Consider the following 56,027-nt stretch of genomic DNA (forward strand, 5'->3'; position numbering starts at 1 on the left):
TCACCGCCGGACTCAACTTCTGGCAGCTGGGCGAATCGCATTACTGGGGGCATAACGCGATCATCCGGGTCAAGCCGTTCATCGAGCACTGCGCGCTGGCGCCGTTGCCGGGCAAGGGTTCGTTCGCCGGTGCCATCCTCTCCCACGACTTCGTCGAGGCCGCGTTGATGCGCCGCGCCGGCTGGGGTGTGTGGATCGCCTATGACCTGCCGGGTAGCTACGAGGAACTGCCGCCCAACCTGCTCGACGAACTCAAGCGCGACCGTCGCTGGTGCCACGGCAACCTGATGAACTTCCGCCTGTTCCTGGTCAAGGGCATGCACACCGTGCACCGCTTCGTGTTCCTCACCGGCGTGATGTCCTACCTGTCGGCGCCGCTGTGGTTCATCTTCCTGGTGCTGTCCACCGGCCTGCTGGCGATTCACACCCTGATGGTGCCGGAGTACTTCCTGCAGCCGAACCAGCTCTATCCGCTGTGGCCGCAGTGGCATCCGGAAGAGGCCATCATGCTGTTCTCGGCCACGCTGACGCTGCTGTTCCTGCCCAAGCTGTTGAGCGTGCTGCTCATCTGGATCAAGGGCGCGAACGAGTACGGTGGGCGGCTGCGGCTGCTGCTGTCGATGCTGCTGGAGTCGCTGTTCTCGATGCTGGCGGCGCCGGTGCGCATGCTGTTCCACACGGTGTTCGTCACCGCCGCGTTCCTCGGCTGGTCGGTGCAGTGGCAGTCGCCGCAACGTGCCGACAACGCCACCCCGTGGAGCGAGGCCCTACGGCGGCATGGTCCGCAGATGCTGCTGGGCGTGCTCTGGACAGCGCTGGTGGCCTGGCTCGACCCGGCGTTCCTGTGGTGGCTGGCGCCGATCGTCGGCTCGCTGATCCTCTCGGCGCCGGTGTCGGTGATTACCAGCCGTACCGGGTTGGGGCTGGCGGCGCTGCGGCGCAAGCTGTTCCTGATTCCCGAGGAGTTCAATCCGCCGCAGGAGCTGGCGGCGACCGATCGCTACGCCCGCGAGAACCACGACAACGCCCTGCACGACGGCTTCATCGCCGCGACGGTGGACCCGCTGTACAACGCGCTGGTCTGTGGAATGGCGCGTGCGCGCCACGCCAAGGTGGTGCCGGCGGCCGAGCAGTTGCGCGAGCAGCGCATGCAGCAGATTCTCGAAGCCGGCCCCGATGGTGCTGCCGAAGCGGCGCGCTGGCGTCTGCTCAACGACCCCAACGGCATGGCGCGCCTTCATCAGCGCATCTGGCAGGATCCGCGCTATCAGGCCTGGCACGACGCCTACCAGCGCTCCAGGGCATCGTCCGCCGGCTCCTGAAACCGCAACTGGCCACGTTGCCCGGCAACGTGGCCAGTGCGTCCCCTCGAACCCGCGCGCAGCGGGTTCGCTTCGAAGAGCCGGGCTCAGCTGGCTCGTCTTCTCTGCGTTTCCCGAGTGCCCTGTGTTCAGTGCAGGTGCTGGCTGCCGTCGGCGTGCCGGTGCACGTTGCGCTGGACGGTGGTATCGGGTGCATCGGCGGGAGGGTGATGGGTGCCTTCGGTCGGTGCGTCGTGGCTGGAATGCTGGCCGCTGTGGTCGTGCATGTCGGCTTCCCCGCCGCCATGCTGGTGGCCTTCACTCTGCGCGACCAGTGCGCGGTATTGCGCCACGTCGAGCTGTGGCAGACGTTCGAGAAACGCCACCATACCCCAGATGTACGGGTCGCTCATGCTCTTGCCCCAGGCCGGCATGCCACTGGCCTTGATGCCGTGCTTGATGATCCAGAAGGCGCGCGCGGGATCGCCGCCGGTGCCGAATTGGTGAAGCTGGCGTGGCGCGGGGTAGAGGCTCGCGCTCAGTTCCGTGTCGCTCATGCCCGGCGCCAGATGGCAGCCGATGCACATGGCGCGGTAGTTGCCCGCACCCGAACGGATCAGCGCCGCATCGTTTAGATCAGGCACGTCGATGCTCCGACTGCGCACGGCGATCGAGCGCTCACGGGCGATTTCCAGCAGGCGCTCGACTACTTGCGAGTGCGGCGCATCGGCGGCGACGTTGAAGACACCGGAGTAGATGGCGCCGCCACCGACGACGGCCAGCACGGCGCCGGCCAGCGCCAAAGTCTTGATTGTTGTTTTCATGCGTGCGGCTTTGCTCAAAACCAGAATCGTATGCCGGCGACCAGGCGGGTGTCGCTGACATCTTCGTCTTCGTCACGCAGCAGGTCGGCGGTGTTGCCATAGGCGCGATTCCAGGTAACGCCGATGTAGGGCGCGAACTGGCGATTGATCTCGTAGCGCAGGCGCACTCCGAAGCCCGCATCGCTGAGCCCCGAACCGACACCACGGGCCTCGTCGTTGCGCGCGTGCAGGTTGAGTTCGGCGGTGGGTTGCAGCACCCAGCGCTGGGTCAGCAGGATGTCGTACTCGGCCTCCAGGCGCAGCGCGCTCTGGCCGCCTTCGCCGAGAAAGGCGGTGACTTCGGTTTCCAGGCCGAACAGCGGCATGCCCTGCACGCCGAAGGCCGCCCAGGTCTGCGGCGAGCCGGGCTTGAAGTCCTGGCGCACGCCGGCAACGGTTTCCCACCAGGGGCCGACGGCATGGCTCCAGAGCAGCTGCAGCTCGGCTTCTTCGGTATGACCGTCGGTGCGCTCGCCCTCGGAACGGAAGGCCAGGCGGTCGATGTCACCGCCATACCAGCCGGAGATATCCCAGGCCAGCGCGCTGCCTGCATCGGCGTCCTGCCATTCCAGTTGATCGGCCAGGAACAGGAAGTGGCTCCCTCCCTGGTGCATCGCGTGTGGCGGCAGGTCTGGGAAGGCGGCGGCGCGATCCGCATCGCTGAGCGGCGGCACTGATGCGGCCGGCGACGGGGCGGAGACGGGCGGATGCGCCATCGAGCCGTGATCCATGCCGTCATGTTGCATCGGGCTGTGTTGTGCCGCTCCGGCGTGGCTGTCATGCGCGGAATGATCCATGCCCTGCTGCGCCTGTGCCGTCGCCGCCACCATGCCGGCGGCCAGGGCGAGAACCAGCTTCGCCCCGGCAGCGCCGGCAATGCCGATCAGTTGCCGCTCAGCGGTCACGTGGTTTGTCCTTGGCGTTCCCCTTGGACGGGTTCTTGTCCCGTTGGCTGTTCTCCATGTTGCGATGCTCCAAGCCCTGACCCTGATTCACTTCACGGTGCTGCATGCTCTGGCCCATGTTGTCGTGGTCCATCATCTGGCCCTTGCCCATGTGCTCGTCGTGCATCTGCATCATGTTGCCCTGATCCATGCCTTGCTTGGCAGCGCCTCGCTGCTGCTGGGCCGGGTCGGCTTGCGAGGTGGCCGGCGTTTTCTCGGGATGGTGGCCGTCGTGCTGGTTCTGCTGTGCCTGCGCGGTGGTCAGCTGCAAGGCGGCAGCCAGGCCGCAGGCGATCAGGATGTTTTGCTTGAGCGTGTTCATAGATTTCTCCTTCACTCTTCTACGCGGACTTCGCGGAACATCCCGAGGTCCATGTGCATCAGCATATGGCAGTGGTAGGCCCAGCGCCCGAGGGCGTCGGCGGTGACACGGTAACTGCGTCTCGCGCCCGGCGGCATATCGATGGTGTGCTTGCGTACGAGGAAATTGCCGTGCTCGTCCTCCAGGTCGCTCCATAGCCCGTGCAGGTGGATGGGGTGGTGCATCATGGTGTCGTTGACCAGCACGATGCGCAGGCGCTCGCCGTACTGCAGACGGATCGGCTCGGCATCGGCGAAAGGGATGCCGTCGAACGACCAGGAGAAACGCTCCATGTGGCCGGTCAGGTGCAGCTCGAGGGTACGGCTCGGCTGACGGCCATCCGGATCGGCGAAGCTGCTGCGCAGGTCGGCGTAGGTCAGCACGCGGCGGCCGTTGTCGCGCAGGCCAATGCCCGGATCGTCCAGCTTGGGCACCGGCATCATGGTTTGCATGTCCACCAGCGGGTTGTTCGTCTCGCTGGCCGGGTGCGTCTGCATCGCGGTTTCGGCGTTCGCACCGTGCCCCATGTCGGCGTGTTTCATCTGGCCGTGATCCATGCCGCCATGGTCCATGTCGCTGCCCGTGGAGGCGGCGCCATGCGCGGCGTGATCGCCGTGGCCCATGTCGTCCATGCTCAGTTCGGGGCGCGGATCGGGCTCGGGCACCGGTGCCTGCAGGCCCTGGCGCACCGCCAGGGTGCCGCGAGAAAAGCCCGAGCGGTCCATCGCCTGGGCGAACAGCGTGTAGGCGTCCTGGCTGCCGTCCGGCTCGACGATCACGTCGAGCGTTTCGGCCACCGCCAGGCGCACTTCGTCGACGGTCACCGGTTCGACGTACTGGCCGTCGGCGGCGACCACGGTGAGCTTGAGGCCGGGGATGCGGAAGTCGAAATAGGTCATCGCCGAACCGTTGATGAGCCGCAGGCGAATGCGCTCGCCCGGCTGAAACAGCCCGGTCCAGTTGCCGTCCGGCGCCAGGCCGTTGAGCAGGTAGGTGTAGGTGGCGCCGCTGATGTCGGCGAGATCGGTGGGTGACATGTTCATCCTGGCCCACGCCCAGCGCTCGCTGAAGCTCTCGCGCCAGCCCTTGTCGGCCACGTCTTCGATGAAATCGCCAAGGGTGCGGCGTCCCAGGTTGTAGTAGTCGGCCTGCTTCTTCAGCTTGGCCAGTACCCGCGCCGGGCTCTCGTCGGTCCAGTCGGAGAGGAACACCACGTAGTCGCGCTCGTAGCTGAACGGCTCCGGCTCGATGGGATCGATCACCAGCGGGCCATAGACGCCGAGCTGCTCCTGGAAGGCGGAATGGCTGTGGTACCAGTAGGTGCCGCTCTGCTTCACCTTGAAGCGGTACTCGTACATACCGTCCGGCGCGATACCGGCAAAGCTGAAACCGGGTACGCCGTCCATGTTGGCCGGCAGCAGGATGCCGTGCCAGTGGATGGAGGTGTCGTGGGGCAGGCGGTTGCGCACGCGCAGGGTCACGCTGTCGCCTTCGCGCCAGCGCAGCAGCGGGCCGGGGATGCTGCCGTTGATGGCCATGGCGGTGCGGCGGTTGCCGGTGAAGTCCACCGTCATGGCGTCGATGGTCAGATCGAACTCGGTGCCGCTGAGTGTCGTCGGCTGGCCGGGGCTGGTCAGCGCCCAGACGGGCTGGCGCCATAGCCCGAGCCCGGCGAAAGCGCCACCGGCGGCGAGGCTTTTGACGAAGGTGCGCCGAGAGCTATTCGAGTGCATGCAGGTCCTGTTCGATAGTGGCTGTTCGCGCTGCTCCAGCGGACGCGCGCGGCAAACATGTCTGGTCATCATAAGGGCGCTCAGCTGACTCGCAGCTGAGCCGAAGATTACCGTTCTGTCAGCTTGATGTGGCCCGCCCTAGGCGTTACAGCAGCTCGATGCCGAAGCGTCGCAGCACGAGTGCCAGCGCACCGAAGCAGATGACGGTCAGCACCGCGCACGCCAGCAGCGTCGGCCAGAAGCCCAGGCGTGTCAGCAGGCGGGGGAATACGAGAAACATCGGCAGCGTCGGCAGCACGTACCAGAAGGTGTACCAGGCGTGGTTGGCGATCTTCTCGGTCGGCTGGCGCTCGATGTACAGCCAGATCAGGCTGAGCAGGGTGATCAATGGCAGCGCGGCCAGAAAGCCGCCCAGCTTGTCGCTGCGCTTGGCGGCTTCCGAGACCAGCACCACCACGGCGGCGGTCAGCAGGAACTTGGTGACGATCCAGGCCATAGGCCTCCCGACGACGCGCTGCCGCGAAACTCAGCGTACCGGCTGGCTGCCGAGATAATCGCCCATCACCACGTCACGGCCTTGTTCGGTCAGGCCAATCACCTGGTAGCGCTCATGCGGCTGGCCGTAATCCATGCCCGGCGAGCCGGCCGGCATGCCCGGTACCGCGACGCCGGCGAGATCGTCGCGCTGCTGCAGCTCACGGATCGCCGCGACCGGCACATGGCCTTCGACGAACTTGCCGTCGATCACCCCAGTGTGGCACGAGCCCAGGCGCGGCGCCACGCCCGCGCGCTGCTTGACTGCCGACATGTTGGCCTCGACGTGGTCGCGCACCTCGAAACCGTTGGCTTCCAGATACTTGATCCAGTCCTTGCAGCAGCCGCAGTTGGCGTCGCGATGCACGTCGATCACATCGGCGGCGTGTGCCACACCGGAGATCAGCAGGGCGGCGAGGGCGGTGAGATAAGGCTTCATGTACGTCTCCAGATCAGGGTTTCAGCGACAGCCGCAGCCACCGTTGCCGCCGCAGCCAGTCTGCGCGGCGGGGGTGGGTGCGGCGGTGTTGATGGCGGCAGGATAGCCGGCTTCGTCGAGCGCGGCGATCAGCGCCGGACTGTCGGCCTGGCCGGCGACACGGGCGAGCCCGGCGGCCAGGTCGACCTCGACGGCGGTGACTCCGGACACGGCCTGCAGCGCTTCGCTGACATGCTTGACGCAATGGCCGCAGGTCATGCCGGTTACCTTGAGTTCGATGCTGTTCATGTGCGTCTCCCAGGATGGTTGCGTGAACGTGGTTGGATGTTCATCCCTGACATCGTGTCAAGGTCAAGCGCTGCCACCGTCGATGGCGGCGTTGCGCAGGCGCAGCGCGTTGAAGACCACCGAGGCGGAACTGACGCTCATCGCCAGCGCGGCGATCATCGGCGACAGCAGGTGACCGGTCAGCGGGTAGAACAGGCCGGCGGCCAGAGGTATGCCCAGGCTGTTGTAGAGGAAGGCGAAGGTCAGGTTCTGGTGCATGTTGCGCACCGTCGCCACCGACAGGCTGCGCGCGCGCAGGATGCCCAGCAGATCGCCCTTGACCAGCGTGACCTGGGCGCTGTTCATCGCCACGTCGGTGCCGGTGCCCATGGCGATGCCGACGTCGGCGCGCGCCAGCGCCGGGGCGTCGTTGATGCCGTCGCCGGCCATCGCCACGCGGTGCCCGGCCTGCTGCAGGGTGGCGGCCAGGCGCTCCTTGTCCTGCGGCTTGACCTCGCCGTGCACCTCCTCGATGCCCAGCTCGTGGGCCACCGCGCGCGCGGTGGTCAGCCCGTCGCCGGTGGCCATGACCACCCGGACGCCATCGGCCTGCAGCCGCTCGACGGCCAGGCGCGAGGTCGGCTTGATCGGGTCGGCCACCGCCAGCAGCCCGGCCAGCGCGCCGTCGACCGCGAGATACATGATGCTCACGCCGTCGGCGCGCAGCGCTTCGGAACTCTGGCGCAGCGCGCCGCTGTCGACGCCGCCTTCGTCCAGCAGCGCGGTGTTGCCGAGCAGCAGCTGGCGGCCGGCGACACGCCCGCGCACGCCGATGCCCGAGGCCGACTCGAAGTGCTCGACCGGGCTCAACTGCACGCCGGTCCCGCGGGCCCGCTCGACGATGGCGTGGGCCAGCGGATGTTCGCTGCCCTGGTCGAGGCTGGCGGCCAGCTGCAGCACCTCGTCCTCGCCGAAGCCGGGTGCGGCGACCACGCTGTGGAAGGCCGGGCGGCCCTCGGTGAGGGTGCCGGTCTTGTCGACGATCAGCGTGTCGATCTTGCGCAGGTTCTCGATGGCGCTGGCGTCGCGGAACAGCACGCCGCTGCCGGCGGCCTTGCCGGTGGCGACCATCACCGACATCGGCGTGGCCAAGCCCAGCGCGCAGGGGCAGGCGATGATCAGCACCGCCACCGCGTTGATCAGGCCGAACACCCAGCTCGGCTCCGGGCCCCACAGGCCCCAGCCGAAGAAGGTCAGCACGGCGATGGCGATCACCACCAGCACGAACCAGCCGGCGATCAGGTCGGCCAGGCGCTGCATCGGCGCGCGGCTGCGCTGGGCCTGGGCGACCATCTGCACGATCTGCGCGAGCATGGTCGCCGAGCCGACCTTCTGCGCTTCCATCACCAGGCTGCCGTGGGTGTTGAGCGTGGCGCCGATCAACGCGTCGCCGCTGCGCTTGGTCACCGGCAGCGGCTCGCCGGTGAGCATCGACTCGTCCACCGCGCTTTCGCCCTCGAGCACGCGGCCGTCCACCGGCACCTTCTCGCCGGGGCGCACGCGCAGGCGGTCGCCGAGGTGCACGTGGGTCAAGGCGATGTCCTCCTCGCTGCCGTCTGCGTTGATCCGCCGCGCGGTCTTCGGCGCCAGGCCGAGCAGCGATTTGATCGCCGCCGAGGTCTGCGAGCGCGCGCGCAGCTCGAGCATCTGGCCGAGCAGGGTCAGCGAGATGATCACCGCCGCCGCCTCGTAGTAGACGCCGATGCGCCCATCCTCCAGGAAAGTCGCCGGGAACAGCTGTGGCGCCAGTGTCGCTGCCACGCTGTAGACATAGGCCGCGGCGGTACCCAGGCCGATCAGCGTCCACATGTTCGGGCTGCGCTGGCGGATCGACTGCACCCCGCGCACGAAAAACGGCCAGCCAGCCCAGAGCACCACCGGCGTCGCCAGCAGCAGTTCCACCCAGTTCTGCGTGGCGCCGTGGAACAGCGCCAGCGAATGTCCGGCCATCGCCAGCAGGGTGACGATCACCGTCAGCGGCAGGCTCCACCAGAAGCGCCGGGAGAAATCGCGCAGCTCGGGGTTTTCCTGCTCCTCCAGCTCGGGGATCACCGGCTCCAGCGCCATGCCGCACTTGGGGCAGGTGCCGGGGCCGATCTGGCGGATCTCCGGGTGCATCGGGCAGGTGTACTCGGCAGCCGGGTCGGCCGCGACCGGCGCCGCCGCGGGCTCGGCGCCGGCATAGCGCTGCGGCTCGGCGACGAAGCGGTCCAGGCAGCGCTGGCTGCAGAAGTGGTAGTCACGCCCGCCATGGCTGGCATGCAGCGGGCTGTCGCTGGCCACCGGCATGCCGCACACCGGGTCGTGCTCGGTCGCGGCTTCGGCGGCGTGCGCTGGGTGCGGGTGATTGTGGGCGGGGTGGTGATGCGCGTGGGAGTGGTTGCCGGGCTGGTCAGCGGTCGCCATCGTGGCCTCCGTGTCTGTGGCCGAACAGGTGCAGTAGCGGGCAGAGCAGCAGGATCAGGTAAGGCAGTGCTTCGGCGGTATGCGTCAGATGTTCGCGCACCAGGTAGAACAGCGCGATCGACGCCAGCATCAGCAGGGCGATGCCGGCGGGGCTGCGCCAGAAAGGCTGGGGAGTTCCGCTGCGTTGCATGGCCGGCCTCCGGAATGGGATGGTTTCACCATAGTCCTCGCCGCCTTACGCCGCGCTGATAGAAAGATTACGTTTCTGTCAGCTGATGGCGCGGCGGCCGTTGCGGCTGCCACACTTCGCCCATCGCCGAGCCGAGGAACGGGACATGAAACTGCTGGTCGCCGAAGACGAACCGAAAACCGGCACCTACCTGCAGCAGGGGCTGAGCGAGGCGGGTTTCACCGTCGACCGCGTCACCACCGGCACCGATGCTCTGCAGCACGCGCTGAGCTCGCCCTACGATCTGCTGATCCTTGATGTGATGATGCCGGGCCTGGACGGCTGGGACGTGCTGCGCCTGGTGCGCGCCTCGGGCAACGAGGTACCGGTGCTGTTCCTCACCGCGCGCGACCGCGTCGAGGACCGAGTCAAGGGGCTGGAACTGGGCGCCGACGACTACCTGGTCAAACCGTTCGCCTTTTCCGAGTTGCTGGCGCGGGTGCGCACGCTGCTGCGCCGCGGCAATGCGGCGACGCTGCAAACCCAACTCAGGATCGCCGATCTCGAGGTCGACTTGCTCAAGCGCCGCGCCACGCGCGCCGGCCAGCGTATTGACCTGACCGCCAAGGAATTCGCCCTGCTGGAGCTCTTGCTGCGCCGGCGTGGCGAAGTGCTGCCCAAGTCGCTGATCGCCTCGCAGGTGTGGGATATGAACTTCGACAGCGACACCAACGTCATCGAGGTGGCGATCCGCCGGCTGCGGGCGAAAATCGACGACGGCTTCGAACCCAAGCTGATCCACACCGCGCGCGGCATGGGCTACATGCTCGACGAGCCGGACGCACCATGACGCGGCTGTCGCTGACCGCGCGGCTGAGCCTGATGTTCATGCTCGCCGTCACCGGCGTACTGGCGGCGGCCGGCTACTTCTTCGGCCAGCTAAGCCAGCACCATTTCGACGAACTCGACCGCCACTCCCTGCACGAGAAGCTTGAGGCCGGGCGCCGCCTGCTCAGCGGGCTGGACGATCTGCAGGATTTCGGGCGGGTTCGCCCGCAGCTGCAGGCGCTGCTCGGCGGGCACAGCGAAATGCGTGGCTTCGTCTTCGATGAGACGGGTGCGCAGCTGTATCCCGAAGCGCCGCGCGCGATGGCCGAGCCGCAGCTGCTGGAACTGGTCGGGCGGAGGGCCGGCGAGCTGCAGCTGGACGGGCGCGTCTGGCGCGGCGAGGCGGGGCATGTGCGGGTCGGCTCGCAGCGCCTGACCTTGCTCGTGTTGCTGGATGTCACCGTGCACAAGGCGTTCTTCCATACCTTCAGCGGCTGGTTGTGGGGCGCGCTGGTGCTCTGCGCGGCGCTCAGCGGCCTGCTCGGCTGGCTGCTGGTGCGTCGCGGCCTGCAACCGCTGCGCGAGGTGACCCAGGTGGCCGCCTCGGTGTCGGCCCGCTCGCTGCGCGAGCGCATCCCCGACGAGTCGACCCCGGCCGAGCTGCAGCAGCTGGTGCAGGCCTTCAACGCCATGCTGGCGCGGCTGGAAGACGCCTTCGTGCGGTTGTCGAACTTCTCCGCCGACATCGCCCACGAGCTGCGCACGCCGCTGAGCAACCTGATGACCCACACCGAGGTGGCGCTGACCCGCGCGCGCACGCTGGATCAGTACCAGGACAACCTGCATTCGAATCTGGAGGAGTTGCAGCGCATGTCGCGGATGATCGACGACATGCTGTTTCTGGCCAAGGCGGATAACGGGCTGATCGTGCCGGACGCCAAGCCTGTCGCGCTGGAGGCGTTGTGCGCGCAGCTGCTGGACTATTACCAGCTCTCGGCCGACGAGCGCGGGGTGCGCTTCGAGCTGTCCGGTGCCGGTACGATTCAGGGCGACTTGTCGATGCTGCGCCGGGCGCTGTCGAACCTGCTGTCCAATGCGCTGCGCTACACCCCCGACGGCGAGCGCATTCGCGTGGCCATCGAGCGCGGCGCTGATCAGGTGACGCTTGAGGTGAGCAATCCCGGCGCGACCATCGCGCCCGAGCATCTGGAGCGACTGTTCGACCGCTTCTACCGGGTCGACCCGGCGCGCCGCGAAGGCAGCCCGAGCAATGCCGGCCTGGGGCTGGCGATCACCCGTTCGATCGTTCAGGCCCATCAGGGCCGTATTCATTGCACCTCCGCGCAGGGCTGGACGTCCTTCCGCCTGGAATTCCCCGGCTAAGCGCATGCTCAGCGCTGCAACGGCACCGTCAGCGATACGCGCAGGCCGTCGGCCTGGCTGTCGAAGATGAGGGTGCAGTCGCAGCGTTGCGCGATCGCCTGGACGATGGCCAGGCCCAGGCCGCTGCCGCTGCTGGCGGCGTGTCGCCAGAAGCGCCGGGTCAGGTGCTCGAGATGTTCGGCAGCGATGCCTGGGCCCTGGTCGCGTACTTCGAAGCGTACTCGCTCCGCTTCAGGCAGCAGGGTCAGCGTGACGGCACTGCCCGGCGCGGTGTGGCGCTGGGCATTCTCCAGCAGGTTGCGCAGCGCGGCGATGGCCAGCACCGGCGGCATGGCCAGCGGCGTGCCGGGCAATTCCGCCGGGACCTGCAACAGGATTGGCGCGCCATCGCCGCCACTGGCGTCCTGAATCGCCAGCCGCGCGACCTCGGCGGCGGTGCACTGCAGGCCATCGTCGAAATCCAGACTGCCTTCCACCCGGGCTAGCAACAGCAGCTGTTCCAGCGTGCGCTGCAGCCGATCGGCGCCGGCCTCGGCGTTGGCCAGCGCCTGTTCGGCGGCGGTACCTTCGGTCATGCGTGCCACCTGCAGGTGGGTCTTGATCGCCGTCAGCGGGCTGCGCAGTTCGTGGGCGGCGTCGCCGGTCAGCCGGCGTTCGCGTTCGATGGCCTGGGCGATGCGCTGGAACAGCTGATTCTGCGTCTGCACCAGCGGCAGCAGCTCCGCCGGCAGGCCTTCGACCGGCAAGGGTTCGAGGGAGTCGGCGCTGCGTCGGGTCAGTGCCTCGCGAATCCTGCGCAGGGGCGCCAGCCCACGGCCCAGGCCGAGCCAGAGCAGACCCAGGCTGCCGAGCAGGGCGACCGCCACGGGCAGCGCTGCCGCCAGCAACACCGAGCGCTTCAGCGCGGCACGTTCATCCAGGCGGTCGGCCGTGGTGATGCGCAGCTCGCCTTGCACCAGCGTGAAGCTGCGCCAGGGCACGCCGTCGATCAGTTGGTCGCGAAAGCCGTTCTGCTCGGCGTCGAGCTGCTGGTCGGGCGCACTGTGGCTGCGCGCCAGCACCTCGCCACGCAGCGAGCTGACCTGGCAGGCCAGGCCGTTGGGGATGCCCAGCTGCTCGGCGCTCAGACGCTGCGGCGGGCCGTCGCCGGGCACCGGCTGCGGCAACTGCACCAGCAGGCCGGCGACCATGCGCGCCGAGGCCGCCAGGCGCTGGTCGAGCGAGAGCATCATCTGGCTGCGCAGATCGACCAGCATCCAGGTCGCGGCCAGCGCCCAGAGCAGCACGAAGGCCGAGCCGAGCATCAGGGTCAGGCGCAGGCGCAGGCTCATGACGCGTCCTCGTCACCTGCCGGACCGAGGCGGTAGCCGAGGCCGCGCACGGTTTCGACGATGCCGCTGCCGAGTTTGCGCCGCAGGTGGTGGATATGCACGTTGAGGGCATTGCTCTCGACATCATCGGCAAAGCCGTAGACCGCGTCCTTGAGCTGCTCGCTGCTGAGCACCCGGCCCTGATTGTTGAGCAGCGCCTGCAGCAAAGCCTGTTCACGGCGCGACAGGTCGACCGGCTGGCCGTCCAGGCGCGCTTCGCAGCGGCTCGGGTCGTAGCTCAGTCGGCCATGCTCGATGAGGTTGACGCTGCGTCCGGACATGCGGCGCATCAGCGTGTGCAGGCGCGCGGCCAGCTCGCGCAGATCGAAGGGCTTGAGCAGGTAGTCGTCGGCCCCCGCCTGCAGGCCGGTGACCCGGTCGCTGACCGCATCGCGCGCGGTGAGCACCAGCACCGGCAGCTCCAGGCCCTGTTGGCGCAGGCGTCGCAGCAGGGCGAGGCCGTCTTCGTCGGGCAGGCCGAGGTCGAGGATCAGCACGTCGAAATGCGCCGCGCGCAGTAGGGCTTCGGCAGTCGCCGCAGTCGCGGCATGGTCGACGATCAGGCCCTGGGCGTTGAGCCCGGCGACGATACCGCTGGCGATCAGCGCGTCGTCTTCGGCAAGCAGCACGTGCATGGGGAGGGTCCGCAGAAAAAGCTCTAGGGTGGACCTTAGCGATTAAGGCAGCGTTACGCAGCCCGTGCCATGGCGTTAATGGCGCGTTAATCCCGCCCCGGCATGCTGCGCGGCAGTCATTTCTCGGCCAGGACTCTCATGCGCACATTGGTTCTTCTGCTGTTTCTGTTGGCGCCCGGATTGGCGCTGCCGGCCGGCGGGCTGTTTGGCGGCGGCTCGCAGGGTGATTTTCTGCCGGCGGACGAGGCATTCGCGCTGACGGTCAGCCCGCAGGAGAACGGCGCGACGCGGCTGCACTGGCGGATCGCACCGGGCTATTACCTCTATCAGCAGCGCCTGCAGTTCGACGGCCTGCCGCCGGAGCGCCAGCCGCAGCTGCCCGAGGGCGAGCCCTATAGCGACGAGTTCTTCGGCGATTCGCAGATCTACCGCGACAGTCTCGAACTGCTGATCCCGCCAGGCGCGCAGGACAGTGTGCGCCTCGGCTGGCAGGGCTGCGCCGATGCCGGGCTCTGCTATCCACCGCAGACCCGTGAGGTATCGCTGAGCGGTGACGGCATCGCCTCGGCAGCCTCCGGGCAGGCCGAAGATCAGGCGCTGGCCAGCGGCCTCGAAAATCAGGCACTGGCCTGGAGCCTGCTGGTGTTCTTCGGCCTCGGCTTGCTGCTGGCCTTCACCCCCTGTTCGCTGCCGATGCTGCCGATTCTGGCGGGCATCGTGGTCGGCAGCGGCACCACCTCGCGCCGTGGTGTTGCCCTGGCGGCGACCTACGTGGTCAGCATGGCGCTGGTCTACGCCGGGCTCGGTGTGCTGGCGGCGCTGCTCGGCGCCAACCTGCAGGCGGCGCTGCAGCAACCCTGGTTGCTGACCAGTTTCGCCGTGTTGTTCGTGCTGCTGGCGCTGCCAATGTTCGGTTTGTTCGAGCTGCAATTGCCGGTGGCGCTGCGTGATCGTCTGCAGCGTGTCGGTGATCGCCAGCGCGGGGGCAGCCTCGCCGGGGCTGGCGCGCTGGGCGTGCTCTCCGGCTTGCTGGTCGGCCCCTGCATGACCGCGCCACTGGCCGCCGCGCTGCTGTTCATCGCACAAAGCGGCAGTGCGCTGCAGGGTGGCCTGGTGCTGTTCGCGCTGGGCCTGGGCATCGGCACGCCGCTGCTGTTGCTGGTGACGGTCGGCCAGCGCTTTCTGCCCAAGCCGGGCGCCTGGATGGATCGCGTGAAAGTGGTGTTCGGCTTTCTCTTCCTCGCGGCCGCGCTGTTCGTCGCGCGTCCGTTGCTGGCCGACTGGCTGTGGCTGGGCCTGTGGGGCGCGCTGCTGGTGGTGCTCGCCACCGCCTTGCTGCATGTGGCGCAGGCAGTGCAACGCCAGCGCGTGCTCTGTCAGGCCGGCGGCGTTCTGCTGGGGCTGTGGGGCGCGGCGATGCTGCTGGGTGCCGCCGGCGGTGCGGATGATCCGCGTCGGCCGCTGGCGATCTATGCCGGCGGCGTGGCGACGGCCGCGGCGGTCGAGTCCCACGCGCTCGGTTTCAGCGATCCGGCGGTGCTCGATCGTGAGCTGGCGGCAGCCAAGGCGCAGGGCCAGTGGGTGCTGATCGATTACTACGCCGACTGGTGCGTCTCCTGTAAGGTCATGGAGAAGGAGGTCTTCGGCAACGCCGAGGTGCAGGCGAGCCTGGACGGTGTGCGCGTACTGCGCCCCGACGTGACCCGCAGCGACGCCGCCAGCCGCGAGCTGCTGGCGCGCTATCAGGTGCTCGGCCCGCCGACATTGCTGTGGATCGGCCCGGATGGCGAGGAGCGCCGTGAACGACGCATCACCGGTGAGGTCGGTGCCAGGGACTTTCTGCAGAACTGGAACCAGACCCGGGAGCGAGGTTGATGCTGACTGTGAATATCGGGCCGCTGGCCCTGGCGATGCCCCATGTGATTCTGCTGGGCAGCCTGCTGCTGGCGACCCTGACCGGCTGGTGGATCGGCCGCCGCAGCGAGCGCAACCCGGAGCGGCAGCTGTTTCGCCTGCTGCTGGTGGCGCTGCTGGTGGCTCGCCTGGCCTTCGTGGCGCTGTACTGGGCGTACTACCGGGATGACTGGCTGAGCGTTATCGATATCCGTGACGGTGGCTTCATCGCCTGGCCGGGGCTGTTCGCCGCGCTGGCGCTGGGCGTCTGGTGGAGCTGGCGCGACCGCGAGCTGCGCAAGCCGCTGGGCATCGCGCTCACGGTGGGCGTCCTCAGTTGGGGCTTCAGTAATCTGGCCTGGCATTCCCTCGAGCAAGGCACGCGCCTGCCGGAAATGGCCCTGCGTGACAGCCAGGGCCGCTCGGTGGCGCTGGAGGATTACGCGGGGCAGCCGCTGGTGGTCAATCTCTGGGCGACCTGGTGTCCGCCATGCCGACGCGAGATGCCGGTGCTCGCCGAGGCGCAGGCGCGCGAAAGCGACACCCTGTTCCTTTTCGTCAATCAGGGCGAAGGCGAGGGCGAGATCGGTCGCTTCCTGGAAACCGCAGGGCTGACGCTGGACAACGTACTGCTCGACAGCGGCGGGCGTCTCGGTCAGCACGTCGGCTCCACGGCACTGCCCACCACGCTGTTCTACAACGCCGAGGGCCGTCAGATCGGCAGCCATCTCGGCGAACTCTCGCACGCCAGCCTGGCGCGCGCGCTGGAAAAACTGAAAGAGGATGCTGCGCAGTGATTCGATTCAAGCCGTTACCCTACCTGCTGGCCGGTGTGACCCTGCTGACGTTGTCTGTGGCTCAGGCCGAGGCACTGCCGGAGGCGATCCAAGCCGTCGAGGCGCGCGGTGCCGAGGTCGTCGGCACCTTCGATGCGCCCGGTGGCATGAAAGGCTATGCCGCACGCTACAACGGCCAGGGCATGGCGCTCTATCTGACCGCCGATGGCGAGCACGTGCTGATCGGCAGCCTGCTCGATGCCAAGGGCGAGGACCTGACCCGCGCGCACCTGGAGAAGCTGGTCTACGAACCGCTCGCCAAGGAGATGTGGACGCGCATGGAGAACAGCACCTGGATCGCCGACGGCAAGGCGGACGCGCCGCGCATCATCTACATGTTCAGCGATCCGAACTGCCCGTACTGCAACATGTTCTGGAAGCAGGCGCGGCCCTGGGTCGAGTCGGGCAAGGTGCAGCTGCGGCACATCATGGTCGGCATGTTGCGCGCCGATAGCGCCGGTAAGTCCGCCGCGCTGCTCAGCGCCAGCAAGCCCGAAGCCGCGCTCAACGAACACGAAGCGGCCGGCAAGGCGAGCAAGCTGAAGCCGTTGGAGAAGATTCCCGCCGCGCTGGAGAAACAGCTCACCGACAACCTGATGCTGATGAGCGAGCTAGGCGCCCAGGCCACGCCGGCGATCTTCTACCTCGACGCCAACGGACGGCTCCAACAGCACCAGGGTGCGCCGCGGCCGGATGTGCTGGAAACGATCATGGGGCCGCGCTGAGGCAGCGCTAGGGGAGGCGTGGAACAGCGCTGCGCGCGTTTTCCTGATGAAGGTAGGGTGGATGGCCGAAGCCATCCACGCGCAAGGCGACGCGGTAGTACGAATCAAAGAACGCCGAATACCTTCTTCGCCAGGCTGGTGGCGGCGGCGGCCGGGTCCTTGCGGATGTTCGCTTCCTGCTCGGCGATCACCGTGAACAGGCCGTCCAGCGCCTGCTCGGTGACGTAGCTTTCGATGTTGGCGTAGCCGCCGGACAGGCCGGTCGGTACTTTCGCCGCCACCGCGTTGTATTGCTGCGCGAGACCGACCTGGTCGGTGGCCTGCTTGACGATGGGTAGGAACTTGGCGCGAATCTGCTCGCGGCTGGATTTGTTCAGGTACTGGGTCGCCGAGTCGTCACCGCCGGCGAGAATCGCCTTGGCGTCCTGCACGGTCATCTTGCGCACGGCATCCAGCAGCAGTTGCTGGGCTTGCGGCACGGCCTTCTCGGCGGCGAGGTTCATGCTGTTTTCCAGCTGTTCGACCTGCGCGCCCATGCCGAGCATCTTCAGCATGCGCGAGGCCTTGCCGATGTTGCCCGGCAGTTCGATGCGCACATTCGGGTCGCTGCTGAAGCCGCCCGGGCGGCCGAGCTGCTGCACCGCGACCTTGGCACCCTGGCTGAGGGCATCCTTGAGGCCGGCGCTGGCATCGCTCTGGGTCAGGTCCGAGAGCGACAGGGCGAACGCGCCGGCAGACAGCAGCAGGCCGGCGGCAAAGGTGGCGATGCGAAGCATGGGGTGGTTCCTCCGAATGGGTGGCGGCGAGCTTAACAGCTGCCGTGGCGCTTCGAGTGCGTTCAGCTGACGTCGAAGTTGCCCTTGCGCCACAGCTGCGGTGCCATCCCGCTCCAGCGCTTGAATGCGCGGGAAAACGCCGTTTCGTCAGCGTAGCCCAGGTGCAGCGCGAGATCGGTGATCGACTGGGTGGACAGCCGCAGCTGGTGGCGCGCCTCGGCATAGCGCACCTGGTCGAGCAGCCCGCGAAAACTGTGCCCGTCGCGCTGCAAGGCGATCTGCAGGCTGCGCGGATGCTGGCCGAGCAGGCGCGCGACCACGTCCAGCCGCGCCTCGCCGGTGGAGAGGATCGACTGCAACACGTAGCGGATTTGCTCGGCGAGGTCGGTCGGCAAGTGCCGGTTGTGATGGTACTGCTCGATCAAATGCGACTTGAGCTGATGCCGCTGCTCCAGCGGGCGCAGGTCGAAGATGCTGCTGTCGGTGACGAAGCCGCTGCTGCGCTGCTCGAACCGCACCGGGCAGGGAAATACCCGAGCGTAGTCGGCAGGCTCGCCCACCGCCGCGTGGCCGACCAGCAGCTCGCGAGGTTGCCAGCCGGCGCCGAACAGGCCGGTCATGGTTCGTTGCATCACCCCCAGGCCCAGCTCGCGCAGCTGGCGCAGGTCCACGGCATCCTGCAGTTGCAGGCGGTATTCCACATGCAGGCGCTCGCCTTCGCTGTGCAGATGCAGGGCGATGCCCTGCGCATGCAAATGCACGTACTGCTGGGTGAGCTTGAGCACCTCGGCGAAGCTCTCGGCCTGCGCCAGCAGCAGGCCGAACGGGCCAAACACCAGGTAGTCGTGATACTCGCTCAACTGCAGGCCGAAGCTGGGCGCCGGTCCCTCGGCGGCGGCGAGATTGAGCGCGCGGGCGAAGCTGGCGTAGGGCACGTACAGATCCGGCCGGCGCAGCACCAGCGGGTCGAGATCGCAGCGGCGCAGCAGCTCGTGCGGATTCAGGTCGTAGCGCCGGCACAGGCTGTCGAAGCCGATGAACACGGCGCTGCGGGCGATCTGGGTCATGTTCGGCATCCGTAGGGCGACGGGTGCATTGCGGGTGCGGATTCGCAATATGTCAACCAGGCATTCGTGAAAAGTCAGGCTGCCGACGCGGCGCTTGCCTAGGCTGGGGGCATCGAATCGCACTTCTGCCAGGAGGCCGGACATGCAGCCTACGCATCATCGTTGTGAAACCTTGGTGATCGGCGCGGGGCTGGCCGGCATCAGCACGGCGCTGGAGCTGCTCGAACGTGGCTGCCAGGTGCTGCTGCTGGACGCCGCGCCGCGCAGCCAGTGCGGCGGTCAGGCCAACGATGCGTTCGGTGGCATGTTGCTCTGCGGCACGCCGGAACAACGACGCAACAAGGTGCAGGATTCGCCCGAGCTGCTGCTGGAGGACTGGCTGCGGGTAGCCGCCTTCGACGCCGACGACCACTGGGGGCGGCGCTGGGCCGAGCACTATGCCGAGCGCAACAAGGCGGACATCTACGACTGGCTGCGCCAGCGCGGCGTGAGCTTCTTCCCGGCGGTGCAGTGGGTCGAGCGCGGCAACTTCGGCGACGGCAACGCACTGCCGCGCTATCACGTGGCCTGGGGCTGCGGCCGCGGCGTGGCGCAGACGCTGGCGCGGCGGATGTTCGAGCATGCCGGCCTGAGCTGCCTGTTCGAGCATCGCGTGCTGGGTCTGGAGACGCGCAACGGCGCCGTGGTGGGCTGCCACGGCCGCAGCGGCTCGGGCGACTTTCGCATCGAGGCCGAGCACGTGGTGCTCTGCAGCGGCGGCATCAATGGCGATCTGGCCAGGGTGCGCGCGCACTGGGACCCGCTGTACGGCCCGTACCCGGAGAACATCCTCAACGGCACCGACCCGCGCGCCGACGGCGAACTGCATGGGCAGGTGCAGGCGGCCGGTGGCCAGGTGGTCAAGCTCGGACGCATGTGGAACTACGCCGCCGGCATCGCCCATCCCGAGCCGCAGTATCCGCAGCATGGCCTGAGCCTGATTCCCTCGCGCTCGGCGCTCTGGCTCGACGCCCGCGGGCAGCGCATCGGCCCGCAGCCGCTGGTAGGCGGTTTCGATACCCATGACCAGTGCAAACGCATCGGCCACTTGCCCGGTCAGTACGGCTGGCAGTTGCTCAACTGGCGCATCGCGATCAAGGAGCTGGCGATTTCCGGCACCGACAGCAACCCGCATTTTCGCGACCGCAAGCTGTTGCCGCTGCTCTGGCAGCTCGCCACCGGCAACCGCCAGCTGGTGCGCTGGATGGTTGAGCGCTGCCCGGATGTGCTGGCCGCCGACACGCTGGCGCAACTGGCCGCGAAGATGGCTGCGCTGGCTGGTGACGGCCGACTCGACCAGGACCTGCTGGCGGCCACGCTGGCGCGCTACGACGCCGGCATCCGTCGTGGTCCGGCGCTGTACAACGATGAACAGCTGCGCCGCCTGCAGCAGTTGCGCCAGTGGCGCGGCGACCGGGTCCGCACCTGCGCGCCACGACCGATCCACGATGCCGGCAGCGGCCCGCTGATCGCCATCCGCACCCGGCTGATCAGCCGCAAGAGCATGGGCGGGATGCTCACCGACCTGCATTCACGGGTGCTCGATGGCCACGGCGAGCCCGTGCCCGGCCTGTATGCGGCCGGCGAGGCAGCCGGCTTCGGCGGCGGTGGCATCAGCGGCATCCGTTCGCTGGAAGGCACCTTTCTCTCCAACTGCATCCTCAACGGTCGTCGCGCCGCGCAGACCATCGCCGGCGACGCCTGACATATAAGAACAAGCATAAGAACAAGGAGAACCACCATGAAGAAGACCGGCGCCGCACTCGCACGCTTTGCCCTGGAACAGCTGGGCGTCAGCCACACCTTCGGCATTCCGGGCGTGCACAACACCGAGCTGTACGACGAGCTGAACGCCTCGCCAAGCATCCAGCCGGTGCTGGTGACGCACGAATGCGGCGCGGCCTTCATGGCCGATGCCTTCAGCCGCACCGGCTCGAGCATCGGCACGCTGGTGATCGTGCCCGCCGCCGGCGTCACCCATGCGGCCAGCGGCATCGGCGAGGCGGGGCTGGACGGCATTCCCATGCTGATCCTCTCCGGCGGCATCCACAGCGAAAGCGGCCGCCACTACCAGCTGCACGACATCGACCAGCACGCGCTGCTGGCGCCGATCACCAAGGCGAGCTTTCGCATCCTCAGCCACGCCGAGGTGATTCCCACGCTGTATCAGGCGTACCGCATCGCCACCGGCGGCGAGCCGGGTCCGGTGTTCGTCGAGCTGCCGTACAACATCGGCAACTTCCTCGGCGAGGTGGAGGAGATGCCGGCCTTCGTCGCCGAACCGCCGGTGCCGCCGCTCGATCCGGCGCTGTTGCGCCAGGCCGCGCGGTTGCTGGTCGACGCGCGCCAGCCCGGGTTGTTTCTCGGCTGGGGCGCGATGGGGGCGCAGGCCGAGCTGATCCAGCTGGCCGAACTGCTCGCCGCGCCGGTGTGCACCACGCTGCAGGGGCTCAGCGCCTTCCCGGCCACGCATCCGCTGCATGTCGGCATGGGCTTCGGCGATTACGCGGTGCCGGCCGCTGCGAATGCCTTCGCCGATTGCGACTGCCTGCTGGCGGTGGGCACGCGCTTCGCGGAGATCCCCACCGGCAGCTACAGCATGCCGGTGCCGGCGAAGCTGATTCACCTGGACATCAACCCGCAGGTGTTCGGCGCCAACTACCCGGCGCGAGTCGCCCTGGCCGGCGCGGCCGAGCAACTGATCCCGGCGCTGCTCGCCGAGGTCCGCGCCATACGCAGCGCGCCGCCGCGCAACGAGCTGGCGCAGCGGATCGCCGCCGACAAGGCCGCGTACGTGAAGGAGTGGCTGCAGCACGACAGCCGCGGGCGGGTGAATCCGGCCGTGTTCTGCCAGGCGCTGCGTGCGCAGCTCGGCGACCAGGCGATCGTGGTGGCCGACGATGGCAACCACACCTTCCTGTTGGCCGAGCTGATGCCGATCCACGCCGCGCGCGGCTTCATCTCGCCCAGCGACTTCAATGCGATGGGCTACTGCGTGCCGGGCATGATCGGTGCCAAGCTGGCCAATCCGCAGCGCCAGGTGGTGGGCGTGGTCGGCGACGGTGCATTGCGCATGACCGGCCTGGAGCTGGTCACCGCCAGCAGCCTGGGACTCGATCTGGTGCTGTTCGTGTTCAACGACGGCGAGCTGTCGCAGATCGCCCAGGCGCAGGAGATACCCTACAACCGCAAGACCTGCACCGTGCTGCGGCCGCTCAATCTCGCCGCGCTGGCCGAAACCACCGGCGCGGCGTTCGTCACCATCGAGAGCAACGCGCAGTGTGCCGACGGCATCACCCGGGCGCTGACGCTGGCCGGCGAGGGCAGGCCGGTGCTGGTGGATGTGCGCATCGACTACAGCAAGCGCACGCGCTTCACCGAGGGCGTGGTCAAGGCCACGCTCAAGCGCTTCACCCCGCGCGACAAGCTGCGCGTGGTGAGCCGGGCGCTGTGGCGGCGGGTGACCGGTTGAGGAGCGCACCATGAACCCTGCGTCCTATCGTCTGGCCGCCAGCTGCGCCGACTACCGGCGCCTGGCCCGGCAGCGCCTGCCGCGCTTTCTGTTCGATTACATCGACGGCGGCGCGAACGACGAGCAGACCCTGCGCGCCAACTGCGAGGATTTGCAGCGCCTCAACCTGCGCCAGCGCGTGCTGCGCGACGTGGACAACCTCGACACCCGCTGCGAGCTGCTCGGTCAGGCCGCCAGCATGCCGCTGGCGCTGGCCCCGCTGGGCATGGCCGGCCTCTATGCGCGCCGCGGCGAAGTGCAGGCGGCGCGGGCAGCGGCGGCGGTCGGCGTGCCGTTCAGTCTGTCCACCGTTGGCATCTGCTCGCTGGCCGAGGTGCACGCGGCAAGTGCGCAGAAGTGCTGGTTCCAGCTCTACATGCTGCGCGACCGCGACGCGGTGCAGGGGTTGTTGCAGCAGGCGCGCCGCAACGGCTGCGACACGCTGCTGTTCACCGTCGACCTGCCGGTCGCGGGGATTCGTCGGCGCGACATTCGCAACGGCATGCTCGACGCCAGCTGGCGCGGTCGGCTCGCCAAAGCCACGCAGCTGGCGCAGCGTCCCGGTTGGCTGCTGAACGTGGCGATTCGCGGCAAGCCGCATCACTTCGGCAACCTCAGCGACCGTGTGGCCGATCCCAGCGACCTGCGCGCCTTCAAGGCCTGGCTGGACGCGCAGTTCGACCCGCGTGTGAGCTGGGACGACATTCGCTGGCTGCGCGCGCAATGGTCGGGGCGGCTGGTGCTCAAGGGCATCATGGAACCGGACGACGCCTTGCGCGCGCTCGATTGCGGCGTCGATGCCATCGTCGTGTCCAATCACGGCGGCCGTCAGCTGGACGGCGTGGCCTCGACCATCCGGCAGCTGCCGGCGGTCGCCGCGGCGCTCGGCGGGCAGTTGCCGATCCTGCTCGATGGCGGCATTCGCAGCGGCGTGGATGTGCTCCGGGCGCGCGCCCTGGGTGCGCAGGGCGTGCTGATCGGCCGCCCCTGGGCTTGGGCGCTGGCGGCCGGCGGCGAGGCGGCGGTGGTGCGGCTGCTGACCAGCCTGCAGGCCGAACTGGCCACGGCGATGGCGCTGTGCGGCGTCAATCGCCTGGAGCAGATCGACGCCGGTCTGCTGGAGCGCCGCGACTGAGCTAGTCGCGCTGATCGGCATCCGGCTGCGGCGTCACCTCGTCCTCGTGGCGCTCCAGTGCGACCTGACGAATCGACAGACGCAGCTCCGCCGGCAGCACGCGCTTGGCCACGCCTTCGGCCACCCCGCCGAGGTCGTCGTGGTAGCCGAGCTTGCCGTTGGCATCGGCGCTCAGCACATTCTGCTCCAGCAGCCCCTGGATGAAATGGCGGAACAGGCTCTTGTCGAAGAACTCCGGCGCGTTCAGCCCGTGCAGGATCGACAGGCGCTGGGCCATGACCGTGCAGAGGTTTTCCAGCTCCTCGGCAGTCAGGCTGTGCTGGCCGCTGTTGAGCAGCAGCGAGGTGGCCATGTAGAAGCGCTGCAACGTCTGCACGATCACCCGCGAGAGCAGCGTGAGCAGGACGAACTGCCGCGAACTCGGCGCCGGGCGCACGTAATTCTCGCCGTCCACCTTGAGCAGCCCCTGCTCGACGAACGCCGCCAGCCACTGGTCGATCACCGCCGCGAGTTCTTCCACTTCCCAGCGCATGAACAACTCGGCGCGCAGATACGGATAGAGCGCCTCGCTGTAGCTCAGGATCTGCGCGCGACTGATGCGCGAACTGCTCTGGAAGAAGCTCGCCAGCAGTGCCGGCAGGGCGAAGATGTGCATTACGTTGTTGCGGTAGTAGGTCATCAGTACCGCGTTCTGCTCGTCCAGATAGAGGATGTCGCCCAGCGCATCCTTCTGTTCGGCGATCAGCTCGAGGCTCTGCACGTAGGCGATCAGCGCTTCGCCATCGCCCTCCGGCAGCGTCGTGTGCGGCGAGTAGGGCACCGCGCGCAGTAGCCGCTGGTAGAGATCGAGAATCCGCGCCAGCGAACGGCGATCCAGCGCCTGACGGCTGGTGGAAAGCATCGCCAGCGCCACCAGATTCACCGGATTGACCGCCGCCGCCTCGTTCAGGCGCTGGGCGATACGCTCGGCCAGACGGTTGGTCGTCGCGTTGAGCCAGTCGGGGCGAAACTCCGGCGCATGGTTCTGCTGGCGCCAGCCCGGCTGTTCCTGATCGAGAAACTCGTTGAGCTTGAGCGGTTCACCAAAATTGACCCAGACCTGGCCGAAGCGCTGCCGGAGCGCACCGATGACCTTGAAGATGTCGAAGATCGATTCCTTCTTCTTCGCCGCGCCGCGCAGCTCGCCCAGGTAGGTGCGGCCCTCCAGCACGCGCTCGTAGCCGACATACACCGGCACGAAGAGAATCGGCAGGCGCGAGGAGCGCAGGTAGCTGCGCAGGGTCAGCGCCAGCATGCCGGTCTTCGGTCGCAGCATGCGCCCGGTGCGCGAGCGCCCGCCCTCGACGAAGTACTCCACCGGAAAGCCGCGGCTGAACAGCGTGTGCAGGTATTCGTTGAACACCGCGGTGTACAGCGGGTTGCCCTTGAACGAACGGCGCATGAAGAAGGCGCCGCCGCGGCGCAGCAGGCCGCCGATCACCGGCATGTTGAGGTTGATGCCGGCGGCGATGTGCGGCGGCGTCAGGCCGTTGCGAAACAGCAGGTAGGACAGCAGCAGGTAGTCGATGTGGCTGCGATGGCAGGGCACATAGATCACCTCGTAGCCGCGCACGGCGTCTTGCAGCGGCTCGATATGGCTGACGCGGATGCCGTCGTAGATCTTGTTCCAGAACCAGGACAGCACCACCTCAAGAAAGCGCACGGCGGTGTAGGCGTAGTCCGAGGCGATCTCGTTGGCGTAGCGCAGTGCGCGGGCTTCGGCCTTGTCGAGGGCGATGTTCTCGCGCGCGGCTTCCTCGCGGATCGCCTCGCGCACCTGCGGGCCATGCACCAGCCCCTTGACCAGGTTGCGCCGGTGCGACAGGTCCGGGCCGATTACCGCGGTCTTCTGATTGCGAAAGTGCACGCGCAGCATGCGGTGCACCATGCGCAGGGTACGCTCGTGGCCCTTGTTCTGCGCCACCAGCTCGTTGAGCTGGATCGGCGCGGAGAACTGCACGCGCGTCTTGCGCCCCAGCACCAGGATGCTGAGCAGCTTGCGCAGGCGCCCGGTGACCGCCCAGCTGTCGGCGAACAGTAGCTTCCAGGCGCTGGTCTCGCGGTTTGGCGACTGCCCCCAGAACACGCTGACCGGGATGATCTGCGCGTTCTCCACCGCGTTGTGCTCCAGCGCGCCGACCAGCCGCACCAGGGCCGGCGGGGCGGCCAGCCGGGAACGCCGGCCGAACCAGCTCGCCGCCGGGTTGAGAAAGAAGAACGCCGCCGGCTCGACATGCTCGCCCACCGCCACATCGGCCACCGGGCGCGGCAGCCCGGCCTTGGCGCACTCGACGTCGAGCACCGCCAGATCGCTCAGCGACGCCTGTTGCAGCACGTAGAACACCGGCTTGCTGCGATCGAGCTTGAGGGTGAAGGCGGACTGGTTGATGGTTTCCGAACGCACCCAGAGGTACAGCAGGCGGCGCAGCGCGGAGAAGATCAGACGGCGAACGGGGGAGCGGGTCATGCGTTGGATTCGACTGTGGAAAGGGGCCAGGCCCTCGAAGGGCGCAAGTGTGACGCATGCGGCGATGGCGGGCAAAACGTCGTCGAATCCGCGCGACCCGGAAGCGAACCGGCGGGATCGCTCCGGCGTCGGTCGTGGGCGCTTGCGTTCGGCGTCGGCCCTAAGACAACCAAGTGCGAAGAACCCGTTCTTCCGTGCCTAAGCACTCACCTTCCCATCGCCTCGGAACTTCAACCCGCCTCGGATGGTTTATGGTTGTCGGAATCCTCAATTCGCAACGGGAGTAAGACATGCATCCACGAGTTCAACAGGTCACCGAGCGCCTGGTGGAGCGCAGTCGCAAGACCCGCGAACGCTATCTGGCGATGATGGCCGCGGCGGCCAGCGAAGGTCCGCAGCGCGGCAAGCTGCAGTGCGCCAACTTCGCCCACGGCGTCGCCGGTTGTGCTTCGAGCGAAGACAAGCAGCGCCTGCGCCTGATGAACGAGGCCAACGTGGCCATCGTCTCGGCCTATAACGACATGCTCTCCGCGCATCAGCCCTACGAGCACTTTCCCGAGCTGATCAAGCAGGCACTGCGTGAGGTCGGTTCGGTCGGCCAGTTTGCCGGTGGCGTGCCGGCGATGTGCGATGGCGTGACCCAGGGCGAGGCGGGCATGGAGATGAGCCTGGCCAGCCGCGAGGTGATCGCCATGAGCACCGCGGTGGCGCTGTCGCACAACATGTTCGATGCCGCGCTGCTGCTCGGCATCTGCGACAAGATCGTCCCCGGGCTGATGATCGGCGCGCTGCGCTTCGGCCATCTGCCGACGATTTTCGTGCCCGGTGGGCCGATGCCGTCGGGCATTCCCAACAAGGAAAAGGCCGAGGTGCGCCAGCGCTACGCCGAGGGCAAGGCCAGTCGCGAGGAGCTGCTGGAGTCGGAGATGAAGTCCTACCACAGCCCCGGCACCTGCACCTTCTACGGCACCGCCAACACCAATCAGGTGGTCATGGAGATCATGGGTCTGCACCTGCCGGGCTCGTCGTTCGTCAATCCGTACACGCCGCTGCGTGATGCGTTGACCCGCGAGGCAGCGCGGCAGGTCGTCCGCCTGACGCATCAGGGCGGCAGCTATACGCCGCTGTGCCGGATCGTCGACGAGAAGGCCATCGTCAACTCGGTGGTCGCGCTCAACGCCACCGGCGGCTCGACCAATCACACCCTGCACATCCCGGCATTCGCCCGCGCCGCCGGCATCCAGCTGACCTGGCAGGACATGGCCGACCTGTCCGAGGTGGTGCCGACGCTGGCCAAGGTCTACCCCAACGGCCAGGCCGACGTGAACCATTTCCACGCCTGTGGCGGGGTGCCGTTCATGGTGCGCACGCTGCTCGACGCCGGGCTGTTGCACGAGGACGTGCATACCGTCGTCGGCAAGGGCCTGCGACGCTACATTCAGGAGCCGTTCCTCGACGGTGACAAGCTGGTCTGGCGCGACGGCCCGGAGCAGAGTCTGGACGAGAACATCCTGCGTCCGGCCATGCGGCCGTTCTCGCCCGAAGGCGGGCTGCGGGTGCTGGAGGGCAACCTCGGACGCGGCGTGACCAAGATTTCCGCCGTGGCGCCGGAACATCGTGTGGTCGAGGCGCCGGCGCGGGTGTTCATCGATCAGAGCGAGCTGGCCGCGGCATTCAAGGCAGGCGAGCTGGAGCGTGATTTCGTCGCCGTGGTGCGCTTCCAGGGGCCGAAGGCCAACGGCATGCCGGAACTGCACAAGCTGACGCCGTTCCTCGGCGTGCTGCAGGACCGTGGCTACAAGGTGGCGCTGGTCACCGACGGGCGCATGTCCGGCGCATCCGGCAAGGTGCCGGCGGCCATTCATGTCTGCCCGGAGGCGCTGGATGGCGGGCCGCTGGCGCGGGTGCGCGATGGCGACATCATCCGCGTCGATGGCGAAACCGGCGTGCTGCGCGTGCTGGTCGAACCGCTCGAATGGGCGGCGCGCAAGCCGGCCACGCGCCCGGAAGACCTGGGCATCGGCTGCGGCCGTGAGCTGTTCGGCTTCATGCGCGCGGCGTTCAGCAGCGCGGAGCAGGGCGCCAGCGCGTTCACCACCGGGCTGGAGGCGTTGCAGTGAAGACGGCACTGGTCGGCGATATCGGCGGTACCAATGCGCGCTTCGCCCTCTGGCGCGATCAGCGCGTCGAACAGGTTCGTGTGCTGCCCACGGCGGATTACGCCTGTCCCGAGCTGGCGATCCGCGCCTATCTGGCGGCGGTCGGTCAGCCGCTGGAAACGCTCGAGGCGGTCTGCCTGGCATGCGCCGGGCCGGTGGGCGGCGACGTGTTCCGTTTCACCAACAACCATTGGCAACTCAGCCGCGCGGCGTTCTGTGCGGACCTCGGGCTTGCGCAGCTGCTGCTGATCAACGACTTCACCGCCATGGCGCTGGGCATGACCCGCCTGCACGAGGGCGAACGCATCACGGTTTGCCCAGGCGAGCCCGAACCCGGCCGGCCGCGTCTGGTCATAGGGCCTGGCACGGGCCTGGGCGTCGCCACGCTGTTGCCATTGCAGGGCGGCGGCTGGCGGGCGCTGCCGGGCGAGGGCGGGCACATCTGCCTGCCGGTTGGCAGCGAGCGTGAGGCCGCGATCTGGGCTCATCTGCATCGCCAGCTCGGCCACGTGAATGCCGAAGCGGTGCTCAGCGGGCCGGGGCTGCTGGCGTTGTACCGCGCCAGCTGCGGACTGGATGGCCGCGCGGTGACGGTCGATTCGCCGGCGGCGGTCACCGCCGCTGCACTGGCGGGCGAGCCCTATGCGGTAGAGGTGCTGCAGCAGTTCTGCCGCTGGCTCGGGCGCGTGGCCGGCGACAACGTGCTGACCCTCGGCGCGCGGGGCGGGGTGTACATCGTCGGTGGGGTGGTGCCACGCTTCGCCGAGTTCTTCCTCGCCAGCGATTTCCAGCAGAGCCTGCGGGACAAGGGGCGCATGAGCGGCTATTTCGATCAGCTGCCGGTATGGCTGGTGACCGCGCCGTATCCGGGGCTGGAAGGTGCCGGCGTCGCCCTGCAACCGCTGTTGGAGGGCGCCTGAGGCGCGGCACCAGGGACGCAGCCGGGTGACCGGATAACGACAAGAAAAGGGATGCGATGTGAGCCAGACGGGAAAACAGCTGCTGCTGGTCGATGACGATCAGGAAATTCGCGAGCTTCTACAGGCCTACCTCAGCCGCTCCGGCTTCCAGGTGCGTACCGTGGCCGATGGCGCCGCGTTCCGCCAGGCGCTGTGTGAGCAGCCGGCGGATCTGGTGATCCTCGACGTGATGCTGCCCGACGAGGATGGCTTCAGCCTCTGTCGCTGGGTGCGCGAACACGAACGCCTGGCGTCGATGCCGATCATCATGCTCACCGCCAGCTCCGACGAAGCTGACCGGGTGATCGGCCTTGAACTCGGCGCCGACGATTATCTCGGCAAGCCATTCAGCCCCCGAGAATTGCTGGCGCGGATCAAGGCGCTGCTGCGCCGGGTGAGCTTCGCTCAGGAGCGCGGCAGCGATGTGCTGGCCTTCGATGACTGGCGGCTCGACATGGTCAGCCATCGCCTGTTCCACGCCGATGGCGAGGAGGTGTTCCTCTCCGGCGCCGACTTCGCCCTGCTCAAACTGTTTCTCGACCACCCGCAGCAGATTCTCGACCGCGACACCATCGCCAACGCCACCCGCGGCCGCGAGGTGATGCCACTGGAGCGCATCGTCGACATGGCGGTCAGTCGCCTGCGCCAGCGCCTGCGCGATACCGGCAAGTCGCCGCGGCTGATCCGTACCGTGCGCGGCTGCGGCTATCTGCTGGCGGCCCAGGTGACGTCGCAATCATGAACCTGCGTACCGGGCGGCGCCGGTTGTTGCCGGTGCCGCGCTCGCTGCTGGGGCGCATGCTGGCGCTGACGCTGCTGGCGGTATTGCTCGCTCAGGGGCTGTCGAGCCTGATCTGGCTGTCGCAGCTGCGCGCCAGTCAGACCGAAGGGCTGATCACCACGGCGCGCAGCCTGGCGCAGTCGATGGCCGCCAGCGTCGGCTACTTCCGTTCGCTGCCGCTGGGGTATCGGCCGCTGGTGCTCGATCAGCTGCGCAGCATGGGCGGCACGCGTTTCTTCGTCTCGCTCAACGATCGGCCGTTACAGATGCAGATCCTGCCTGAAACGCCACGCAAGCGGCTGGTGCTCGGCGAAGTCGACCAGGTATTGCGCCAGCGCCTCGGCAGCGCGGTGGACCTGACGGTGGAGTTCGTCAGCCCGGAAGACCTGCGCATCTTCAACAGCGGCATCGCGCTCGACGAGCTGCCGCGCTCCTGGGCGCACTATGCGCTGAGTTTCGAGCCCCTGGCGCCTCCGGTGCTGGTGACGCAGATCCAGATCGCGCCCGGCGAGTGGCTGTACCTCGCCACGCTGATGCCGGCGCCGTACGTCAGCCTGGAAGACGAGGGGCTGCCGGCGCAGCAGCTGTGGTTCATCGTGCTCACCACCGTCTTTCTGCTGCTGTTTATCGGCCTGCTGGTGCGCTGGCAGAGCCGTCCGCTCAAGCGCCTGGCCAAGGCCGCGCGGGACATGGCGGTGGGCGGGGAGATGCGCCCGCTCGCCGAGGTGGGGGCCAGCGAGGTGGTGGAGGTCAGCCGCGCCTTCAACAGCATGCGCGAACGCATCAACCGTTACCTGAGCGAACGGGGCCAGCTGTTCAGCGCGATTTCCCATGACCTGCGCACGCCCATCACGCGCCTGCGCCTGCGCGTCGAGCTGCTCGACGACGAAGCCGTGCAGGCCAAGTTCAGTCGCGATCTCGACGAGCTGGAGCTGCTGGTCAAGGGCGCCTTGCAGTGCGTGAAGGACACCGACATCCACGAGAACATCGAGGCGGTCGACCTGAACGTGCTGCTCGAACATATCGTCGAGCCTTATCAGGCCACTGACCGTGACTGCGTGACGCTCGCCGGCCGCGCGCTACGGCCGTATCCGGGCAAGCCGCTGGCGCTCAAGCGCTGCATCGGCAACCTGCTGGACAACGCGCTGAAGTACGGTGGGCGTGCCCATCTGCGTCTCGAGGACAGCGCCGAGCTGCTGGTGCTGCATGTCGACGATGAGGGGCCGGGTGTGCCGGAGCAGCGCCTGGAGCAGGTGTTCGAACCGCACGTGCGGCTGTCCGGCCAGCAGCAGGGCTACGGCCTGGGGCTGGGCATTGCCCGCAACATCGCCCACGCCCACGGTGGCGAGCTGAGCATGCGCAACCTGCCGGAGGGCGGCCTGCGGGTCACCCTGACGCTGCCGCGCCAGGCGTCGAGCGATGACTGAAACCCGCCGTTCTCGTGGCGCGTGACATTTCACCGCGGTTTGTAACCAGACGGTGACCATTGCCTATCCCTTCGTTACCCAGCGCCCCTTGCGGCGCGCATAGACTCGGATCAACGCAAGCGACCACGCCTTGCCCGATAAAAACAAGAAGGTGCTCAGACATGAAAGCGTTCCATCACCTCGCTCTTTCCATTTCCCTCGCCCTGCCGCTCGCCGCCCATGCCGGCGAGGTCGAGGTGCTGCACTGGTGGACATCCGGTGGCGAAAAGCGCGCCGCCGACACGCTGCAGAAACTGGTCGAGAAGAAAGGCCATAGCTGGCGTGATTTCGCCGTGGCCGGTGGCGGCGGCGAGGCGGCCATGACGGTGCTGAAGACCCGTGCCGTGTCCGGCAATCCGCCGGCCGCCGCGCAGATCAAGGGGCCGGACATTCAGGAGTGGGGTGAGCTGGGCCTGTTGGCCAACCTCGACGAAACCGCCAAGGCGGACAAGTGGGAAGAGCTGCTGCCCAAGCAAGTGACCAAGATCATGCAGTACGACGGCTCCTACGTGGCGGTGCCGGTCAACGTGCATCGGGTCAACTGGCTGTGGATCAACCCAGAGGTGTTCGAGAAGGCCGGCGCCACGCCGCCGAAAACCCTCGACGAGTTCTTCGTCGCGGCCGACAAGCTCAAGGCCGCCGGCTTCATCGCGGTCGCCCACGGCGGCCAGCCCTGGCAGGACGGCACCGTGTTCGAGGACTTCGTGCTGAGCATTCTCGGCCCGGAGGATTACCACAAGGCCTTCGTCGAACTGGATGAGGACACCCTCACCGGCGAGAAGATGGTCCAGGCGTTCGCCGCCCTGAAGAAGCTGCGCGGTTACATCGATGCCGATGCCGCGGGCCGCGAATGGAACCGCGCCACCGGCATGGTCATCGACGGCAAGGCCGGCATGCAGATCATGGGCGACTGGGCCAAGAGCGAGTTCACCGCCGCCAATCAGGTGGCCGGCAAGGACTATCAGTGCCTGCCGTTCCCCGGCACCCAGGGCAGCTTCGCCTACAACATCGACTCGCTGGCGATGTTCAAGCTCAGCGACGAGGAAAACCGCAAGGCCCAGGTCGATCTGGCGCGCACGGTGCTGGAGCCGGAGTTCCAGACCTTCTTCAATCAGAACAAGGGTTCGATCCCGGTTCGCCAGGACATGGACATGAGCGCGTTCGACGCCTGTGCGCAGCAATCGATGAAGGACTTCAAGGCAGCCGCGCAGGACAGCGGCCTGCAGCCCAGCCTGGCCCACGGCATGGCGGCGTCGAGCTACGTGCAGGGCGCGGTGTTCGACGTCGTCACCAACTTCTTCAACGACCCCCAGGCCGACCCGCAAAAGGCGGCCAAGCAACTGGCGGCGGCGATCCAGGCCGTGCAGTAACGCTGCGGGCGGATAACGCCGCCCGATTCCCGAAACGTGCGTCCCCGGTACAGGCCTTGGTCTGCGCCGCGGACGACGACATCCCGGATTTCCATGAGGGATCACATCCATGAGCTCCATCGCGCTTCAAGCCAGGCCCGCCAAGGCCTCGCCGCTCGACGCCCTGCAGCGCTGGCTGCCGAAACTGGTGCTGGCGCCGAGCATGCTGATCGTGCTGGTCGGCTTCTACGCCTACATCGGCTGGACCTTCCTGCTGTCGTTCACCAACTCGCGCTTCATGCCCAGCTACAAGTGGGCCGGCCTGCAACAGTACGAGCGCCTGTGGGACAACGACCGCTGGTGGGTCGCCAGCCAGAACCTGCTGGTCTTCGGCGGCCTGTTCATCGCCATCAGCCTGGTGATCGGCGTCGTACTTGCCGTACTGCTGGACCAGCGCATCCGCCGCGAAGGGCTGATCCGCACCATCTACCTGTACCCGATGGCGCTGTCGATGATCGTCACCGGCACCGCCTGGCAGTGGCTGCTCAACCCCGGCCTGGGCCTGGACAAGCTGCTGCGCGACTGGGGCTGGGAGGGTTTTCGCTTCGACTGGCTGGTGGACCCGGACCGGGTCATCTACTGCCTGGTGATCGCCGCGGTGTGGCAGGCCTCGGGTTTCGTCATGGCGCTGTTCCTCGCCGGCCTGCGCAGCGTCGATCAGTCGATCATCCGCGCCGCCCAGGTGGACGGCGCCAGCCTGCCCACCATCTACCTGCGCATCGTGCTGCCAAGCCTGCGCCCGGTGTTCTTCAGCGCACTGATGATTCTTGCTCACATCGCGATCAAGAGCTTCGACCTGGTGGCGGCGATGACCGCTGGCGGGCCGGGCTACTCCAGCGATCTGCCGGCGATGTTCATGTACGCCCACACCTTCACCCGCGGCCAGATGGGCCTGGGTGCGGCGAGCGCCATGCTGATGCTCGGCGCGGTGATGGCGATCATCGTGCCGTACCTGTATTCCGAGCTGAGGACCAAGCGCCATGTCTGACTTCGCGCAACCGCGCCTGACCCTCGGGCGCCTGACCATCCACGCCACGCTGCTGCTGGCCTGCGCGGCCTACCTGATACCGCTGATCGTGATGCTGCTGACCAGCTTCAAGACGCCGGAAGACATCCGCACCGGCAACCTGCTGAGCTGGCCGGAAGCGTTCAGCGCCATGGGCTGGCTGACGGCCTGGGACAGCATCGGCGGCTACTTCTGGAACTCGGTGAAGATCGTCATCCCGGCGGTGCTGATTTCCACCGCGCTGGGCGCCATCAACGGCTACGTGCTGTCGATGTGGCGCTTCCGCGGCTCGCAGCTGTTCTTCGGCCTGTTGCTGTTCGGCTGCTTCCTGCCGTTCCAGGTGATCCTGCTGCCGGCGTCCTTCACCCTCGGCAAGCTCGGCCTGGCCAATACCACCGCCGGCCTGGTGCTGGTGCACGTGGTCTACGGGCTGGCGTTCACCACGCTGTTCTTCCGCAACTTCTACGTCAGCGTGCCGGATGCGCTGGTGCGGGCGGCGCGGCTGGATGGCGCCGGCTTCTTCACCATCTTCGGCCGCATCCTGCTGCCGATGTCGGTGCCGATCATCATGGTCTGCCTGATCTGGCAGTTCACTCAGATCTGGAACGACTTCCTCTTCGGTGTGGTGTTCGCCAGTGGCGATACCCAGCCGGTCACCGTGGCACTGAACAACCTGGTGAACACCAGCACCGGCGCCAAGCAATACAACGTCGACATGGCCGCCGCGATGATCGCCGGCCTGCCCACGCTGGTGGTCTACGTGATCGCCGGCAAGTACTTCCTGCGCGGGCTCACTGCCGGCGCCGTCAAGGGTTGAGGAGAACAACAACATGGCATCCCTGGAACTGCGCAACGTCCAGAAAACCTACGGCAACGCCAAGGTCGAAACACTGAAGAACATCGCCCTGAAGATCGACGCGGGAGAGTTCCTGATCCTCGTCGGGCCGTCGGGCTGCGGCAAATCCACCCTGATGAATTGCATCGCCGGGCTGGAGAACATCACTGGCGGCGAGATCCTGGTCGACGGCGAGGACATCAGCCAGGCCAGCCCGAAGGATCGCGACATCGCCATGGTGTTCCAGTCCTACGCGCTGTACCCGACCATGAGCGTGCGCGACAACATCGCCTTCGGCCTGAAGATGCGCAAGGTGCCCGCGGCGCAGATCGAGGAGGAGGTGGCGCGGGTCGCCAAGCTGCTGCAGATCGAGGCGCTGCTCGAGCGCAAGCCGTCGCAGCTCTCCGGCGGCCAGCAGCAGCGCGTGGCCATGGGGCGGGCGCTGGCGCGGCGGCCGAAGATCTACCTGTTCGACGAACCGCTATCGAACCTCGACGCCAAGCTGCGCGTGGAGATGCGCACCGAAATCAAGCTGATGCATCAGCGCTTGAAGACCACCACCGTGTATGTCACCCACGATCAGATCGAGGCGATGACGCTCGGCGACAAAGTCGCGGTGATGAAGGACGGCATCGTCCAGCAGTTCGGCACGCCGCACGAGATCTACAACGACCCGGCCAACCAGTTCGTGGCAAGCTTCATCGGCTCGCCGCCGATGAACTTCGTCCCCGTGCGGCTGCGCCAGCAGAGTGGGCGTTGGGTCGCCGTGCTCAACAGCGATCAGGCGAGCTGTGAAATTCCGCTGGCGCTGCCGGCCGATGAGCAGTGGCACGCGCGTGACGTGATTCTCGGCATCCGCCCGGAGCAGATCGGCCTGGCCGACGGTACGGGCAACGGCTGCTCGCTGCGCTGCCAGATCGAGGTGGTCGAGCCCACCGGGCCGGACACCCTGGTGTTCTTCAGCCTGAACGAGGTCAAGGCGTCGTGCCGACTGGCCCCGGACCAGGCTCCGCGCGCCGGCGAAACCCTCGAGTTGCAGTTCGATCCGCACAAGGTGCTGCTGTTCGATGCGCACACCGGCGAGCGACTGGACCAGCGAGCTGCCCGCGCGGCGGGCAGCGGGCGGCTCGGTGTCATCGAGGCCTTGCCGAACGGCCGCACGCCTGGCGAAAGAGGCGTGCCGTACAGCGGGCGCGAGCGCAGCGGTATTGCCCGCTAACGCGCGCGCAGCGGCTCGACCCAGGCAGCGCTTGTCGCCGTGCTGACCTGCAGATAACGAATAACAACAACAGCGAACGGAGTGGACATGAAAATAACAATATCCGCAGGAATGAGTCTGGCTGCCGCCGTGGCGTGCGCCGTGCTGCCGCTGAGCGGTCAGGCGCTGGAGTTTTCCGGCTACCTGCGCAGCGGCGTCGGCGATTCGGTGGAGGGCGGGACGCAATCCTGTTTCCAGCTGCCCGGCGCGCCGAGCAAGTACCGCCTCGGCAACGAGTGCGAGCAGTACGCCGAGCTCGATCTGCGTCAGGACCTCTACACCTTTGCCGACGGCTCGGTGCTCAGCCTGGAAGGCATGGCCGCGCTGTACAACCAGTACGGCCACACCCCGGAGTTCACCGGCGATCACGGCTGGGCGCGGATGGTGCAGGCCTATGCCGAGTGGAGCAAGGTGCCGGCGCTGTACAACGGCTCGCTGTGGGCCGGGCGGCGCTTCTACAAGCGTAACGACATCCATATCTCCGACTTCTACTACTGGAACCAGAGCGCCACCGGTGCCGGCGTGGAAGATATGGAGATCGGCGGCCTGAAGTACAGCTACGCCTTTTCACGCAAGGACGGCGTGTTCCAGAAGGACTACATCAATCGCCATGACTTCAACGTCGGCGGCTTCGACAGCAATCCTGGCGGCGAGCTGGAGTTCGGCGTGAGCTACATCGACAAGCCCGACAGCGAGGACGCCCACAGTGGCTGGGCGGTGACCGCGCAGCACAAGCAGGACGGCTTTCTCGGCGGCAGCAACACCCTCGCGCTCCAGTACGGCGAAGGCCCGGGGACCGGCCTGGGCTACACCGGCGATGTCACGCTGGACGACAGTGCCAAGAGCTGGCGCGTGGTCGAGTATTTCGACTGGCAGCTGACGCCCCGTTTCGGTGGGCAATTCCAGGTGGTCTACCAGAAGGACAAACGTGTCGACGGTGGCGATCAGGATTGGTGGTCGGTGGGGGTGCGTCCGACCTATGCCTTCACCGAGCAGTTCAAGCTGGTGACCGAGCTCGGTCACGATCAGATCGACGCCGCCGACGGCACGCGCAAGCTGAGCAAATTCACCGTTGCGCCGACCTGGTCGCCGGCCGGTCCGGCATTCTGGGCGCGGCCGGAGGTACGCCTGTATTACACCTATGCGCAGTGGAACGACGCCGCCCAGCGTGCGGCGAACCTGATGGCTGCCGGCTCGGCGCTCTCGGACAGCGGGGCCTTCGGTGATGCCCAGCACGGCTCCAACTTCGGCGTGCAGGTGGAGTACTGGTGGAAATGATCGGTTGAGCACGCAACACTGACGCCGGTCGGCCTTGCGCAACGCGAGGCCGCCCTGCGTTGGAGGTGCCGTGGGCAACAAGGTGGACAATCCCTGCGTGGATCTGTGCAAGCTCAAGGATGACATCTGTGTCGGCTGCGGTCGTAGCCGCGACGAGATCAAACGCTGGAAGAAGCTCAAGAACAAAGAGCGCAAGGCCGTCAGGCAACAGGCGGCCGAGCGCCTCGCAATCCTCGGCAAGGCGAAGAAGCGCAAGCCATGACGGCGCGGCCGTCCAGCACCGTGCATCGTCGGAACAGAATTTTTTCCGATTCTCGCGAGTCTTTTGCAACGATCTCTGTCTGTTGCTGAAGGGGTGCCTTGCCGCGCGGCACGTATGACCGCGAGCCGGTGCCCGGCCATTCGAGCGGCGCTGAAGCCCACACTGCACTGACCACGAGCGTTTATGCCTGCGATCAACGTTGAACCCATTACTTTTGCCCTGTTCGGCGCGCTGGGCGATCTGGCGCTGCGCAAGCTGTTTCCCGCGCTTTATCAGCTCGACCGCGCCGCCCTGTTGCACGCCGATACGCGGCTGCTGGCACTGTCACGCGAGGGCGGCGAACCGGATGAGCAGATGGCGCGGATCGAACAGGCCCTGCGCCGTTACATCCCGCCGCACGAGCTGGACGATGCCGTGCTGCAGCGCTTTCTGGCGCGCCTGTGCTGTCTGCGCATGGATTTTCGCCGCGGCGAGGATTACGCCGTGCTGGCCCAGAACGTCAGCGCCGGGCTGCCGCTGATCGCCTATTTCGCCACGCCCGCCGCGGTGTACGGCGCGATCTGTGAACACCTGGCCGGCGCCGGGCTGGCCGCGCAGGCGCGGGTGGTGCTGGAGAAACCCATCGGCCATGACCTGGCGTCGTCGCGGGTGATCAACGATGCGGTCGCGCAGTACTTTGCCGAGAGCCAGATCTATCGGATCGATCATTACCTGGGCAAGGAAACCGTCCAGAACCTGATTGCCCTGCGTTTCGCCAACAGCCTGTTCGAGACGCAGTGGAACCAGCACCACATCTCGCATGTGGAGATCACCGTGGCCGAAACCGTCGGCATCGAAGGGCGCTGGGGCTACTTCGACCAGGCTGGCCAGTTGCGCGACATGATCCAGAATCACCTGCTGCAGCTGCTCTGCCTGATCGCCATGGACCCGCCGAGCAACCTCACCGCCGACAGCATCCGCGACGAGAAGGTAAAAGTGCTCAAAGCGCTGGCGCCGATCACGCCGGACATCCTCAGCCAGCGCGTGGTGCGCGGCCAGTATTCGGCCGGGATCGCCGGCGGCAAGCCGGTGCCGGGCTATCTGGAGGAAGAGAATTCCAATGCCACCAGCAGCACGGAAACCTTCGTCGCCCTGCGCGCCGACATTTGTAACTGGCGATGGTCCGGCGTGCCGTTCTACCTGCGTACCGGCAAGCGCATGGCGCAGAAGCTGTCGCAGATCGTCATCCATTTCAAGGAGCCGCCGTTCTACATCTTCGCGCCCGAGCAGCGCTCGCTGATCAGCAACCGGCTGATCATCCGCCTGCAGCCGGACGAGGGCATTTCCCTGCAGGTGATGACCAAGGAGCAGGGCCTGGACAAGGGCATGCACCTGCGCAGCGGGCCGCTGCAGCTGAATTTTTCCGAGACCTACAAGAGCGCGCGCATCCCGGACGCCTACGAGCGGTTGCTGCTGGAGGTGATGCAGGGCAATCAGAATCTGTTCGTGCGCCGCGACGAAGTCGAGTACGCCTGGCAATGGTGCGATCAGCTGGTCGATGGCTGGACCCGTATTGGCGACAGTCTCAAACTCTATCCTGCCGGCTCCTGGGGGCCGGTGGCTTCGATTGCCTTGATTACTCGTGACGGGAGGTCCTGGTATGGCGATTTCTGAACTCGACCTGCCCACCGGCGTGGTTGCCCACAGTCTGGCCGACGCCGCTGGGCAGGCGCGGCTGATGGCTGACGACGCGGCCAAGGTGCTGAACTACGCGGTGCGCACCCACGGCGTGGCCAGCCTAGTGGTATCCGGCGGGCGCAGCCCGGTGCCGTTCTTCGAGGAACTGTCGCGCCGTGAGTTGGACTGGTCCAGGGTGCAGATCAGCCTGGCGGACGAGCGCTGGGTGCCGCCGAGCGATGCGGCTAGCAACGAGGGGCTGGTGCGTCGTCATCTGTTGCAGAACGCCGCGGCCGTGGCGCAGTTCATCGGTTTGTATCATCCGGCGGCCACCCTGGAGGAAGCCGCGCAACTGGCGGACCGACGTCTGGCCGAACTCGGTCAGCCGATCGACGTGCTGGTGCTGGGCATGGGCGACGATGGCCACACCGCGTCGTTGTTCCCCGACAGTGCGCGTCTGGACCATGCACTGCGGGCCGATTGCCCGGATCGCTGCGTGGCGATGTGTGCGCCGACCGAGCCGCGCGAGCGCCTGAGCATGACCTATCCGCTACTGGCCTCGGCGCGCATGCAGTGTCTGGCGATCCAGGGCATGACCAAACTGGAGACCCTGCGTCAGGCCTTGAACGCCGATGCGTTGCGGATGCCGATTCGCGCGTTCATCCACTCTCCGCTGGAAATCTACTGGTGTCCCTGACGCCCTGAGGATTGCCCATGACCATGCAACTGAAGAACGACCTGATCGAGCAGCTGTGCGTGAATGCGCGCATCCTGCCGGTGATCACCATCGGTAGCGAGGAGCAGATCCTGCCGCTCGCCGACGCCCTGGCGGCGGGCGGCCTGCGCACGCTGGAAATCACCCTGCGTTCGGCGCATGGGCTGACGGCGATCCGCCGGCTGCGCGAGGAGCGTCCCGAGCTGTGCATCGGCGCCGGCACCGTGCTCGACCACCGCATGATGGATCAGGTGGAAGCGGCCGGGGCGCAGTTCGTGGTCACCCCCGGCGCCAGTCGGGAAGTGCTGGAAGCCGGCGTGCAATGTGCGGTGCCGGTGCTGCCGGGCATCGCCACGGCAACGGAAATCATGGAGGGCTATGCGCTGGGCTATCGCCGCTTCAAGTTGTTCCCGGCCGAAGTCTGCGGGGGCATCGCCGCGCTCAAGGCGTTCGGCGGACCGTTCGCGGACGTGCGCTTCTGCCCGACCGGCGGCGTCAATGCGGGCAACGCTGCGCAGTACCTGGCGCTCGGCAATGTGATGTGCGTCGGCGGCACCTGGATGATCGACGCGGCCAGCCTCGCCGGTGGCGACTGGGCGCGTATCCGGCAAGCCACCGCCGATGCGCTCGCCGCTCTCGGCTGAGCGGTCGGTGCATCCGTGCGCAAACGGTGCGTGCGGACGTCGATGCGCGTATGATTCGCGCCCTTTCAATCGGAACTGACACACCGGGAGGTGCCCAGAATGACCGAGCATGACGATTCCACCCCTCACGTCGCCCACGGCGAAAAACTGCAGAAGGTCCTGGCCCGCATGGGGCTGGCCTCGCGACGTGATATCGAACAATGGATCAGCGAAGGCCGGGTCAAGGTCAACGGCGCGGTGGCCAGCCTCGGCCAGCGCGTGGACCGGCTCGACGCCATCGCCGTCGATGGCCGCCTGATCAAGCGCGAAGAAGCCGCCGTGGTGCGGCGCGTGCTGATCTACAACAAGCCCGACGGCGAAATCTGCACCCGCAACGATCCGGAAGGTCGTCCGACCGTATTCGACCGCCTGCCACGGCCGAAGGAAGGCCGCTGGATCAACATCGGCCGGCTGGATATCAACACCACCGGGCTGCTGCTGTTCACCACCGATGGCGAACTGGCCAACCGGCTGATGCATCCGTCCTACGAGATGGATCGCGAATACGCGGTGCGCGTGCGCGGCGAAGTCGACGACGAGATGATCGAGCGGCTGAAGACCGGCGTCATGCTGGAAGACGGCCCGGCGCGCTTCACCGACATTCAGGAAGCACCCGGCGGCGAAGGTTTCAACCACTGGTATCACTGCGTGGTGATGGAAGGCCGCAACCGTGAGGTGCGCCGCCTGTGGGAATCCCAGGGGCTGGTGGTCAGCCGGCTGAAGCGGGTGCGCTTCGGTCCGGTGTTCATGACCTCCGACCTGCCGATGGGTCGCTGGCGCGAGATGTCGCAGGCCGAGGTGGACATCCTCAGCCAGGAGGTCGGCCTGACGCCGGTCGCGCTGCCGGAGATGAAGGCGCGCGCCAAGGAGAAGATCGACCGTCTGCAGCGCAAGGTGGCCAAGCCGCTGGCGCGTGGCGAGCGCCGCCCGCGTGTGCTGCGTCCGGCCGGCGAAGCCGACCTGCCGCGCATCGGCGACAAGCCGCGTGGCGAGCAGCCGGCACGCAAGCCGCGTCCGGCCGAGCAGAGCCGGGGTACGCCGGTTGCCGAGCGTCCGAGCGATGTGAATCGCAAGCGTGGCAAGCGCCCCGAAGGCGCCGGTGGCGACAAGCCGGCACCGGCCAAGCGGCGCGGTCCGCCGGCGGGTGAAGGGCAACGCCCCGGCTTCGGCCGTGGTGATCGCTCCAAGCGGCCCTGACCGCATCGAGCGGTAACGAAAAAGGCTGCCACCGTCATGCGGGGCAGCCTTTTTTATCGGCCGGCAGTCGCTGACGTCAGTGCAGCAGCTCCGGCGGCACATTGCCGCCGTGAGTGGCGAGCTTTTGCATGATGGTCTTGTGCAGCCAGATGTTCATGGTGCCGGAGTCGGTCATCTTGTCCTGCGGGCAGTGCAGTTCGTTGGCCAGCTCCTTGCGCGCTTCCAGGCTGCTATCGAGGCCGAGCAACTTGAGCAGGTCGACGATGGACGTGCGCCAGTTGAGCTGCTCGTGGTGACTGGCGGCCATGGCGTCGAGCTTCGCCGCGACGTCGACCTGCGACATCGCCGGGGCGTCGGTGTGGGTGGTGGCATTGGCGGTAGCGGTGGGGCGGCCGGAGTCCAGCGTGACGCCTTCGGCGCTGGTGCTGGCGGCATCCGCCGGTGGGGTGGAAACCGGTTTCTGCGCCTCATTGGAGGCATCGCCGAAGCCGAGTTTTTCCTTGATTCTGTCGAACAGTCCCATGGCACATACCTCTTGATTTGGTCGTGCCGTATTGGACCACCGCTTGGCGGAAACCATCCGCGATGGTGGAAAAAATACTGCGTCCCCACGCCGAAGCGTGGGGCGGGCAGGATCAGTCTTCGCGGCTGGTGACTTCCAGCAGGTGATAGCCGAACTGGGTCTTTACCGGACCCTGCACGACGTTGAGCGGCGCGCTGAAAACGACGGTGTCGAATTCACGCACCATCTGTCCCGGGCCGAAGGAGCCGAGGTTGCCGCCGTCGCGGCTGGACGGGCAGCTCGAATTCTCGCGGGCGACCTGGGCGAAATCGGCGCCGCCTTCGATGGCAGCCTTCAGTTCGTTGCACTTGGCTTCGCTGGAAACCAGGATGTGGCGGGCGGTGGCGCGGGCCATGGGTGACTCCTGTGATGCGTTTGAATGGGCTGCCGAGGCTACCGCAATCGTCTTGGCTTTGGCGACCGCCAGCCGCTGCAATGCGCTTGCGAATGCAGGCCCCCCGCCAGCAGTGCTTTTGCTATCCTCGCGCGCCTTTTCACCGGCCCCGGATACCTCTCATGCTTGAAACCGCTCTAGTCCAGCTCGAACGCGTCATCGCCGACCTGCTGCAGCAGAATCAGTCCCTGCGCGAAACCGCCGCGCTGCTCGAACAGCAGCTGCAGCAAGCCCGCGAGGAGAACGACAACCTGCAGCTGGCCGCGCTGGAGCAGGAGGAAAAGCAGGGCGCGACGCTGGCCCGGTTGCAAGCGCTGATCGAGCGCGCCGCTGCCGGCAGTGCCGCATGAGTGCCGCCGGCATTCAGGTGCTGAACATTCTCGGGCGCGAGTATTCGATTCGTGCCGGCGAAGGACAGGCGGCACTGTTGTCCGATGCGGCGGCGCTGCTGCAGGAGCATCTGGCGACCAGCCGCCGTCAGTTCCCCGATGCCAGCGCCGACAAGCTGCTGGTACTGACCGCGCTCAACCTCTGCGCGCCGTTGCTGCAGCAGGGAGAGCAGCTGCGCGCGGCCGAGCAGCGCCTCAATTCCAGCCTGGAGCGCATCACTAGCCAGTTGCGCGGCTAGCCAGCGGCGGCACGGCGGCCTCGTCGAGTTCCGTGTCGCTGTCCAGATAGCGCTGCAGGCGCGCCTGGTCCTGCGCGGTGAAGCTCAATCCGAGCTTGGTGCGACGCCAGAGAATGTCGTCCGCCTCGCATGCCCATTCGTGGTCGCGCAGATAGTCCACCTCACGGCTGTAGAGCTGCGCGGCGAGTGGCTGGCCAAGCTGCTGCAGCGTGTGGGCATCGCCGAGCATCTGCCACACACGGCTGCCGTAGGTGCTGGCCCAGCGTTGCGCCAGCGCCGGTTCGATGCCGCTGATGCGCGCCTCGATGTCCCGGGCCAGCTGCTGCGGCGAATCCATCTCCTCGCCGCCGGGGAGCGCGGCGCTGGCCGTCCAGCTCGGCCCCAGTGCGGGAAAGAACGGCGCCAGCAGCGTCATCGCCGACTCGGCGAGCTTGCGGTAGGTGGTCAGCTTGCCGCCGAAGACCGAGAGCAGCGGCGCCTGTTCTGGGGCTGCCGCCAGCGCCAGGGTGTAATCGCGGGTGACGGCGGCCGGGTTGTCCGATTCGTCATCGCACAGCGGCCGCACGCCGGCGAAGCTGTGCAGGATGTCGGTTGGCGCCAGCTGCTGGCGGAAGTGCGCATTGGCCACGCCCAGCAGGTAGCCGATCTCCTCCTCGCTGATGCGCACCTGCGCCGGGTCGCCCTGATACTCGCGGTCGGTGGTGCCGATCATCGTGTAGCGCCCGAGGTAGGGAATGGCGAACACGATGCGGCGGTCCTCGTTCTGCAGGATGAATGCCTGCTCGCCGTCGTACAGCCTGGGCACGATGATGTGACTGCCCTGGATCAGGCGGATGCCGTAGGGCGAGCGTTGCTGCAGGCCCTCGCCGATGAACTGCGCCACCCACGGCCCGGCGGCATTGACCAGCGCCTTGGCGCGCAAGGAAAAGCGGCTGCCGTCCTGGCGCTGTAGCTCGACATGCCAGATGCTGCCGGCGCGCTTGGCGCTCAGGCATTGGGTGCGGGTGTGGATATGTGCGCCTTTCTCGCGTGCCGCCATGGCGTTGAGCACCACCAGCCGCGCGTCGTCTACCCAGCAATCGGAGTACTCGAAACCACGGCGGATATGCGCCTTGAGCGGACTCTCGGCCGAAAAGCGCAAGCCGCGCGAACCCGGCAGCTTCTCGCGCTTGCCGAGGTGGTCGTAGAGGAACAGCCCGGCGCGGATCATCCACGCCGGACGCAGATGGGGGCGGTGAGGCAGCACGAAGCGCATCGGTTTGACGATGTGCGGTGCCTTCGCCAGCAGCACTTCGCGCTCGGCCAGCGCCTCGCGAACCAGGCGGAATTCGTAGTGTTCCAGATAGCGCAGCCCGCCATGGATCAGCTTGCTGCTGGCCGACGAGGTGTGGCTGGCGAGGTCGTCGCGTTCGCAAAGGAACACCGACAGGCCGCGACCGGCGGCATCGGCCGCGATGCCGACGCCGTTGATACCGCCGCCGATCACGGCAACGTCATAGAGCTCGGAGACGGGCTGGACGGAATGGGGCACGGGCTTCTCCTCGAAAACGAAAGATCATGTTCGGTTTTGAACATGCTATGCGCAGAAGAATCCATGCGAAAGCAAAAATGTTCGAAATCAGATAAAAGGGAACATTTCCGAAAAAAAGACGCTGCTAAAACCGCATCCGCAGTTGACTGGCGGCGCGCGCGAGCCTGCTATCCGGCGATTTCCACCTGCACCTTGTGGCGCGCAAGCAGTTCGGCGAAGACCTCGGACGGCGGCGCATCGGTGAACAGGCAGTCGATCTGCTCCAGCGAGCCCAGGCGCGTCATGGCGCTGCGGCCGAACTTGCTCGAATCGGCTGCCATGAAAACCTTGCGGGCGTTATGGATGATCGCCTGCGAGACGCGCACTTCCTGATAGTCGAAGTCGAGCAGGGTGCCGTCCTCGTCGACGCCGCTGATGCCGATCAGCGCGAAGTCCACCTTGAACTGGCTGATGAAATCGGCGGTGGCCTGGCCGACGATGCCACCGTCGCTGCGCACGCTGCCGCCGGCGATCAGCACCTCGAAATCCTCCTTGGTGCTGAGAATGCTCGCCACGTGCAGATCGTTGGTGATGATCTTCAGGTCGCGGTGGTTCAGCAGCGCCTGTGCGATGGCTTCGGTAGTGGTGCCGATGTTGATGAACAGCGAGGCCTGATCGGGAATCCGCGCGGCCACGGCGGCGGCGATGCGCAGCTTCTCGTCGCGCATTTGCCGCGCGCGCTGGCTGTAGGCGGTGTTCTGCACGCTGGAATCATAGGCGGCGCCGCCGTGATAGCGGCGCAGCAGCCCGGCTTCGCCCAGCTGATTGATATCCCGGCGGATGGTCTGCGGCGTGACCGCGAAATGCCGGGCCAGCTCGTCGATGCTGACGTAGCCGCGCTCGCGCACGAGATCCAGGATGTTCTGCTGTCGGGGCGCCAGGCTCATGGGGCTTCCTTATGGGCTGTTTGCCCCGAAGCATGCCGCAGTCTGGCGTTCGATTAAAGCGTGGAGCGTTCGGATTCGCACATGCCGCGCCTGCTTGCGAACGCTCGCAGGGCAGGCGCGGCAGCGTTCGATTAGTCCTCGGCCCAGTTGCGCGTGCGGTCGACCGCCTTCTGCCAGCCGCGATAGAGCGCTTCGCGCTGTTCGCTTCCGCACGCCGGTTCGAACACCCGCTCGATACTGCTCTTGCTGCGCAGTTCGTCGAGATCGCTCCAGAAACCGGTCGCCAGTCCGGCCAGGTAGGCCGCGCCGAGGGCAGTGGTTTCCTTCATCTGCGGCCGTTCGACCTGGGTGCCGAGCAGGTCGGCCTGGAACTGCATGAGGAAGTTGTTGGCCACCGCGCCGCCGTCCACCCGCAGGGCACGCAGACGCTCGCCGGCGTCCTGCTGCATGGCGTCGAGCACGTCGCGGGTCTGGTAGGCGATGGATTCCAGCGCGGCGCGGATCAGGTGGTCGACCTTCACGCCGCGGGTCAGGCCGAACAACGCGCCGCGGGCGCGCGGGTCCCAGTAAGGCGCGCCGAGGCCGGTGAAGGCCGGCACCAGATAAATGCCGTTGCTGTCCGGCACCTTGGTGGCGAAGTACTCTGAATCCAGCGACTCGTTGAGCACCTTCAGCTCGTCGCGCAGCCATTGCACGGTGGAACCGCCATTGAAGATGGCGCCTTCCAGCGCATAGTTCACCTCGCCGCGCGGGCCGCAGGCGATGGTGGTCAGCAGGCCATGTTCGGACTGCACCGCCTTGGTGCCGGTGTTCATCAGCAGGAAGCAGCCGGTGCCGTAGGTGTTCTTCGCCTGCCCCGGCTCGACGCACATCTGGCCGAACAGCGCCGCCTGCTGGTCGCCGGCGATGCCCGCGATGGGAATGCCGGTGCTCTGGCCGGAACCGATATAGGCGTGGCCGTACACCTCCGACGAGGAGCGCACTTCCGGCAGCATCTCGCGTGGGATATCCAGCGCCTCGAGCATCACCGGGTCCCAGTCCAGCTTGTGAATGTCGTAGAGCATGGTGCGCGAGGCGTTGGTGTAGTCGGTGACGTGGGCCTTGCCCTGGGTCATCTTCCAGATCAGCCAGCAGTCGACGGTGCCGAACAGCAGCTCGCCACGGCGGGCGCGCTCGCGGCTGCCTTCGACGTGATCGAGAATCCACTTGATCTTGGTGCCGGAGAAGTAGGGGTCGATCACCAGACCGGTGGTCTTGCGGATGTGATCGTTCATACCGTCACGCTTGAGCTGATCGCAGATCGGCGTGCTCTGGCGGCTCTGCCAGACGATGGCGTTGTAGATCGGCCGGCCGGTGACCTTGTCCCAGACGATGGCCGTTTCACGCTGGTTGGTGATGCCGATCGCCGCCACCTGCTCGTTGGTGATGCCGGCCTGGGCCAGGGCTTCGACGAACACGCCGCTCTGGGTCGCCCAGATTTCCATGGGGTCGTGCTCGACCCAGCTCGGCTGCGGGTAGATCTGCGCGAACTCGCGCTGGGCGATGGTCACCACGTTGGCGTTGCGGTCCAGCACGATGGCGCGCGAGCTGGTGGTGCCCTGGTCGAGGGCGACGATGAATTGCTTGTTCTGATTGCTCATGTCGACGTTTCCTTAGCGAACTTTGCTGATATCGGGCTGCGCGGAGCCCATTTCGGCAGTGGCCTTTTCCTTGGGTTTCGGTGCATCGCAGGCGGCCGAGCCTACCCCCGGCAAGTGCCGGCAGATCAGTGCCTTGTAACCCGCGGCGCCCAGGCAGGCGCCGAGGATCGGCGCGAAGATCGGTACCAGGAAATACGGAATGTCCCGCCCGCCGGTGAAGGCCACATCGCCCCAGCCGGCGAAGAAGGTCATCAGTTTGGGTCCGAAGTCGCGTGCCGGGTTCATCGCGAAGCCGGTCAGCGGTCCCATCGCACCGCCGATCACGGCGATCAGCAGGCCGATCAGCAACGGCGCCAGCGGGCCGCTGGGCAGGCCGTTGCCGTCATCGGTGATGGCCATGATCATCGCCAGCAGGATCGCGGTGATCACCACCTCCACCAGGAACGCCTGGCCGAACGACAGCGACGCGTGCGGATAGGTGGAGAACACCGAGGCCAGCTGCAGGCTTTCGAGGCTGCCGCGAACCATGTGGTTCGCCTGCTCGAAATTGATGAACAGGCTGCTGTACAGCCCGTACACCAGCGCGGCGGCACTGAAGGCGCCGGCGACCTGCGCAAGAATGTACGCCGGTACGCGATGCCGCTCGAAGGTGCCGAACAGCCACAGCGCGATGGTGACGGCCGGGTTCAGGTGCGCACCGGATACGCCGGCGGCCAGATACACCGCCATCGACACGCCGATGCCCCAGATGATGCTGATTTCCCATAACCCGAGATTGGCGCCGCCCAGCTTGAGCGCGGCGACGCAGCCGGTGCCGAAGAAGATCAGAAGGGCGGTGCCGAGAAACTCGGCGATGCATTGTCCCTTGAGGGTCGGGACGGTTGGAGTACTCATGCGCGGGAGCCTCATGCGGATTGTTATTGTTCGAGCCGACTGCGGAATGGTTCGTAAATGTTCGGAATCGAAAGCTATGAGCAAAAAGTCACGCTGTCAAAGTAAATAATTGAACATTCGGACGAAGGGTAGGCGAACGTTTTTAACCCCGAATTGTCGGGCGGCAGCGGCGCATGAACCTGCGTGGCATGTAAGGGCGAGGGTATAAATGCAGGACGCGCGAGGACGCGCGCAAGAAAGGCGGGGGTGACGGACGCGCGCTCAGCGTTTGCGCCGCCAGAGCGTCCAGCTCAGGTGCAGGTCGTCCCACATCGGCACCAGCGCGAAGAACAGCAGCGCGCCGGCCAGCGGTACGGTGGCGAGAAAGCCGAAATACTTGAAGCCGAAGGCGCCACTCACGCCGCCGATGAAGAAGCAGCAGACCAGCAGGCTGTTGATCAGCAGACGCTCGCGATTGGCGCGCACCGGCTCCTCTCCGGGCCGTTGCAGGCGGTTGATGTAGATCAGCTTGCCCAGCTCGATACCGATATCGGTCACCGTTCCGGTGACGTGCGTGGTGCGCACCTCGGAGTTCGAGAGCTTGGTCACCATGGCGTTCTGCAGGCCCATGATGAAGCACAGCAGCATCACCGTGAGCGGCACGAAAAGCCCGGGCACGGCCATCATCTGCGCGCCCAGCACGCCGAAGCCCAGCAACAGCACAGCCTCCAGCGCCAGCGGCAGCGCGTACTGGCTGTGCATGTGCCGGCGCCGCGAGATGTTGATCATGATGGTCGAGCACATCGCCCCGAAGAGGAACGACAGCAGCGCGCCGAGCCCGCCGAGGGCGAGGTCGGTGGCGCCCAGTACCAGGTTGTCGGCCATCGAGGAGACGATGCCGGTCATGTGCGAGGTGTATTGCTGCACCGCGAGGAAGCCGCCGGCATTCGCCGCGCCGGCATTGAATGCCAGCCACAGGCCCAGTTGGCGATTGCCATGGCGGGTACGCCGGCGACCGGTCAGATTGCGTGCATATTCGAAAGGCATGACGCCGGCAAACTCCCGTGCGGGGCGCGTGACAGGGGGCGATTATAGGGCGCGGCGGGCAGCCTGCGGGCGATCACCACGCAATCGTGACGACAGATTGCCGTCACGCCCTGCGCGTCGGCTCCGGCGCGTCGGTCATCGACGTATCGGCACCAGCTTCGCCTGCGTGCTCGTCGAGCCGGCCTCGTTGCAGTTCGGCGCGCAGGCTCTGCACCTCCTGGCTGAGGCTGTCCACCTGCGCCAGCAGCCGGTGCATCAGCTCGCGGTCGTCGGCGTCGCGCTTTTCTTCTTCCTCGTTCTGGTCGGCGACGAACAGCGAGCCGATATAGGCCGCGAAGCTACCGAACAGCCCCACGCCCGACACCATCAGCAACACCGCGACGACGCGCCCGGCGGTGGTCACCGGATAGAAATCGCCATAACCGACCGTCGTCACCGTGACGAAGGCCCACCACAGCGCCTCTTCCGGCGTGTTGATCGAACTCTGCGGATTCGGCGCCTCCACCAGCAACATGGTGATCGCGCCGAAGGCCACCAGCAGCAGGGTCGCCGTTGCTGCCGAGACGACGATGCCTTCCGCGCGGTTGCGAAACAGCACGCGCCAGATCAATTGCAGCGATTTCAGCGCGCGCAGGATGCGCAGGATCTGGAACGCACGCACCAGCTTGGCTGCCTGCAGGCCGCTGGCCGGCACGCTGGCGAGCAGATCGATCCAGCCCCAGCGCATGAAGCGCCACTTGTTCTCGGCCTGCTGCAGGCGCACGCAGAAGTCGAGGAAGAAAAAGAAGCAGACGAGGGTGTCCAGATAGCCGAGCAGGGTCGAGATATCGGGCGGCAGCTTGAAGAACAGGTCGGCTACCAGCGCACCCAGCACGTAGAACGACAGCACGAGGATGAAGATCTGAAAGGGCGTTACGGTGCGTTGCTTCATGGGAAGTCCGGGCAGCGAGGGGATTCGCCGGGTAGTGCAGAAGAAGGGCGCAAGTTTAAAGCATGGGACGGCTCAGGCGTTCGCCAATCCGCTTATCGCACTGAGCCTGATCCGGCAGAGCATCGGCGCCGGATAGCCTAAGCTCAGCGTCCGCGCTTGACCGGTGTGTTTGTCGAAAGGAGGAACAAGGTGAAGGTACTGACACGGCGACAGTTTTCCTTGCTGGGTAGTGCGCTGCTGCTCGGTGGCGCGCTGGTGCGTGGCGACCGGGCGTGGGCCGTCGAGCGGCGCGGCGAAGGCCTCACGCAGCGATTCGCCGAGCTGGAAAAACAGCTGGATGCGCGTCTGGGCGTGGCGATCATCGACAGCCAGTCCGGCCGGCAATGGCTGCACCGTGCCGATGAGCGCTTTCCGTTGTGCAGCACCTTCAAGCTGCTGGCGGGCGCGGCGGTATTGCGGCGGGTCGATGCCGGCGCGGATTCGCTGCAGACACGCATCCGCTATACCGCGGACGATCTGGTGACCTACTCGCCCGTCACCGAGCGGCATGTCGACGATGGCATGACGCTCGCCGCGCTCTGCGAAGCGGCCATCACCCTCAGCGACAACACGGCGGGCAACCTGCTGCTGCGTCACCTCGGCGGCCCTGGCGCGATCGGCGATTTCGCACGCACGCTCGGCGACCACCACACTCGCCTGGATCGCTGGGAAACCGAGCTGAACGAGGCAAGTCCCGGCGATCCGCGCGATACCACCACACCGGCGGCGATGGCGGCGAATCTGCAGCGTCTGGTTCTGGGGGACAGCCTGTCGGCGGCCTCGCGCGAGCAGCTTGTCGCCTGGATGCTCGCCAGCCAGACCGGTGCGGCCAAGCTGCGTGCCGGTCTGCCACCAGGCTGGCGCATCGGCGACAAGACGGGTTCGGGCGAGCGCGGCACCACCAACGAGGTTGCGGTGATCTGGCCGCCGCAGCGCAAACCGGTGATTGCCTGCGTCTACCTCACGCAGACGCAGGCCAGCGCCGACGCGCGCAACGCCGCGCTGGCGGCGATCGGCCGGGCGCTGGCCGAGGCGCTCGTGGCCTGAGTGCGCGTCAGACCTGCGGCTTGGCCTTGATGGTCTTGAGCAGGTCTTCGGGGCTTATCTGCCCAACGATGCTCGCCGCGCTGCCCGGCAACGGCAGGTCGAGGATGTGGCCCTTCATCTTGCCGATCACGTGCATCTCGCAGGGCTTGCAGTCGAACTTCAGCGTCAGCACCTCGTCGCCGTGCACCAGTTGCATCGGCGCCACCTTGGTGCGCACCCCGGTGACGCCCTTGGCCTGCTTCGGGCAAAGGTTGAAGGAGAAGCGCAGGCAGTGCTTGGTGATCATCACCGGCACCTCCCCGGTCTCCTCGTGGGCCTCGTAGGCCGCGTCGATCAGCTGTACGCCGTAGCGGTGATAGAAGGCGCGGGCCTTCTCGTTGTAGACGTTGTAGAGAAACGACAGGTGCGACTCGGGATAGACCGGCGGCGGCACGCTGACCGGCTTGCGCCCGCCGCGCGGGCGGATGGTTTCGCGCGCTGCGGTCAGTGCCTCGATGGCTTCGCGGCGCAGCGCCTTGAGTTGCGAGTTGGGGATGAAGAACGCCTGCGGCGCATCCACCTCGACCTCTTCGGCGTGGTAGATGGTGGTGCCCAGCTGGCTCAGCAGGTCGGCGATCTGGCCGGGCACCTGCTCGGGCTTCTTCGCTTCGCCGAAGGGGCCGGGCAGGGTGGCCGTGGCATAGGCGCCTTCCTCGCTGGTGACGTGCAGCTCCAGCGCATCGGCGCGCAATTTTGCCAGCCAGCGTACGCCGATGCGGCGCTCGGCGGAGGTCTTGAGCAGCGCGTTCTGCCAGTTGTGGTCCAGGTTGCGGTTGAGCGGATGGTTCGGGCGCACCTGGCGCAGCGCGGCGGGCATTTCGTTGGGTTCGACGCGGTACTCGTAGCGCGACTGACCGTCCTCCTCGAACTGCTTCAGCGGCTCGACCACGCTGGCACGGAAGCCCACCACCTCGCGTTTGATCAGCACATTGAGGCCGTCGCCGTTGGACAGCGGCTCGCGAGTCTGCACGGTCAGGTCATGCTTGCCGACCTTGAGCACTTCACCCACGGCGAGGCCGGTGAAGGTCGGCGAGTCGAAGGCGCCGATGTCGATCTTGCGGTCGGTGACGAAGTAGTCGGTGCTGCCGCGGTGGAAGGTCTTGTCCGGGTCCGGTACGAAGAAATGATCGGTGCGGCCACTGGAGGCGCGGGCCAGGTCCGGGCGCTCGGCAAGAATGCCATCCAGGCGTTGGCGGTAGTAAGCGGTGATGTTCTTCACGTAGCTCACATCCTTGTAGCGCCCCTCGATCTTGAACGAACGCACGCCGACATCCACCAGCGCGCTCAGGTTGGCGCTCTGGTTGTTGTCCTTCATCGACAGCAGGTGCTTCTCGAAGGCCACCACGCGGCCCTGATCGTCCTTCAGCGTGTAGGGCAGGCGGCAGGCCTGCGAGCAGTCGCCGCGGTTGGCGCTGCGTCCGGTTTGCGCATGGCTGATGTTGCACTGGCCGGAAAATGCCACGCACAGCGCGCCGTGGATGAAGAACTCCAGGGTCGAATCCACTTCATCGTAAATCGCACGGATTTCCTGCAGGTTCAGCTCGCGCGCGAGGACCAGCTGCGAGAAGCCAGCCTTGTCGAGGAACTTGGCCCGCTCCAGTGTGCGGATATCGGTCTGGGTGCTGGCGTGGATCTCGATGGGCGGGATATCCAGCTCCATGATGCCCATGTCCTGCACGATCAACGCATCGACGCCGATCTCGTAGAGCTGATGGATCAGCGTGCGCGCGGCTTCCAGCTCGTCGTCATGCAGAATGGTGTTGAGGGTGACGAACACCCGAGCATGGAACAGGTGGGCGAATTTCACCAGCTCGGCAATGTCCGCCACGCTGTTCTCGGCATTGTGCCGTGCACCGAAACTGGGGCCGCCGATGTACACGGCGTCGGCGCCATGCAGGATGGCCTCGCGGGCGATGGTAACGTCGCGCGCGGGGGCGAGCAGTTCGAGGTGGTGTTTGGGAAGCGACATGAGCACAGACCGGCAATGAAACGAAGGCGCGCATTGTAATGGCTTGGCGCTGGTTTGGGTTTGGTCGCTGGGCGAGTGGGAGGAAGGTATGCCGGGCATGCCGTAAATGGATGCTGGAGCGTCCGGCGGACGTTTCTAAGCGGGAACGTTTGATGGCTAGGTATCTAGAGGCCACCCAGTAGGTCATGGGCATCGAGCAGGCGCCAGGCGATTTCCGGGCGCTGTTGCAAGGCGCGGCGAATGGCAGCGGCGATGGCCGGGCGGGTCTTGCGGCATAGGCCGGGTTGGTCGGCGAAGTCGATGGCGATGCCGCGCATGCTGCGCACCTCGTTGTGCCCGGGGGCGATATCCATGCGTATACCCAGCTGCTCGAACATGCGTTGCTGCAGATGCTCGAGGTCGTCCAGGCGCTGCACCTTCTCCAAGCGCTCGAGCAGGCGACGCTCCTCATGCAGGGTCAGCCGCAGAATGCGCGTATCGGCGTCCGGCGTATGCAGCAACGCATCGCGCTGGCAGGTGCAAGTGCCAGGCGGGCAAGGCTGGCGGAGTGGCGGCGGGCTGTTCATGGCTTTCGATCATAGCCAAGCCGGCGTAACCCGCACAGCCGGCGCGCTGCGGGATGACAAGCGCGGCGACGTCGCGCACCATGACGTTCGCTTGCGCCGTGGGCGTACCGTTTTGTCAGGGTTTTGCCGGAGAGCTGCCATGCGTGTCCTTTCAACCGTTCTGCTGTTCGCCACGCTGCTGTTCACCGGCTGGGCGGCTGCCGAGGAAGCGCAGCTGGTCGAGGCGATCAATGCCTACCGCAGCGAGGTGCAGCGCTGCGGCAGCAAGGCCAGCGAGGAACTGCCGCCACTCACCGCCGACGCGCGCCTGAATCTGCCAGCCATCGGCGCGGGCGATCTGCAGCAGGAACTGGCGCGTGCGGCCTATCCGATGATGACGGTGCAAGCCATCAGCCTGTCCGGACCGCGTGATGCGCCGGCGGCGATGCAGGCGCTGCACGAGAGCTTCTGCCAGGTGCTGCTCGATCCGCAGTTCGTCGATATCGGCGTCAGCCGCGAGGGCCGCGACTGGCGCATCGTGCTGGCGAGGCCGCTGCTCGACGGGCGTCTGGGCGACTGGCAGGCCGAAGGCCAGAAGCTGCTGGAACTGATCAATACCGCGCGTGCGCAGCCACGCCAGTGCGGCTCGCAGTCCTTTGCCGCCGCAGCGCCACTTGGCTGGAATGCGACCCTCGGCGGCACGGCCGAAACTCATAGCCGGGCGATGGCCAATCGCAATTTCTTCAGCCACCTGAGCGACGATGGCCGCACGCCGGGCGACCGTGCTGAACTGGCCGGTTATACCGGCGGCGTAGTGGGCGAAAACATCGCCGCCGCGCTGCCGACTCCGCGCCGAGTGCTCGACGGCTGGCTGGCCAGTCCGGGCCACTGCGCGAATCTGATGAACCCGCAGTACAGCGAATTCGGCGCGGCCTATGCGGTCGATCCGCAGAGCGACGCGACGATCTACTGGACGGCGCTGTTCGGCACGCCGTAAGCCCCGACACCTAGCTGCTTGGTGCGTACTTCGGCGCGGGCGCGGCGTGGCGTGTGATCTGCACTGCCGCGCAGATGGCCGGTATCGTCGCGACCGCCGCAGCGAATCCCCCAGTCGAGAGGTGCCGCATCATCGAAACTCCGACGGCACCGGGCGAATCGGGTGGCTGACATGACGCTGGCGCAACCTTCGCGCCGCTCGCTGGACAATTCGCGCCGTGCGGCTTAAAAGGGCGCGCGGCGGCGTTTCGCGTCAGCCGTATCTTTATTCAGAGTCAGGTGAACCGTGAGAAAGAAAAAGCCCGTGGACCCCGTGCGACAAGCCGAAAAGAACCGCGCACACCGGATTGGCTGGCTGATCGCCCTGGCCGGCATTGTGGTGGGCTTCGTGCTGGTAGCGATCAAGCAGGTTTGATCGCGCGTAGCCATGGATTCTCGTCTGTACGTTCAACAGGCAGACAGTCCCGGCCCCGGCCATAGCGCAACCCAGGGAGGAATAACCATGCCGACTTATGACTATCGCTGCGAAGCCAATGGCCAGGTTTACGAGGTTCGCCATGCGATGGCGCTGCGCCCCGAGACCTGGGGTGAATTGCGAGAGGCCTGTGCGCTGGCCGAAGATGCGTCGATTCCGGACGATGCGCCGGTGACCAAGCTGATGAGTGCCGCCGGGGTGGTGAATAGCCGGGTGTTGAAGAACCCCGAGGCGCCGGCCTGCGCACGCGGCGGCTGCGCCGGCAACTGCCGCTGAGGTCGGCGTTCAGGGCACGGCGTGCGTCGAGCGCGCTGTCGCGTGGAAAGCGGCGAGGCCTTTACAGCTGCCGTTCGGCTGGCCCGCCGCGAATCACCACCTCGTGAATCAGAACTGCGGTCCCGAGCGGGTATTGTTGCCTTTGGCCAGACGGTCGTAGAGCACCACATTGACCGTGGCCGCGAGATTCATGCAGCCGTTGGTGGGGATGTAGACCACGTCTTCGCACCAGTCGCGGATCTCCTTGCTCAGTGAACCGTCCTCGGCGCCGAAGATGTACAGCGCGCGATCCGGATGGGTGTATTGGGGGAGGGCACGGGCGCCGTCGACCAGCTCCACGGCCACTGGCACGCAGCCGAGCGGGAGGATCTTGCGCAGGTCGTCGATGTTGATCAGCGGAATGTCCTGATGGACTTTCTTGGTGTCGGTGACGAAGTCCTTGGCCCGGTCGTAACGGGTGCCGGTGTAGAACACCGAGGCCGCGCCATAGCAGCCCGCCGCACGCATGATTGCGCCCACGTTGGACGGTGATTTCGGGTTGCTCAGGCCGATGCAGGCATAGCGTTTGTTGCTCACAGAAGGGACTCGCGCGAAAAACCGCGAGTATACGGGGCGTCTGGCGTAGGCCGGTTGAAAAACGCCAGCTCGTTAGCGCGTGATTGCC

53 protein-coding genes (1 of these 53 only partly in view) are annotated in these 56,027 nt (G+C 66.8%); 28 read left to right on the forward strand and 25 right to left on the reverse strand.

The window, feature by feature from the left end:
- On the forward strand, window positions 1–1,322 hold the 3' portion of the coding sequence (gene mdoH / locus NAV27_RS16240) for a glucans biosynthesis glucosyltransferase MdoH (RefSeq protein WP_102829614.1). 1,234 nt of this gene lie to the left of the window's left edge; the window shows 1,322 of its 2,556 coding nt (coding positions 1,235–2,556); the start codon falls outside the window, past its left edge; it ends in the stop codon at window positions 1,320–1,322.
- 128 nt (window positions 1,323–1,450) lie between these two features.
- Here the strand turns inward: mdoH and NAV27_RS16245 are convergent, their stop codons facing one another.
- The 9 genes from NAV27_RS16245 to NAV27_RS16285 all read right to left on the reverse strand — a co-directional run bounded on the left by NAV27_RS16245 (window position 1,451) and on the right by NAV27_RS16285 (window position 9,098).
- The gene (locus tag NAV27_RS16245) at window positions 1,451–2,125 is read right to left on the reverse strand and encodes a c-type cytochrome (RefSeq protein WP_102829651.1); all 675 of its coding nucleotides are present in this window, start codon (window positions 2,123–2,125) and stop codon (window positions 1,451–1,453) included.
- Window positions 2,126–2,139: 14 nt separating this feature from the next.
- Window positions 2,140–2,961, reverse strand: a complete 822-nt coding sequence (locus tag NAV27_RS16250; protein ID WP_369805880.1) for a copper resistance protein B — start codon at window positions 2,959–2,961, stop codon at window positions 2,140–2,142.
- Window positions 2,962–3,058: 97 nt separating this feature from the next.
- On the reverse strand, window positions 3,059–3,430 hold the full coding sequence (locus NAV27_RS16255; RefSeq protein WP_102829613.1) for a hypothetical protein: 372 nt from the start codon (window positions 3,428–3,430) through the stop codon (window positions 3,059–3,061).
- A gap of 11 nt (window positions 3,431–3,441) precedes the next feature.
- A complete protein-coding gene (locus NAV27_RS16260) occupies window positions 3,442–5,202 on the reverse strand; it encodes a copper resistance system multicopper oxidase (protein WP_102829612.1) in 1,761 nt (586 codons plus the stop codon).
- 145 nt (window positions 5,203–5,347) lie between these two features.
- On the reverse strand, window positions 5,348–5,698 hold the full coding sequence (locus NAV27_RS16265) for a DUF3147 family protein (protein WP_102829611.1): 351 nt from the start codon (window positions 5,696–5,698) through the stop codon (window positions 5,348–5,350).
- A 30-nt stretch (window positions 5,699–5,728) separates the two neighbouring features.
- Entirely contained in the window at window positions 5,729–6,175 is a 447-nt protein-coding gene (locus NAV27_RS16270) for a DUF411 domain-containing protein (RefSeq protein ID WP_102829610.1), read from the reverse strand.
- A gap of 21 nt (window positions 6,176–6,196) precedes the next feature.
- A complete protein-coding gene (locus NAV27_RS16275; RefSeq protein WP_102829609.1) occupies window positions 6,197–6,463 on the reverse strand; it encodes a CopZ family metallochaperone in 267 nt (88 codons plus the stop codon).
- Window positions 6,464–6,526: 63 nt separating this feature from the next.
- Entirely contained in the window at window positions 6,527–8,908 is a 2,382-nt protein-coding gene (locus NAV27_RS16280) for a heavy metal translocating P-type ATPase (RefSeq protein WP_369805861.1), read from the reverse strand.
- The gene (locus NAV27_RS16285) at window positions 8,895–9,098 is read right to left on the reverse strand and encodes a DUF2933 domain-containing protein (RefSeq protein ID WP_102829608.1); all 204 of its coding nucleotides are present in this window, start codon (window positions 9,096–9,098) and stop codon (window positions 8,895–8,897) included. Before NAV27_RS16285 ends, NAV27_RS16280 begins: the two co-directional genes overlap by 14 nt.
- Before the next feature lie 145 nt (window positions 9,099–9,243).
- On the opposite strand from NAV27_RS16285, the gene NAV27_RS16290 reads away from it, so the two are divergent.
- Both NAV27_RS16290 and NAV27_RS16295 read left to right on the forward strand, forming a co-directional pair.
- Complete coding sequence (locus NAV27_RS16290; RefSeq protein WP_003289221.1) at window positions 9,244–9,927, forward strand: heavy metal response regulator transcription factor; 684 nt, start codon at window positions 9,244–9,246, stop codon at window positions 9,925–9,927.
- Window positions 9,924–11,288 carry a heavy metal sensor histidine kinase gene (locus NAV27_RS16295; RefSeq protein WP_102829607.1) on the forward strand — a complete coding sequence of 455 codons (1,365 nt, stop codon included), beginning with the start codon at window positions 9,924–9,926 and terminating at the stop codon, window positions 11,286–11,288. Before NAV27_RS16290 ends, NAV27_RS16295 begins: the two co-directional genes overlap by 4 nt.
- A gap of 8 nt (window positions 11,289–11,296) precedes the next feature.
- On the opposite strand, the gene NAV27_RS16300 is transcribed toward NAV27_RS16295, so the two are convergent.
- Together NAV27_RS16300 and NAV27_RS16305 are read right to left on the reverse strand one after the other, a co-directional pair.
- Window positions 11,297–12,619: a sensor histidine kinase gene (locus tag NAV27_RS16300; RefSeq protein WP_102829606.1), complete on the reverse strand. Its 1,323-nt coding sequence runs from the start codon at window positions 12,617–12,619 to the stop codon at window positions 11,297–11,299.
- Window positions 12,616–13,293, reverse strand: a complete 678-nt coding sequence (locus NAV27_RS16305; RefSeq protein WP_102829605.1) for a response regulator — start codon at window positions 13,291–13,293, stop codon at window positions 12,616–12,618. The genes NAV27_RS16300 and NAV27_RS16305 overlap by 4 nt, the downstream gene beginning before the upstream one ends.
- A gap of 138 nt (window positions 13,294–13,431) precedes the next feature.
- Here NAV27_RS16305 and dsbD point away from each other — a divergent pair, with 138 nt between their 5' ends.
- From dsbD to dsbG, 3 genes are read left to right on the forward strand one after another with little or no spacing between them, the layout of a single operon-like run.
- Complete coding sequence (dsbD, locus tag NAV27_RS16310; protein WP_102829604.1) at window positions 13,432–15,168, forward strand: protein-disulfide reductase DsbD; 1,737 nt, start codon at window positions 13,432–13,434, stop codon at window positions 15,166–15,168.
- Window positions 15,168–15,983 (forward strand): TlpA family protein disulfide reductase, encoded by an 816-nt coding sequence (locus tag NAV27_RS16315; protein ID WP_102829603.1) that lies wholly within the window; start codon window positions 15,168–15,170, stop codon window positions 15,981–15,983. The genes dsbD and NAV27_RS16315 overlap by 1 nt, the downstream gene beginning before the upstream one ends.
- A complete protein-coding gene (gene dsbG / locus NAV27_RS16320; RefSeq protein WP_102829602.1) occupies window positions 15,980–16,747 on the forward strand; it encodes a thiol:disulfide interchange protein DsbG in 768 nt (255 codons plus the stop codon). Before NAV27_RS16315 ends, dsbG begins: the two co-directional genes overlap by 4 nt.
- Before the next feature lie 104 nt (window positions 16,748–16,851).
- Here the strand turns inward: dsbG and NAV27_RS16325 are convergent, their stop codons facing one another.
- Window positions 16,852–17,523: a DUF4197 domain-containing protein gene (locus NAV27_RS16325; protein WP_043297222.1), complete on the reverse strand. Its 672-nt coding sequence runs from the start codon at window positions 17,521–17,523 to the stop codon at window positions 16,852–16,854.
- A gap of 62 nt (window positions 17,524–17,585) precedes the next feature.
- Window positions 17,586–18,590: an AraC family transcriptional regulator gene (locus NAV27_RS16330; protein WP_102829601.1), complete on the reverse strand. Its 1,005-nt coding sequence runs from the start codon at window positions 18,588–18,590 to the stop codon at window positions 17,586–17,588.
- Between the two features lie 142 nt (window positions 18,591–18,732).
- Here NAV27_RS16330 and NAV27_RS16335 point away from each other — a divergent pair, with 142 nt between their 5' ends.
- From NAV27_RS16335 to NAV27_RS16345, 3 genes are read left to right on the forward strand one after another with little or no spacing between them, the layout of a single operon-like run.
- Window positions 18,733–20,334, forward strand: a complete 1,602-nt coding sequence (locus NAV27_RS16335) for an FAD-dependent oxidoreductase (protein WP_102829600.1) — start codon at window positions 18,733–18,735, stop codon at window positions 20,332–20,334.
- A 36-nt stretch (window positions 20,335–20,370) separates the two neighbouring features.
- Window positions 20,371–22,101: a thiamine pyrophosphate-binding protein gene (locus NAV27_RS16340; protein WP_102829599.1), complete on the forward strand. Its 1,731-nt coding sequence runs from the start codon at window positions 20,371–20,373 to the stop codon at window positions 22,099–22,101.
- Between the two features lie 10 nt (window positions 22,102–22,111).
- Window positions 22,112–23,275 carry an L-lactate dehydrogenase gene (locus NAV27_RS16345; RefSeq protein WP_102829598.1) on the forward strand — a complete coding sequence of 388 codons (1,164 nt, stop codon included), beginning with the start codon at window positions 22,112–22,114 and terminating at the stop codon, window positions 23,273–23,275.
- A gap of 1 nt (window position 23,276) precedes the next feature.
- On the opposite strand, the gene plsB is transcribed toward NAV27_RS16345, so the two are convergent.
- Window positions 23,277–25,781: a glycerol-3-phosphate 1-O-acyltransferase PlsB gene (gene plsB, locus NAV27_RS16350; RefSeq protein ID WP_102829597.1), complete on the reverse strand. Its 2,505-nt coding sequence runs from the start codon at window positions 25,779–25,781 to the stop codon at window positions 23,277–23,279.
- A 290-nt stretch (window positions 25,782–26,071) separates the two neighbouring features.
- Here plsB and edd point away from each other — a divergent pair, with 290 nt between their 5' ends.
- The 14 genes from edd to rluB all read left to right on the forward strand — a co-directional run bounded on the left by edd (window position 26,072) and on the right by rluB (window position 41,445).
- Window positions 26,072–27,901 carry a phosphogluconate dehydratase gene (gene edd, locus NAV27_RS16355; RefSeq protein ID WP_043297217.1) on the forward strand — a complete coding sequence of 610 codons (1,830 nt, stop codon included), beginning with the start codon at window positions 26,072–26,074 and terminating at the stop codon, window positions 27,899–27,901.
- A complete protein-coding gene (locus NAV27_RS16360; RefSeq protein WP_008570339.1) occupies window positions 27,898–28,860 on the forward strand; it encodes a glucokinase in 963 nt (320 codons plus the stop codon). Before edd ends, NAV27_RS16360 begins: the two co-directional genes overlap by 4 nt.
- Window positions 28,861–28,918: 58 nt before the next feature.
- Window positions 28,919–29,641, forward strand: a complete 723-nt coding sequence (locus NAV27_RS16365) for a response regulator (protein WP_008570338.1) — start codon at window positions 28,919–28,921, stop codon at window positions 29,639–29,641.
- Window positions 29,638–31,107 carry an ATP-binding protein gene (locus NAV27_RS16370; protein WP_054093274.1) on the forward strand — a complete coding sequence of 490 codons (1,470 nt, stop codon included), beginning with the start codon at window positions 29,638–29,640 and terminating at the stop codon, window positions 31,105–31,107. Before NAV27_RS16365 ends, NAV27_RS16370 begins: the two co-directional genes overlap by 4 nt.
- Before the next feature lie 161 nt (window positions 31,108–31,268).
- Entirely contained in the window at window positions 31,269–32,516 is a 1,248-nt protein-coding gene (locus NAV27_RS16375) for an ABC transporter substrate-binding protein (RefSeq protein ID WP_043297213.1), read from the forward strand.
- 109 nt (window positions 32,517–32,625) lie between these two features.
- The gene (locus NAV27_RS16380) at window positions 32,626–33,543 is read left to right on the forward strand and encodes a carbohydrate ABC transporter permease (protein WP_043297212.1); all 918 of its coding nucleotides are present in this window, start codon (window positions 32,626–32,628) and stop codon (window positions 33,541–33,543) included.
- Entirely contained in the window at window positions 33,536–34,378 is an 843-nt protein-coding gene (locus tag NAV27_RS16385; protein WP_102829596.1) for a carbohydrate ABC transporter permease, read from the forward strand. The genes NAV27_RS16380 and NAV27_RS16385 overlap by 8 nt, the downstream gene beginning before the upstream one ends.
- A gap of 13 nt (window positions 34,379–34,391) precedes the next feature.
- A complete protein-coding gene (locus tag NAV27_RS16390; protein ID WP_054093273.1) occupies window positions 34,392–35,615 on the forward strand; it encodes an ABC transporter ATP-binding protein in 1,224 nt (407 codons plus the stop codon).
- Between the two features lie 111 nt (window positions 35,616–35,726).
- Window positions 35,727–36,932 (forward strand): maltoporin, encoded by a 1,206-nt coding sequence (locus NAV27_RS16395; RefSeq protein WP_369805879.1) that lies wholly within the window; start codon window positions 35,727–35,729, stop codon window positions 36,930–36,932.
- Between the two features lie 70 nt (window positions 36,933–37,002).
- Complete coding sequence (locus tag NAV27_RS16400) at window positions 37,003–37,194, forward strand: DUF1289 domain-containing protein (protein WP_077682978.1); 192 nt, start codon at window positions 37,003–37,005, stop codon at window positions 37,192–37,194.
- 183 nt (window positions 37,195–37,377) lie between these two features.
- Window positions 37,378–38,847, forward strand: coding sequence for a glucose-6-phosphate dehydrogenase (gene zwf, locus NAV27_RS16405; RefSeq protein WP_102829594.1), 1,470 nt, complete (start codon window positions 37,378–37,380; stop codon window positions 38,845–38,847).
- Window positions 38,834–39,547, forward strand: coding sequence for a 6-phosphogluconolactonase (gene pgl / locus NAV27_RS16410; protein ID WP_008570327.1), 714 nt, complete (start codon window positions 38,834–38,836; stop codon window positions 39,545–39,547). Before zwf ends, pgl begins: the two co-directional genes overlap by 14 nt.
- Window positions 39,548–39,564: 17 nt before the next feature.
- A complete protein-coding gene (locus NAV27_RS16415; RefSeq protein ID WP_102829593.1) occupies window positions 39,565–40,209 on the forward strand; it encodes a bifunctional 4-hydroxy-2-oxoglutarate aldolase/2-dehydro-3-deoxy-phosphogluconate aldolase in 645 nt (214 codons plus the stop codon).
- A 99-nt stretch (window positions 40,210–40,308) separates the two neighbouring features.
- Window positions 40,309–41,445 (forward strand): 23S rRNA pseudouridine(2605) synthase RluB, encoded by a 1,137-nt coding sequence (gene rluB, locus NAV27_RS16420; protein WP_102829592.1) that lies wholly within the window; start codon window positions 40,309–40,311, stop codon window positions 41,443–41,445.
- A 76-nt stretch (window positions 41,446–41,521) separates the two neighbouring features.
- On the opposite strand, the gene NAV27_RS16425 is transcribed toward rluB, so the two are convergent.
- Both NAV27_RS16425 and NAV27_RS16430 read right to left on the reverse strand, forming a co-directional pair.
- The gene (locus NAV27_RS16425; RefSeq protein ID WP_102829591.1) at window positions 41,522–41,968 is read right to left on the reverse strand and encodes a DUF3597 domain-containing protein; all 447 of its coding nucleotides are present in this window, start codon (window positions 41,966–41,968) and stop codon (window positions 41,522–41,524) included.
- Between the two features lie 112 nt (window positions 41,969–42,080).
- Entirely contained in the window at window positions 42,081–42,362 is a 282-nt protein-coding gene (locus NAV27_RS16430; protein ID WP_003289417.1) for a peptidylprolyl isomerase, read from the reverse strand.
- Window positions 42,363–42,523: 161 nt separating this feature from the next.
- Between NAV27_RS16430 and NAV27_RS16435 the strand changes: the two genes are divergently transcribed.
- On the forward strand, window positions 42,524–42,751 hold the full coding sequence (locus tag NAV27_RS16435) for a hypothetical protein (RefSeq protein WP_008570323.1): 228 nt from the start codon (window positions 42,524–42,526) through the stop codon (window positions 42,749–42,751).
- A complete protein-coding gene (locus NAV27_RS16440) occupies window positions 42,748–43,029 on the forward strand; it encodes a cell division protein ZapA (RefSeq protein WP_008570322.1) in 282 nt (93 codons plus the stop codon). The genes NAV27_RS16435 and NAV27_RS16440 overlap by 4 nt, the downstream gene beginning before the upstream one ends.
- Here NAV27_RS16440 and glpD read toward each other — a convergent pair.
- From glpD to NAV27_RS16470, 6 genes are all read right to left on the reverse strand, one after another.
- Window positions 43,010–44,560, reverse strand: a complete 1,551-nt coding sequence (gene glpD / locus NAV27_RS16445; RefSeq protein ID WP_102829590.1) for a glycerol-3-phosphate dehydrogenase — start codon at window positions 44,558–44,560, stop codon at window positions 43,010–43,012. The genes NAV27_RS16440 and glpD overlap by 20 nt on opposite strands.
- Before the next feature lie 167 nt (window positions 44,561–44,727).
- Window positions 44,728–45,486: a DeoR family transcriptional regulator gene (locus NAV27_RS16450; protein WP_102829589.1), complete on the reverse strand. Its 759-nt coding sequence runs from the start codon at window positions 45,484–45,486 to the stop codon at window positions 44,728–44,730.
- Between the two features lie 131 nt (window positions 45,487–45,617).
- Window positions 45,618–47,126, reverse strand: a complete 1,509-nt coding sequence (gene glpK, locus NAV27_RS16455) for a glycerol kinase GlpK (protein WP_008570319.1) — start codon at window positions 47,124–47,126, stop codon at window positions 45,618–45,620.
- Between the two features lie 12 nt (window positions 47,127–47,138).
- Window positions 47,139–48,020 (reverse strand): MIP/aquaporin family protein, encoded by an 882-nt coding sequence (locus tag NAV27_RS16460; RefSeq protein WP_102829588.1) that lies wholly within the window; start codon window positions 48,018–48,020, stop codon window positions 47,139–47,141.
- 261 nt (window positions 48,021–48,281) lie between these two features.
- Window positions 48,282–49,046, reverse strand: coding sequence for a YoaK family protein (locus NAV27_RS16465; protein ID WP_102829587.1), 765 nt, complete (start codon window positions 49,044–49,046; stop codon window positions 48,282–48,284).
- A gap of 103 nt (window positions 49,047–49,149) precedes the next feature.
- Window positions 49,150–49,977 (reverse strand): ion transporter, encoded by an 828-nt coding sequence (locus NAV27_RS16470; protein ID WP_232249132.1) that lies wholly within the window; start codon window positions 49,975–49,977, stop codon window positions 49,150–49,152.
- A gap of 189 nt (window positions 49,978–50,166) precedes the next feature.
- Here NAV27_RS16470 and bla point away from each other — a divergent pair, with 189 nt between their 5' ends.
- Window positions 50,167–51,063 (forward strand): class A beta-lactamase, encoded by an 897-nt coding sequence (bla, locus tag NAV27_RS16475; protein ID WP_102829586.1) that lies wholly within the window; start codon window positions 50,167–50,169, stop codon window positions 51,061–51,063.
- Window positions 51,064–51,070: 7 nt separating this feature from the next.
- Here bla and NAV27_RS16480 read toward each other — a convergent pair whose 3' ends face one another.
- Both NAV27_RS16480 and NAV27_RS16485 read right to left on the reverse strand, forming a co-directional pair.
- The gene (locus NAV27_RS16480) at window positions 51,071–53,071 is read right to left on the reverse strand and encodes a peptidase U32 family protein (RefSeq protein WP_102829585.1); all 2,001 of its coding nucleotides are present in this window, start codon (window positions 53,069–53,071) and stop codon (window positions 51,071–51,073) included.
- 164 nt (window positions 53,072–53,235) lie between these two features.
- Complete coding sequence (locus tag NAV27_RS16485) at window positions 53,236–53,637, reverse strand: hypothetical protein (RefSeq protein ID WP_256055313.1); 402 nt, start codon at window positions 53,635–53,637, stop codon at window positions 53,236–53,238.
- 139 nt (window positions 53,638–53,776) lie between these two features.
- Here NAV27_RS16485 and NAV27_RS16490 point away from each other — a divergent pair, with 139 nt between their 5' ends.
- Window positions 53,777–54,613: a CAP domain-containing protein gene (locus tag NAV27_RS16490; protein ID WP_102829583.1), complete on the forward strand. Its 837-nt coding sequence runs from the start codon at window positions 53,777–53,779 to the stop codon at window positions 54,611–54,613.
- A 501-nt stretch (window positions 54,614–55,114) separates the two neighbouring features.
- A complete protein-coding gene (locus NAV27_RS16495) occupies window positions 55,115–55,363 on the forward strand; it encodes an FmdB family zinc ribbon protein (protein ID WP_102829582.1) in 249 nt (82 codons plus the stop codon).
- A gap of 108 nt (window positions 55,364–55,471) precedes the next feature.
- On the opposite strand, the gene NAV27_RS16500 is transcribed toward NAV27_RS16495, so the two are convergent.
- On the reverse strand, window positions 55,472–55,939 hold the full coding sequence (locus NAV27_RS16500; protein WP_008570307.1) for an RNA methyltransferase: 468 nt from the start codon (window positions 55,937–55,939) through the stop codon (window positions 55,472–55,474).
- Window positions 55,940–56,027: the final 88 nt, after the last annotated feature.

The organism is Stutzerimonas degradans (assembly GCF_024448505.1).
Classification (GTDB): Bacteria; Pseudomonadota; Gammaproteobacteria; order Pseudomonadales; family Pseudomonadaceae; genus Stutzerimonas; species Stutzerimonas degradans.

Bases quoted from the DNA above. Each gene is read 5' to 3' on its own strand.
- NAV27_RS16330 (WP_102829601.1), bottom strand. From the start codon at position 18,590: ATGACCCAGATCGCCCGCAGCGCCGTGTTCATCGGCTTCGACAGCCTG.
- NAV27_RS16295 (WP_102829607.1), top strand. From the start codon at position 9,924: ATGACGCGGCTGTCGCTGACCGCGCGGCTGAGCCTGATGTTCATGCTC.
- NAV27_RS16435 (WP_008570323.1), top strand. From the start codon at position 42,524: ATGCTTGAAACCGCTCTAGTCCAGCTCGAACGCGTCATCGCCGACCTG.
- NAV27_RS16340 (WP_102829599.1), top strand. From the start codon at position 20,371: ATGAAGAAGACCGGCGCCGCACTCGCACGCTTTGCCCTGGAACAGCTG.
- edd (WP_043297217.1), top strand. From the start codon at position 26,072: ATGCATCCACGAGTTCAACAGGTCACCGAGCGCCTGGTGGAGCGCAGT.
- NAV27_RS16485 (WP_256055313.1), bottom strand. From the start codon at position 53,637: ATGAACAGCCCGCCGCCACTCCGCCAGCCTTGCCCGCCTGGCACTTGC.
- NAV27_RS16425 (WP_102829591.1), bottom strand. From the start codon at position 41,968: ATGGGACTGTTCGACAGAATCAAGGAAAAACTCGGCTTCGGCGATGCC.
- NAV27_RS16250 (WP_369805880.1), bottom strand. From the start codon at position 2,961: ATGGATCATTCCGCGCATGACAGCCACGCCGGAGCGGCACAACACAGC.
- NAV27_RS16345 (WP_102829598.1), top strand. From the start codon at position 22,112: ATGAACCCTGCGTCCTATCGTCTGGCCGCCAGCTGCGCCGACTACCGG.
- NAV27_RS16305 (WP_102829605.1), bottom strand. From the start codon at position 13,293: ATGCACGTGCTGCTTGCCGAAGACGACGCGCTGATCGCCAGCGGTATC.
- pgl (WP_008570327.1), top strand. From the start codon at position 38,834: ATGGCGATTTCTGAACTCGACCTGCCCACCGGCGTGGTTGCCCACAGT.
- NAV27_RS16385 (WP_102829596.1), top strand. From the start codon at position 33,536: ATGTCTGACTTCGCGCAACCGCGCCTGACCCTCGGGCGCCTGACCATC.
- NAV27_RS16315 (WP_102829603.1), top strand. From the start codon at position 15,168: ATGCTGACTGTGAATATCGGGCCGCTGGCCCTGGCGATGCCCCATGTG.
- NAV27_RS16285 (WP_102829608.1), bottom strand. From the start codon at position 9,098: ATGCAACGCAGCGGAACTCCCCAGCCTTTCTGGCGCAGCCCCGCCGGC.
- NAV27_RS16335 (WP_102829600.1), top strand. From the start codon at position 18,733: ATGCAGCCTACGCATCATCGTTGTGAAACCTTGGTGATCGGCGCGGGG.
- NAV27_RS16245 (WP_102829651.1), bottom strand. From the start codon at position 2,125: ATGAAAACAACAATCAAGACTTTGGCGCTGGCCGGCGCCGTGCTGGCC.
- NAV27_RS16290 (WP_003289221.1), top strand. From the start codon at position 9,244: ATGAAACTGCTGGTCGCCGAAGACGAACCGAAAACCGGCACCTACCTG.
- NAV27_RS16470 (WP_232249132.1), bottom strand. From the start codon at position 49,977: ATGAAGCAACGCACCGTAACGCCCTTTCAGATCTTCATCCTCGTGCTG.
- NAV27_RS16495 (WP_102829582.1), top strand. From the start codon at position 55,115: ATGCCGACTTATGACTATCGCTGCGAAGCCAATGGCCAGGTTTACGAG.
- NAV27_RS16490 (WP_102829583.1), top strand. From the start codon at position 53,777: ATGCGTGTCCTTTCAACCGTTCTGCTGTTCGCCACGCTGCTGTTCACC.
- NAV27_RS16260 (WP_102829612.1), bottom strand. From the start codon at position 5,202: ATGCACTCGAATAGCTCTCGGCGCACCTTCGTCAAAAGCCTCGCCGCC.
- zwf (WP_102829594.1), top strand. From the start codon at position 37,378: ATGCCTGCGATCAACGTTGAACCCATTACTTTTGCCCTGTTCGGCGCG.
- NAV27_RS16300 (WP_102829606.1), bottom strand. From the start codon at position 12,619: ATGAGCCTGCGCCTGCGCCTGACCCTGATGCTCGGCTCGGCCTTCGTG.
- NAV27_RS16390 (WP_054093273.1), top strand. From the start codon at position 34,392: ATGGCATCCCTGGAACTGCGCAACGTCCAGAAAACCTACGGCAACGCC.
- NAV27_RS16380 (WP_043297212.1), top strand. From the start codon at position 32,626: ATGAGCTCCATCGCGCTTCAAGCCAGGCCCGCCAAGGCCTCGCCGCTC.
- NAV27_RS16325 (WP_043297222.1), bottom strand. From the start codon at position 17,523: ATGCTTCGCATCGCCACCTTTGCCGCCGGCCTGCTGCTGTCTGCCGGC.
- NAV27_RS16450 (WP_102829589.1), bottom strand. From the start codon at position 45,486: ATGAGCCTGGCGCCCCGACAGCAGAACATCCTGGATCTCGTGCGCGAG.
- dsbD (WP_102829604.1), top strand. From the start codon at position 13,432: ATGCGCACATTGGTTCTTCTGCTGTTTCTGTTGGCGCCCGGATTGGCG.
- NAV27_RS16480 (WP_102829585.1), bottom strand. From the start codon at position 53,071: ATGTCGCTTCCCAAACACCACCTCGAACTGCTCGCCCCCGCGCGCGAC.
- NAV27_RS16280 (WP_369805861.1), bottom strand. From the start codon at position 8,908: ATGGCGACCGCTGACCAGCCCGGCAACCACTCCCACGCGCATCACCAC.
- NAV27_RS16395 (WP_369805879.1), top strand. From the start codon at position 35,727: ATGAGTCTGGCTGCCGCCGTGGCGTGCGCCGTGCTGCCGCTGAGCGGT.
- NAV27_RS16465 (WP_102829587.1), bottom strand. From the start codon at position 49,046: ATGCCTTTCGAATATGCACGCAATCTGACCGGTCGCCGGCGTACCCGC.
- NAV27_RS16460 (WP_102829588.1), bottom strand. From the start codon at position 48,020: ATGAGTACTCCAACCGTCCCGACCCTCAAGGGACAATGCATCGCCGAG.
- NAV27_RS16415 (WP_102829593.1), top strand. From the start codon at position 39,565: ATGACCATGCAACTGAAGAACGACCTGATCGAGCAGCTGTGCGTGAAT.
- NAV27_RS16375 (WP_043297213.1), top strand. From the start codon at position 31,269: ATGAAAGCGTTCCATCACCTCGCTCTTTCCATTTCCCTCGCCCTGCCG.
- NAV27_RS16270 (WP_102829610.1), bottom strand. From the start codon at position 6,175: ATGAAGCCTTATCTCACCGCCCTCGCCGCCCTGCTGATCTCCGGTGTG.
- NAV27_RS16440 (WP_008570322.1), top strand. From the start codon at position 42,748: ATGAGTGCCGCCGGCATTCAGGTGCTGAACATTCTCGGGCGCGAGTAT.
- glpK (WP_008570319.1), bottom strand. From the start codon at position 47,126: ATGAGCAATCAGAACAAGCAATTCATCGTCGCCCTCGACCAGGGCACC.
- NAV27_RS16265 (WP_102829611.1), bottom strand. From the start codon at position 5,698: ATGGCCTGGATCGTCACCAAGTTCCTGCTGACCGCCGCCGTGGTGGTG.
- NAV27_RS16430 (WP_003289417.1), bottom strand. From the start codon at position 42,362: ATGGCCCGCGCCACCGCCCGCCACATCCTGGTTTCCAGCGAAGCCAAG.
- rluB (WP_102829592.1), top strand. From the start codon at position 40,309: ATGACCGAGCATGACGATTCCACCCCTCACGTCGCCCACGGCGAAAAA.
- NAV27_RS16370 (WP_054093274.1), top strand. From the start codon at position 29,638: ATGAACCTGCGTACCGGGCGGCGCCGGTTGTTGCCGGTGCCGCGCTCG.
- NAV27_RS16255 (WP_102829613.1), bottom strand. From the start codon at position 3,430: ATGAACACGCTCAAGCAAAACATCCTGATCGCCTGCGGCCTGGCTGCC.
- NAV27_RS16275 (WP_102829609.1), bottom strand. From the start codon at position 6,463: ATGAACAGCATCGAACTCAAGGTAACCGGCATGACCTGCGGCCATTGC.
- plsB (WP_102829597.1), bottom strand. From the start codon at position 25,781: ATGACCCGCTCCCCCGTTCGCCGTCTGATCTTCTCCGCGCTGCGCCGC.